Here is a 57,671-nt window from a genome sequence, read left to right as displayed (position 1 = left end):
CGATATCGCGTTCCCGGTGCTCGTGCGGCGTGCGGGCGATGAGCGCGTCACGCTCGGCCACACTCCCGCCGACCCAGTACGGAATGCCGCAGGCCGAATACGAGGCGAACCGGCCCCGCTCGAACACCACGATCTCCATATCCGGCGCGCCGCGCAGCCGACGTGCCTGCGACGCCGCCGACATGCCCGCGGCGTCCCCGCCGACGATCACCAGTCGCTCGCTCATGAAGATCACGCTACGTCGCGAATACCGTTCACCGCCGACCCAGGTACGGATCGCGCGCCATTTCCGCGGCACACCACCGGCTTCCGGGTTGCGCTGCGGTGGACCCGGCATTACCGCACACTGATCTCCTGGCAAACGTCGTGTGAGGGCGGCGTTTACACTTTGGAGCATTCATGACCGATATCGAGTCCCGGTCCGAGGACGAACGCAGGCTCGCCGAACTCGGCTACAAACAAGAACTCGCCCGATCCTGGTCCGGATTCTCGAATTTCGCGATCAGTTTCACCATCGTCTCCATCCTGACCGGCGGCCTGGCCAGTTACGGCATCGGCCTTGCCAACGGCGGTCCCATCACCATGGCGTGGGGCTGGCCGCTGGTGTCGATCATGGTGCTGTTCGTCGGTCTGGCGATGGCCGAATTGGCGTCGGCCTATCCCACCTCGGGTGGACTGTATTGGTGGGCATCGGAACTGGGCGGACCGATCTGGGGCTGGTTCACCGGTTGGTTCAACCTCGTCGGCCAGATCGCGGTGACCGCCGCCATCGACTACGGCGCCGCGATATTCACCACCGTGGTGCTCAACGTGCTCGGCGTCCATATCGGCACCGACCGCACCGCGATATTCCTCGTCTTCGCCGCGATACTGGTGCTGCACGCCGTGCTTAACATCATCGGACCGCATCTGTCGGCGGTCATCAACAATATCTCGGCCTGGTGGCACGTCGGCGGTGTGGTGATCTTCGTGGCGGTGCTCGGAATCGGGGCGCGGCACCATCAGAGCGTCGGATTCGTGTTCACCGAAACCGTGGACAACAGCGCGATCGGATTCGGCGGGGTGGCGTTCAGCTTCCTGCTCGGTCTGCTGCACGCGCAATACACCTTCACCGGATACGACGCCTCGGCGCATATGTCGGAGGAAACGCACGACGCCTCCCGCATGGCCGCCAAGGGCATCATCAACACCATCGTCGTCTCCGCCGTCGCGGGCTATCTGCTGATCCTCGCGGTCACCTTCGCGATTCCGAATCTGGACGACGCCCTCGACCCGGAGAAGAACAGCGGATACCCGGTGATCTACATCCTGGAGAATTCGCTGAACGGATTCTGGTCGGGGCTGTTGCTCGTCATCGCGGCCGTCGCCCAATTGTTCTGCGGCTACGCCTCGGTGACCTCGGCCTCGCGGATGCTGTTCGCCTTCGCCCGCGACGGCGCGGTGCCGGGTTCGGCGCTGTGGTCGGCACTCTCGGCGCGCAAGGTGCCGGTGAACGCGGTGCTGTTCATCTCCGTATTCGCCTTCGTGCTGCTGATCCCGTCCATGCTGGTGCCCGCGCGGAACGCGCCCACCGCCTATGCCGCGGCCACCTCGGTCGCCACCATCGGTTTGTATATCGCCTATGGCATCCCGATTCTGCTGCGGCAGTGGCACGGGTCGCGGTTCGAGACCGGACCGTGGCGACTCGGCCGCTGGTATCGGCCGATCGGGGTGGTGGCGCTGCTGTGGATCGCGGCCATCAGCCTGCTGTTCATCCTGCCCACCGACGACCGCGGCTATCCGTGGAATCCCGAATTCACTTGGACCACGGTCAATTACGCGCCGATAACCCTGGTCGGCGTAGTGGGCGCGATCGCCGTCTGGTGGTTCGTCTCGGCCCGCCGCTGGTTCACCGGCCCCAAACGCACGGTGGAGGAACCCGCGGTGTGAGCGACCTCCACCCGCGCCGAATTCGACGGACAGCGGCGCGAAATGTTCGGTGCGCGGATGGGCCTACGATCCGGACATGGCCGAGATCAGAAGTGAACGACGCGACGCGGTGGCGATCGTCACCGTGCACGACCCGGATCGGCGCAACGCGCTCACGCTGGAGCTGTCCGAACAGCTCGCGGCGGCCGTGCACGCGGCCGAACAGGACGGCGCGGTGCACGCGGTGGTGATCACCGGTACCCCGCCCGCGTTCTGCGCGGGCGCGGACCTGTCCGCCCTCGGCGCCGCCCGGGAGCGGGGGTTGCGCACCATCTACGACGGCTTCCTCGCCGTGGCGCGCTGCACGCTGCCGACGGTGGCCGCCGTAGGCGGCGCGGCCGTCGGGGCCGGACTCAATCTGGCGCTGGCCGCCGATATCAGGATCGCCGGTCCGCGCGCCCGATTCGACGCCCGATTCCTTCGTCTCGGCATCCACCCCGGCGGCGGGATGACCTGGATGCTCCAGCGCGCGATCGGCCCGCAGCGGGCGGCGGCCATGACCCTGTTCGGCGAGATCCTCGACGCCCGGGCCGCCCTCGCCGCCGGTCTGGCACACCGTGCCGTCGACGGCGATCACGACGCCCTGCTCGACGCCGCGACCGATTTCGCCGCGGCCGCGGGCGAGGCCCCGCGAGATCTGCTGATCACCACCAAGGCGACCATGCGCCGCACGGCGGTCCTGGACGCGCACTCCGAGGCGGTCGACACCGAGCTCGTGCCGCAGCTGGCCAGTCTCGACTCCCCCGAATTCGCGGCCCGATTGGCGGCGAAGAAGGCGCAGATCAGCGGATCCGAGTGAGCATCGGCGCGGCCGTCCGGTACCGCGCCACCGTCACGCCTTCGGGCACGGAAGGCAGTCGCGGTCGCCGGTTCACGGCGGTTCCCCGGTGCGACCGTCATCGACTCCGACAACCCCTTCGCCCCGGCGACCCGCGGATTCCGGTAGCCGCAATGAACCGGTACCTGGATTCCGCATAGGTGAATATCAGCAGTTCAACAGCGTGAAGTGACGACGGCGAACCGCCGGGCAACTCGCACCGAACGACCCGGGTGAACGGCGTCGACGGGCGGCCGCACACGCGATCACGCCGGCGGCGCTCGGATCGGCAAGCGCCGCGCGAACTCGACCACCGCGGACAACTCGCGAACCGCGTCCCACGCCGATATCGCCCGGACCGAGCGGATTCATCGGCGGCTTGCGCTGCGCTGTCTCGTGCACGGTGGTTAGGCTGTGCGCGGCAGCACGCGGAGGCTCTTGCGAGATTTCCTCGAGCGCAGTTCGATTCGACGGTCGTCGCACCGGTTCCGTTCCGCGCTCACCGAGCTGTTCGTACGTGTGTTGTTGGACGGACGCGGTCCGTCGGAACGGGAGAGTCTGTGGAAACATCGAGGGACTGGGGTAGCGAGTTCGTCGAGTCGGTGAAATGGCTACTGATCGCGTTCTCGATCACGGTGGTCCTGTTCGCGGTGGTCACCGCGCTACTGCTGTGGTCGACCCGGTGGGGACGCCAGTTCTGGCGGGTGAGCGGGGCATATTTCACCGGTCCCGGCAAATGGCGCACGATCGCATTCGTCGCGGTGCTGTTGTTCATGACGGTGTTCGCGGTGCGCATGAGCGTGCTGTTCACCTATCAGGGCAACGACATGTATACCGCGATGGCGGCCATCGCCGCGGCCATCGCCGGGCGTGACAGCGCCGGACTCGAAGAGGCGAAGACCGCATTCTGGAACTCGGTCATCCTGTTCGGTGTCCTCGCCGCCATCCACGTCGCGCGTGTCCTGGTCGACTACTACCTTGGCCAGGCGTTCGACATTCGCTGGCGGCTGTGGCTGACCGAACACGTCACCACCGACTGGCTGCGCGACCGCGCGTTCTACCGGTCCCGATTCATCGATGACACCATCGACAACCCCGACCAGCGTGTCCAGGAGGACATCACCAGTTTCGTGCAGCAGTCACGGGTGCTGTCCATGGGCGCGGTGAGCGCGGTCGTCACGGTCGTGTCCTTCACCCGCATCCTCTGGGATCTGTCCGGGCCGATTCCGCTGTTCGGCGTCGAGATCCCGCGCGCGATGATGTTCCTGGTACTGATATACGTGCTGGTCACCACGGCGATCGCCTTCTGGCTCGGCCGACCCCTGATCCGCCTGAACTTCCTCTACGAACGCGCCAACGCCAACTTCCGCTACGCGCTGGTCCGCCTGCGCGACAGCGCCGAGAACGTGGCCTTCTATCGCGGCGAGAACGTCGAACGGCGCGGGCTCCTCGGCCGCTTCGCCTCGATCATCAGCGTGTACTGGCAGGTCGTGTACCGGTACCTGAAGTTCAACGGCTGGAACCTGACGGTGAACCAGACCGCCGAGGTCTTCCCGCTCATCCTCCAGGCGCCCCGCTTCATCGCGGGCGAGGTCACCCTCGGCGGCGTGCAACAGACCGCGAGCGCGTTCCGCGCCATCCACGATTCGCTGTCGTTCTTCCGCGAGGCATACGACGACTTCGCCGCCTACCGCGCCTCGCTCATCCGTCTGGACGGCCTGCTGAAAGCCAGCGACGAGTCGCGCGGACTGCCCGAGATCACGGTGACGGATCTGGCGAACGCGGTCGAGTTGACCGCAGTGGACGTGCGCAAGCCCGATGGCACGGTACTGATCGATCAGCTCGGTCTGCGGCTGGCCCCCGGCGACGCGCTGGTGGTCAAGGGCGCCTCCGGCAGCGGCAAGACCACCCTGCTGCGGTCGCTGGCGCAGATGTGGCCATACGCCGACGGCGCGCTCGGCTGCCCCGGGGACAACGGCACCCTGTTCCTGTCGCAGATCCCGTATCTGCCGCTTGGCCAGTTGCGCACGGTCATCTCCTATCCCGCCACACCGGACGCCTTCTCCGACGAGCAGCTGCGCGCCGCGCTCGATGCCGTGCACCTCGGGCACCTCGTCGACCGCTTGGACGAGGAATCCGACTGGGCCAAGATCCTGTCGCCCGGTGAGCAGCAGCGCGTCGCCTTCGCCCGCATACTGCTGACCAAGCCGCAGGTGGTGTTCCTCGACGAGGCGACCTCCGCGGTGGACGAGGGCCTGGAATTCGCGCTCTACAACCTGGTGCGCACCGAGGCACCCTCCACGATCCTCGTCAGCGTCGCCCATCGCAGCACCGTCGACCGCCATCACACCCAGCGCCTGGAACTCGACGGTTCGGGACCGTGGCGCCTGGAACCGGTCTCCGCCGACAAGTAGTATCCGCTCGTCACACCGCGCCCCGTGGGACTTCCCGGGGCGCGGTGTCCTTTTCCTCGCCCGGTTCCCCGGCGCAGTCCGTACACAGCGGGAAAGCTGGAAGGATGCCGATCCAGGTTGCGGTCTGCGGGCCGCGCGACTGCACCGCCGAAGACGCCGCGCACGCCCGCGAGATCGGTCGCCTGCTCGCGGAGGCGGGCGCGACCGTGCTCTGCGGCGGCGGCCGAGGTGTCATGGCGGCGGTCGCCGAAGGCGCCTCCGGCGCGGGAGGTCTGGTCATCGGCATCCGCCCCGACACCGACCGCGACACCATCTGCCCCGGCCTGTCCGCCGTCGTCTACACCAACCTCGGCGAAGCCAGAAACGCCGTCCTCGTCCGGTCGGCGGACGCGGTCATCGTGGTAGGCGGATCCTGGGGCACCCTCTCCGAACTGGCCCTCGCCCACCACCGAGGCGACATCCCCGTCGTATCCCTCGGCGGCTGGCGAATCCTCGACACCGACGGCACACCACTCGACATCGGAATGCTCGCCGAAAGCCCGTGGGACGCCGTGGTCTTCGCCCTCGGCAACCTCGATCGTCCTTCCCACCAGTAGTTTTCCGACGACCCAGCTGCCGATGTTGACATCCGATCTCGGATAAGTGAAGCTTTACGCAGCGCCATAATTGCGCCGATTCCCCGAAAACGAGTCGGGCAACCACTCTTCGCGACCCCGCGGCATCCCCCGGATGCCCGGGGTCGCTGTCGTTTCGACACCGAGAATTTAGTGTACTGATTCGGTCGCGTCACGCACGGCATCCTCCACCGCACAGCGAGCCGATCCGCCGACAACCCCGACCCGCGATCACCCGCCGCGAGAATGTCCGGATTCGCCGCCCTCCTCGGCCGGTTCATTCGAATGCGTTGACCGGAGCGCGATTCCAGCAGGACCGGCTCGCCGCGCCATCGGATCCTCCACCAGCGGCTCGACTCGTGAAACCTCTCTTCCGCCATCCATCCGGCAGGCCGCGCCGCCGGGAGAAACGAGATACGCAATGACTATTCTTCGCGACGAATGGCAAGCTCCACCGTGGGTCGCCACTCACGCGGCATGGTCGGCGAGTGTGTCGCCCGCACCCGCCTCGGAGTCCGAATCGAGCAGCGAAGGACGCACTTTCGACTTCGACGGGATGACTCCGACGAGCGCGGCATCGGCGCTCGATCGCATTCGGCGGGTGCGCGCGATGGAGGCTTCGGTCCGCGTGGACACTACCGCGGACCACGGCGTCCATACCCGAACGATCGCGGATCCCGTTGTCATTCCGATAATCGCGGGTGTCGAGCCCGCACCACAGGGTCGGCTGTCCGGACCCGAGGGTTTTTGGCCGGCTGCCCCCGCATCGCCGCCGAATTCGACCACACCAAGCCCGAACCAGACCGCACCGAAGAAAGACCCGGTGGGACCGTCGAAAATCCGGCCGCAACCCCAGGGGACGACTCCCGGCCCGAATTCCGTTGTTCCGCAATCGACCCCGAAGACAGCTCCGGGAACTCCGACGCAGCCGCGACAGCCACCGCCCGCACCGGCGACAACGGACCCGGGTCCCACCGACGCGGATATGCCCGTCGTGGGGTCGGTGGCGGACTTCGTCGCCATGGGCCCCGCCCTGGAGCCGGGCCAGAGCCGGACGCTCCCCAGCGGTGTGGTCGTCACAGCCAATCCCGACCAGACGACGTCGGTGACACGTATGAGCCCGTCGACCGGCAAGATTATCACCGAGGTACTCGGGCGCGGCGGCGTCGTCGTCTCGTCGTCGGTGTCCACGGTCGTGCCCGGGACGAACGGGATGAGCAGAGACACCACCATCACCGACGCGCGCGGCATCTCCCAGGTGCGGTCGGTCAGCGACGGCCAAGGCGGATACACGACCTGGACAGCGAATCCCGATGGCACGAACTCGGTCCAGTACCCCGACGGCCTGATCGTCAAGGAGAAAGGCGGCGTGCCGATCGAGGCCGTGCAGCTGACTCCTGACGGGCGCGGCGGCGAGGTCATCGGCATCACCGACGACGGCACGAGATATCAGGCCAGTTTCCGTCCGAGCGTGTTCGGCACGCCGGTCACCGACGTCACTCGACCCGACGGTTCTCAGGTCACCGTCGTGACGATCCCCGGACAGACCAACGGCGCGCCGTTGAGCCTCGTCACCCAGCCCGACGGCTACCGCGCCGTCGTCTCCCCGGATGGCGCCACCGTGCCGATCGATCGCTACAACAACGCCATAGGCGGCCCGAACTACGGCAATCAGTTCGATCCGTTCACCGCCACCTGGCGCACCGACCCCTACCATCGCCGCGGTCCGATCACCATGAACCCCGACGGCACCGGCAGGCAGGAATGGTTCACCTTCGACCGCGACGGAGTCGAGCGTTCGACCATCGCGCAATTCGACGCGAACAACAACCTCACGAAGCTGGACAGAAGCACCAACGCCGGGTCGGCGCTCGCGTACTTCGAGACCTACGACGGCATCACCGTGCCCACCTGGTCGGGATATCTCGACAACGGCGTCGTACAGGACGACGCGATCCTGGTCTGGGATATCGCATTGTCGGTCACCGGCATCCCGGAACTCGGCATATCCCTCGGCCGCGCCATCGGCACCCGACTCGTCGCCCGTGAACTCGCCGCCCAAGGTGTCTCGCGCGCCGGAATCGCGCTCACACTCGAACAACTCGGCACCGGCGCCACCACCTTCACCGGCCTCGCGGGCACGGGCCAAACCCTCGCACGATCCCCCCGCGTTCTTCCCGCCACCGAGGTATACGCCCCGACCGGTGCGTGGGACGCGGCCATCGCCCTCTCGGACAACGCCGTCGCGGCTGTCCGATCCGGAAGCGGCAGCGCAGGTTCGGCGGCGACCGCCATCAAACAAGCGGCCATATCCGGAGCGAACCTGTCCGGCGCCTACCTGACCGAAACGTCGATATCGCTGCGCACCTCGGCGTTCAGAGTATGGGACCGAATAGGCGCGGGCAGTTCACCGTATCTTTCCGCCGACGCCTATCTCGACCAGCAGTACGTACGCGCGGCCCTCGAGCGCGCGAACAGTGTCAATAATTCGACGAAGGTCGGCATCAGAAACCTTCCCGCCGGGGACACTGTACGACGCCTACTTCCGGTCAATCGCAAACTCCTGACGGTTCTGCAGATGAACAAGACGCTGGAAGGTTCGCTCCTGTACAACGTCGAACCGTTGGTCGCGCTGATGAAACAGCCGAAGGCAATCGACGTGCTCGACGATGTGATACGTGGTTTGCGCGACGGGAGCATGAGCGCCGCGCGAGCGGAACGCGTGATCGCCGAGTCCACCGAGTTGACCGAGTACCAGAGGACGGTATCGGCCCGGGTGGAGCGAACGGCGCAACGATACAGCGGGGGAGAAAGTCCACGCCAGCCGGGCTTCGATATCGGAAGGAAAGACGATACGAAGTACACCAGCGAATTTCTTACAGAAATGTACAACAAATGGGACGAAGCGCAGGATTCCCTCAATCTCCTAGCGAAGAAACTTTCCGAGTCCGTCGGCGGCAAGCCCGATTGGCGCAAGGTCCCCAAGAGTCGCGCACGCTCCGAAGCGAAGATCCGCCACGAATACAAAGGCGACGCCGCAAGACTCGTCGATCTGGCCGGAGCGAAAATAACCTTCGAAACAGTTGATCATGTCTATCGTGCACTCGATGATATCGAACGTTCGGGTATACAGATTACGAGGATCAAGGACCGATTCGTCGATCCGGCGCTCAGCGGTTATCGGGACATACTTCTGAATCTACAAGCAGAAAACGGCATGATAGTCGAATTGCGACTCCACTTGGCAAGCATCGACAAGGCGTCCGCGGAATTCGAACATGCGGTATACCAGGTCAGACGCAACATGGAAGACTTCATGGCGCTTCCCGGTAACAGTGAATCGGTAACGGAGGCCGCCGCTATCGCAAATGGACTCGCGGCAAGATCACGTGATATCTTTCGAGAGGAACTCGCGAAGGGAATACCCAAACCATGACGCACCCCATATACTACTCATACTTCAGTCAGCCACTGAAGGTCGAGCGATTCCCGGACGGCAGACTCGCGGGATCAGTTCTGGACGAGCTCACCGGCGAGTTCGTCCAGGCGAGCCAATACAACGTCCGCAACGCCGTCGCCAATATGAGCCACCCGGAAATATGGGAGGCGGATCTCGATGAATTCATCTTCCACACCGAAAGTCTTCGCCGTCAGTTCGCCTCGGGCGAGGGCCCCGTTTTCCCGCTGTATCAGGTCGTCAAGGGGATATACGATGTGGCGAGGGCGGAGGACCGCGCGGTCAACGACGAAGAACTCCAACTGATCACCGCCATATACCAACGAACCTTCGCGCTGTGGGAGACCGGGCAGGCCCGATCGTGAGATGAGGGGGCATCCGGCCTTTACGCGGCAACGTGGGTGAAAGGTTCAACGGCTCCGACGCGGAACAGGTTCCACGAGGGCCAGGAATTCGTCGGGCAGGTCTCGGACGATCTCGGCCCGATCGCACCGCGCTCGGGACGAACCCGTGCACCGGGCCCGACGATTCGGCTATTCATCACCGGTGAGCGCTACCTCGGTCGCTCGCGGAACCCGCCGAAAGATCCACGGCGAAATTTCCTCGGTGTCGATGTCGAAACCGCCGCTTGCCGTTCGACGTAGGGGTGAGTCAGGGTGGAGACGGTCCGCGAACGGTGGATCGGGCCCCGGCTCGACGACGAAGGAGCAACCGTATGCGAGTCATGATTCTGGGGAAGGCCACCGAGGACACCGAGCGCGGCGTCCCGCCCACCGCCGAAGAGTTCGCCGAGATGGAATCCTTCAACGAGGAGCTCGCCGAGGCGGGGGTGGTGCTGGCCGGCGACGGATTGAAGCCGAGTTCGGCTGGCAAGCGGGTGGCTTTCGATGAGAAGGGTAGCGCGTCGGTGCTCGACGGGCCGTTCGCCGAGACCAAGGAACTTGTCGCCGGATATCAGATCTGGGAGGTGTCCTCGCTGGAGGAGGCGCTCCAGTGGGTCCGCCGCGCCCCGATCCGCAATAGTGTCGTCGAGATACGGCCGCTCTACACCGCCGAGGATTTCGGCGAAGCGTCGACGCCCGAGTCGCGCGAGGCCGAGGCCCGGCCGCGCGAGGCGACCGGCGGGTAGGACCGAGGGCGTCGGGTGACCAGTGCGACCCAGCGGACCGTCGAGGCGGTCTGGCGGATCGAGTCGGCGCGATTGACCGCCTGTCTGGCGCGAACCGTGAACGACCTGGATCTGGCCGAGGACCTGGCCCAGGACGCGCTGATAGCGGCACTGGAACAGTGGCCGGAGTCGGGTGTCCCGGACAAGCCGGGCGCCTGGCTCCTGGCCGTCGCCCGCAGGCGCGCGGTCGACGGCTTCCGTCGCCGGGTGAACCTGGAGCGCAAACTCGCACTGCTCGCCCGCGAGACGCCCGAGGGCGACGATCCGATGGAAACGATCGAATTCGACAGGCAGGTCGGCGACGACGTCCTCCGGCTGATGTTCACCGCCTGCCACCCGATGCTGGGCCGCGACGCACGGGTGGCGCTCACGCTCAAGACGGTGGCGGGACTGTCCACCGACGAGATAGCCCACGCCTTCCTGATCCCGCCGAGGACGCTCGGCCAACGGATCTCACGGGCGAAGAAGACGTTGTCGAACGCGGGAGTCCCGTTCGTGGTTCCGGTCGGTGACGAGCTGGCCGCGCGGCTGGCCTCGGTGCTCGAGGTCGTCTACCTCGTCTTCAACGAGGGATACGCCGCCAGCGGCGGCGATTCCTGGATGCGTGACGAGCTGTGCGCGGAGGCCATGCGGCTCGGTCGGATGCTCGCCGCGCTCGCACCCGACGAGCCGGAGCCACACGCACTCGTCGCGCTGATGGAGTTCCAGGCGTCCCGCTTCCGTGCCCGAACCGACGCCGACGGCAGGCCGGTGCCGCTCGACCGTCAGGACCGGACCCGCTGGGACCGGTTGCTCATCACGCACGCCGAGGGTGCGTTGCGGCGGGCCGACCACCTCGGCGGGCGCGGGACCTACGTGCTACAGGCACGGATCGCCGCCTGCCATGCGCGCGCGTCGAGCGCGGCCGTTACCGACTGGCACCGCATCGCCGAGCTCTACCACGAACTCAGCGAACTCACCGGCTCGCCGGTGGTCGAGTTGAACCGGGCCGTCGCGGTGTCGATGGCCCACGGCCCCACAGCCGCGTTGTCCATCGTCGACGAGTTGTCCGGCATCCCCGCCCTACGCGGCTACCACCTGCTGGCGGCGGTCCGGGGCGACCTGCTGCTCAAACTCGAACGTCGCGACGAGGCACGCTCGGAGTTCGAACGGGCCGCGGCGATGACCGGCAACGCGACCGAGCGGACATTGCTGCTCGACCGGGCCTCGTCCTGCTGAAATCGGCCGCGGGGCCGGAAAGCGGTGAGCGGCAACATGTCACGGGCGTCACGTTCAGCGGGCTCGGGCGCGAGACAGGTTCCACGAGGACCAGGAATCGTCGGGCAGGTCTCGAATGATCTCGGCGCGTATCGCACCGCGATCCGGTTCGGGGAGTCGGTCCAGGGCGGGCAGTACGTCGGGGGACAGACCTTTCAGATACCAGGTGTCGAGTGGCTTGCCGTCGAGCATGCGGTCGATATTCCGTTCGGCGACAAGGCGTTCCGGGTCAAGGATGGCCAGGGCCAGCAGTGCGGCGAAGGCGGCGCCGATGGCGGCGCGGGGCAGCCAGGCGGCGTCCAGACGGACCAGGGCGGCGATCACCAGCAGGAAGATCAGTCCCAACCACAGCTCGCAGGCGCCGACCAGCAGGCGCAGCACCGTGAAACCGTAGGCGTCCTGATAGGTCCACATCCGCAGCACCGACGACGCCACGATCACCAGCGACAGCACGCTGACCGAACCCGCCAGCCCGCGCAACCACCGCCGATCGGCGGACTCGTCACGGTCGGCCCAGCGCAATACGGCCAGGATGACCGCGACGGTGAGCAGCGAGACGATCGCCAACTGCCAGAAGCCGCGGCGCGCGTATTCGGCGTAGGTGAGACCCGCGGTGCGCATGACGTAATCGTCTCCGCCGAACAGGGCGACGAACTGCATGGCGACGAAAATCGCGAAGAGCGCGGTGAGCGCGCCCACGGGCAGTCCCCATTCGGCCCGCCGCAGCGAGCGCCGTGGCTGCCGGTTCGGATCGGCGGCGGGCAAAGGTCCCGCCAGCAGGTGCAGCGCGCCGAGGGCGCCGAAGGCGACCAGGCCGAACACCAGCGCCCACCGCAGGACCGCAGCGGTGTCGGCCGAGGGCAGCAGATCCGTGATCGCGGCGTCGAAGGTCGCGTCGGCCGAGGCCAGCAAGGGAACGAACACCGCGAGCAGCACTGCCGTCGCCGCCACCGACCAGCCGACGCGCAGCGCGGGCCGACCGCCGCGGGGCCGTCGCGTGCCCGCCAACGCCCAGGGCACCGCGGGGAACGCCGCCATCGGCACCGCCACCACATCCCACCACGCGCCGCGCACCGACCGCCGACCCACGACCGCCAGCGAACCCGCCACCAATGCCGCGGCCACGCACAACGCGAACAACCAGCCCGCGGCCCGCACCGCCCCCACCGCGACCAACCCGAAGGCGATGGCAGCCCAGAAGATCCGTTCCCGGCACGCGCCGAACCCCTCGCTCGGCGCACCCCCGGTCACGGCCGCGCCCCGACGGGCACGATGATCCACCGCGAACACCGCACCCGCGGCGACGACGCAGGCGAGCAACCAGCCGATTCCGGGCCGATCCACCGGAATCATCACCGCCGCGCCGAATCCCGCGACCGCCGCCGCGGGAACCACACCCGGCGGACGCGGAATCCTGCGCCACCGCAGCACCGGACGAGCCGGAATCGGCGCGGACACGGCCGGTTTCCCGACCCCGTCCCCCGGTCCGAGCCGTCCACCAGGCGCCGAGTCCGCCCCCTCGGCCGAACCGATCTGCTCGACGGCCTCGGCAACCACCCGCGCACCCGAGGCGATCGCCTCCGCCGACACCGAACCATCCGCTCCCGCCGAGACGGAATCCGGCCCGGCTGAATCCCCCTCGGTCGGCGGGAGGTCAGGCGAGGGCGCCGATATCTCCGTAGGTGGCCCGGGCGGCGTTGCGGGCGAGGCGGATTCGGGGGAATTGTCCGACATGGTGACTCCTCGAAGGCGTGTTCGGTCCACCCGGCACCTCCAGCGGTCCGGGAATGTGGGAGGGTGTGGCCGACCGCGGCGGTCGGCGCGCAGATCAGGGGGCCGGTAGGGAGACCCGGATTCGGGAGCCGGGGTCGGCCACGGCGATGGTGCCGCCGTGCAGGTCGACGATCCAGCGGGAGATGGCCAGGCCGAGACCGGTTCCGCCGCCGTCGGCCCGGCCGCCGCGGGTGAAACGATCGAAGACCCGGGCGCGTTCGGAGCGGGGAATACCGGGGCCATCGTCTTCGACGTCGATGATCGTGTGGCCGGGCGCGGAGTGCGCGGTGATGCGCACCTCCCCGCCCGCGGGGCCGTGCCGGGCGGCATTGTCGAGCAGGTTCAGCAGCACCTGGTGCAGGCGCGCCCGGTCGGCGTGGACGGACAGGTCGCCGGTCGGCACGCGGGTCAGGAAGCGCACACCGCGCCCGAGCGCGGCCGTCATTACCTCGGCCTCGGCGACAACCTGGGCCAATAGCGGTGCGACGGCGATCGTTTCGCGGTCGAGGGGTAAAGCGCCGGCTTCGATGCTGGACAGGTCAAGTAGTTCCGAGATCAGCAGGCCGAGCCGATCGGTCTGGGCGAGTGCGGTGCGCAGGGTGTCGGGATCGGGATCGGAGACGCCGTCGACCAGGTTCTCCAATACCGCGTGCAAAGCCGTTATGGGCGTGCGCAATTCGTGCGACACGTTGGCGATGAGGTCGCGGCGCTGTCGGTCGGCGGCGGCCAGGTCGGCGGCCATCTGGTTGAACGCCTCGGCGAGTTGCCCGACCTCGTCGCGGGAGCTGGCCCGCACGCGGCGGCTGTAGTCGCCGTGGGCCATGCGTTTGGCCGCCGCGGTCATCTCGCGCAGCGGCCTGGTGATGCCGTGCGCCAGGAATTGCGAGGTCACCAAGGCGATCGCCACGGCGGTGACGGTGGTCTTCGGTGGCAGCCACCCGATCCTGAATCCGAAGAATCCGAAGGCGACGCCGCCGGACACCACCATGAGGATGGCCAGTTTCAGCTTGATCGAGCGCACCGGATCCAGCGGGCGCGGCATGACACGGACGATCGTCTGACTCCACGCGCGAAAATCCTTCGGCAGCCGCGGATTCCGCGATCGAGCCGCCCCCGTCGCGGTCACGGCGTCTCCAGCGCGTAGCCGACGCCGTGCACGGTGCGGATGAGGTCGGCCCCGAGTTTGCGGCGCAGCGCCTTGATGTGGCTGTCCACCGCCCGGGTGCCCGCGGCGTCGGCCCAGTCCCACACCTCCTCGAGCAGCCGCTCACGCGCCAGTACGACCCGCGGCCTGCGCGCGAGACGCACGAGCAGTTCGAATTCCAGCGGAGTGAGCTGGGCTTCACTCTCGGCCCGCCACACTCGGCGCTGGTCAGGATCGATGCGAAGGTCACCGACGACGATGGCGGCCGTCTCGCGGTCGGCCGCGCGCTCGACGCGCCGCAGCAGGGCCCGCACGCGCGCGGCCAGCACGCGCATGGAGAACGGTTTGGTCAGGTAGTCGTCCGCGCCGACGCCGAGTCCGATCAGCTGATCGGTCTCGTCGGTGCGCGCGGTGAGCATGAGCACCGGAATCGCCCGGTCGGCCTGGATGCGGCGACACACCTCGAGTCCGTCGAAGCCGGGCAGCATGACATCGAGTACCACCAGATCGGGCGATTCGGCCCGGACCGCGGCCACGGCGGCGGGGCCGTCGTGGGCGAGGCCGACGGTGAACCCCTCCGCGCGCAGCCGCGCCGCGATCGAATCCGCGATGGTGACCTCGTCGTCCACCACGAGAATCCGCCGCGCCCGCCCGAACGCCGGTGCGCTGTGTTCCATGTACGGAACCCTAGCCACCGCATGTGGAGGGCAACGGTGGCATATGTGGAGATTCGGTGAGCGTCGCCGAGGCCGGTCGCGTCAGGCGACCGGGCGGGTCCTGTCCAACCAGGTGTCGAAGGTGGTCGCGGAGAGTGCGGCGCCGGAGTCCGGCAGCAGCTCGCGGCCGGACAGTATCGCCCCGAAGTAGCGTGCGTTCGGGTCGGCGATCACGATGCGGGCGTCGCCGCGCGCTTTCAGTCCGTGCGCCACGAACGCGTCGAGACCGAATACCTCGGGTCCGGCGATTTCGAGGACTCCGTTGCGCGGCTCGCCCACCGCGACCTGGGCCAGCGCCTTCGCGACATCGTCGGCGGCCATCGGCCGCACCAGCGCCGACGGCAGATGGACGTGGTCGCCGACGGTCGCCGATTGCGCGATGCCCTCGAAGAATTCGAAGAACTGGGTCGCGTGCACGATGGTGTACGGCATGGGCGAACTCTCGATGAGCCGTTCCTGCAACACCTTCGCGCGCATATAGCCGCTGTCGGGCAATCGCTCGGTGCCGACCACCGACAGCGCGACATAGTGCCGCACTCCCGCCGCCGCCGCGGCGGCAAGGATATTGGTGGTCGCGGTGGTGAAGAATTCCAGGACGGCGGTCTCCTCGAACGACGGCGAATTCGACACGTCGACCACGACGTCCGCGCCCGCGAGCGCTTCCGCCAGTCCGGCGCCGGTGAGGACGTCCACCCCCGACCGCGGCGAGGCAGGGACTGCCTCGTGACCGTGGGCGCCCAATTCGGTGACGAGTTTCGATCCGATGAGTCCGGTACCGCCGATGACAACGATTCTCACGATGCGTTCCTCTCCTGGCCGGTGCGCCGGACCACTCCGCGCGGGCCGTACGCCCGCGTCCTGGTGTCCGCTCCCGGCATTTCCAGTGGACAGCAAACCTCGGACACATACACGGTGGACGAAACCGCTCCCCCGCGCAATCATCGGCATGCCGATTTTCGACGACTCATGCTTTGATGGCAATATCCCGATAGCCAGATCCTTATCGTCGCCGGTTTCGGACGATTCGCCGCACACCCCTGGCTACCGTTGCGCTCGAGCCGAGCGTAACCGTCGCGCAAATCGCTCGGCATTCCTAGCCTCTGCGGACATGACAACGGATCTCGGCACTCCCCTCAACGACATCGGCGACGCCACGGCCGCCGCCGTCGGCAAGGACCCGGGCGCCGCGCTCGTCGTGTTCCGCGCCGAGGGCTCCCCCGAAGGCACGGTCGGCAGCGCGATCACGCTCGGCGCGCACACCGTGCACGTGGACGAACCGCCCGCTCTCGGCGGCACGGGCACCGCGCCCAATCCGGTCGAGTTCTATCTGTCCGCGCTCATCTCCTGCCAGGTGGTGCCAAGGCGTTCTTCGGTGAGACGATCTCCAATCCCCAGAACCACATCCTCGATATCGCGGGCATCGCCGAAGTGGCGCACACCGCGGGCGTGCCGCTGATCGTGGACAACACCGTCGCCACCCCTTACCTCATCCAGCCGCTGGCCCACGGCGCCGATATCGTCGTGCACTCGGCGACCAAGTACCTGGGCGGGCACGGCACGGCCATCGCGGGCGTGATCGTCGACGGCGGCGGATTCGATTGGCGCGGTGGACGTTTCCCGGGATTCACCGAGCCCGACCCGAGCTACCACGGCGCGGTTTACGCCGATCTGGGCGCGCCCGCCTACGCGCTCGAGGCGCGCGTGCAGTTGCTGCGCGACCTCGGTTCGGCGGTCTCACCGTTCAACGCCTTCCTCATCAGCCAGGGTCTGGAGACGCTGAGCCTGCGCATCGAACGGCACGTGAGCAATGCGCAGGCGGTGGCGGAATTCCTCACCGAGCAGCCGAACGTGACCTGGGTGTCGTACGCGGGCCTGCCCTCCTCCCCGTGGTACGAGCGTGCGCGGCGGCTCGCGCCGCGCGGCGCGGGCGCGGTGATCGGTTTCGAACTCGCGGGCGGTGTGGACGCGGGCAAGCGGTTCGTGGAGGCGCTGACCCTGCACAGCCATGTCGCCAATATCGGCGACGTGCGCTCGCTGGTCATCCACCCGGCCTCGACCACCCACTCCCAGCTCACCCCGGAGGAGCAGCTGGGCGCGGGCGTCACCCCCGGACTGGTGCGTCTGGCAGTCGGCATCGAGGGCATCGCCGACATCCTCGATGATCTGCGCGCCGGATTGGCCACGGCGGGAGTGTGATCCGATCGCGGTGGCGGCGGCTCGGGCGCGACGCCGCCACCGTGCATAGGATGGACTCGCGTCACGCGGACACGTGACGCCGGCCGACGAGTGTGGGACGGTCCTCGCCGGTCGGGTGCGTGTGGTCCCGCGGGAGCGAATGTGGATACCGACCTCGCGCCCCGGCGGCCCTTCACCCGCTACGTCGCCATCGGCGACAGCCAGACCGAGGGCGTCGGGGATCCCGACGGCATGGGCGGATATCGCGGTTGGGCCGACCGGTTCGCCGAACTGCTCGGCGCGGCCTGTCCCGACGTGCTGTACGCGAATCTGGCGGTGCGCGGTCGCCGGATCGAGGCCATTCGCGCCGAACAACTGGACGCGGCACTGGCTCTCGGCCCGGACCTGGTCACAGTGCTGGCGGGGATGAACGACCTGATCCGTCCGGGTGCGAGCCGTGCCGGGTTGCTGCGTGAACTCGACACGGTGTTCGGTGCGCTCGTCGGATCGGGCGCGACGGTGGTGAGCTTCACCTTTCCCGATCTCGGCGCGGTGATACCGCCGGCGCGTCCGCTCTCCGCGCGCATCTACGCGCTCAACGACGATGTGCGCGAATTGGCCGAGGAACACGGCGTCGTCCTCGTTGACATCGAAACCGCGGAGGTGACCGGCAATCCCGCGGTGTGGGCCGAGGACCGCCTGCATCTCAATCCGCTCGGTCACGATCTGCTGGCCCGCGCGGTCGCCGACGCGCTCGCGCTGCCCGGGTCCGACGGCAGCTGGCGCGAGCCGCTGCCGTTCCCGGAGCGCGGGTACGCGCGCTCGATGGGTGCGGGATTGCGGTGGGCCACCCGATATCTGCTGCCGTGGGCCGCTCGCCGCGCCGCGGGGCGCTCCGCCGGCGACGGCGTGACGGCCAAGCGCCCCGACCTGCTGCCCGTCCTGCCGTGAGCCATCGCCGGAATGCGTCGGATTCCGGCGGCGACGGTGCCCCGACCCCGCGGTGACCGCGGTCAGGCCAACAGGTGCGGCAAACCCGCGCGATAGCGGTCCGCGTCCAATGCGCGCAGCGGGGCGAATTCCGCGGGCTCGACCAGCGGGAATATGGTCGCGCGCCCCCCGGGGTCACCGGCGGCGTCCATGATGGCGTTGGCCGCGCTGCGGCCGGATTCGTTCGCGCCCTCCATCGTCGCGAGATCGATGTTGTTGCGGACGTGGTCCCCGCCGAAGAACAGGTTCGGGATGGCGCAGTGCGCGGTCGGTCGGTGGTCGTAGGAGCCGATCGTGTTCACCAGCAGCGGCGTCTCGTTGTGGGTGACCCCGCCCGACCAGGTGATGCCGGGGTCAAGGTGCCAGGAGTGGATATCGCTGTCGCGCAGCCAATTCGTGGAGGTGTTGAGCCAGCGTTTCAGCTGTGCCCAGCTCTCTTGCGCCACTTCCTCGGCGGTGCACTGTTTGGCGGGTTTGCCGAACAGCAGACCCGGTGAATCCCAGTCGGAGATATCGGCGCTGAGACATTCCATGACCGTCCCGTCGCCGTAGCGGCTCGGGAAGTCGACCGGCCACATGGGCGCCTGCCGCAGTGCGGTGATGGCCCACGGCGAGCCGAGCGCCGCGATGTGGCCTTCGGGCAGATCGGTCGGGCGGGTGAGATAGAACTGGATGCCGACCATCCAGTCGCTGATCAGTTCGCGCATACCCGCGAGATGCGGGTCGGCATCGAGGATGTCGTCGCCGAGGACGTCGACCGTCTTCTCCACCGGCATGGCGCACAGATACCAGTCGGCTTGCACCGTTCGCGCCGCGCCGCCGTCGTGCACGGTGGCCCCGCTGATCCGGCCGCCGTTCAGATGCAGCCGAGTGAGCCTGGGGCCGACGACGAATTCCACTCCGCGCGAACGCAGATACGTCACCCACGGGTCGATCCACACCTCGTTGGTCGGGCCGTTGAGGATCTGGTCGGCGCCGCCGCGGTATTGCGGATACAGTCCGGTGCCCGCGAGCATGAGCGCCTGGCCGATGGTGCCGATGGTGCGCGCGGAACTCAGATGCGGTTTGGCGGCGACGGTGATGCGGGTCAGTGCCGAGACCAGGTACTCGCGGTAGGCGGGCGACTTGCCCTCGGCCTGGAGCATGTCCTCCCACGAGACGTATTCGAACTGGCCGAATCTGCGTTCGGTGGAGCTGGTGAACCACATGGTCATCTGCTTGCCGAAGAAGGCCAGTTCCGCGGGCGGGAGTTCAGGAATGAATCCGAAAGCGGACACAATGGACGACTGGATCAGTTGCGGGGTCAACTGGGTGATGCCGTCCAGCCCGACCGGGGCGAAGATCGGCGGGCGGTCGCGGAAGCCGACGACCGCGGATTCGACCCGGACCAGATTGTCGCGCACGCCGTTCGGATTGCCCGCGAACGGGATTCGCGACATCGTATCGGGCACGTGCTGGTAGCAACCGGGGAAGAAGCGGAACCCGTGCTCGCCGGGAAGGTCGAGCCGTCCCCCGCTGCCGGTGCCGGGCACCCCGAGACTGCGTGCCTTGCCGCCAAGGTAGGACGGTTCGTACACGGTCACCCGGTAGCCGCGCTCGCACAGTTCGTGCGCGGCCGACAGGCCCGACATCCCGCCGCCGAAGATGGCGACATCGCGACCCGACGGCTGCGCGCGACCGGTGGCGGCCGTCCCGGCGGTCGCCAGTGCGGCTCCGGCCAGGACGGCGCCGCGTAGAACGGTTCTGCGGTCGACGGTCGCGGGCAATGCGGTGGCACGACGGTTGTTCATCGTTGATCTCCCGAATAGTGCGAAAGGAACAGTGCTGCGGTAGGAGCGGCTACGGGACGGGTGGTGAGCGAGAAGAGCTCAGGAGGCGGTGCGGCGAGGCTCGCCGAGCGCGTGCGTCTCCGCGAGCGCGGACAGGCCGACGGTCCGGTCGCCGAGCACGGACTGCACGGCGACGCCGATGGGCCGCAGCGACGCCTCGGCGAGATCGCGGACCTCGTCGGCGATCTGCGTCAGCGCTTCCCGGCGACGACCGTCGGCGCGCAGGAAGGCACGGGCCGCCAGACCGGCCAGACCGGTCGGGCCGAGCACCGAGGTCGGGCGGCGGGTGCGCGACATCACCTCGAGGGTGGCGGCCGCGAGCCGGGTGTCGCGGGTGGCGGTGCGGTAGAGCTCGATCTCCAACGGCCCCATCGCCGTTCCGCGCGCGAGTCGATTGGTCCAGCGGTACATGCCGAGGCATTCGCGTTCGCGTCGGTCCTCCCACTCGCGCAGCGCGGCGTCGAGTGCACGCGGCTCGTCGAGCACATCGGCGACCGCCTCGCCGAGCAGCCTGCCGTAGCGCAGCGCGTCCCGAATCCCTTGCGCGGTCACCGGATCCTTGAAATGGCCCGCGTCACCGGGCAGCGCCCAGCCCGGTCCGGACGACCTTCGGAAATACGACATCAGATCGGTGGCGGACCGGACCCGACCCACCATCTCGCAGCCGTGCAGACGGTGCGCGAGCGGCGCGATGGCGTCGACCGCCTCGCGGTAGACCTCGTGCGCGGGCCGCCGCCGCCCGAAGTCGACCGGCGGCTGCACCAGACACAGGACCAGGCCGTCGTCACACGGGAACGCGGTGCCGAGCAGCGCGCCGACGCGCCACTGCGCCGCGACCCGCCGCCGGGTCGGGTGCGGATCGGTCCAGTAGGCGAAATAGCAACTGCGACCGCTCGTCTCGTCGCGGTAGGGATGGTCGGCGCGCACCGCGCGGGCGACCGTGCTGCGGCGGCCGTCGCCGCCTACGACAAGCGCCGCGCGCACTTCCCGTTCGCCGCGCTCACGATCGGTGTAGCGCACGCCAACGACCCGATCGCCGTCCCGGATCACCTCGGTTACCCGGCATCGCTCCCTGACCTCGACCCCCGCCGCGCGGGCGGTGGCGACCAACGCGGCGTCGAGTCCGACGCGCCGCACACACAGGGCGTAGTCGACGCCGTCGACCTCGGGAAAACGCGCGCGGATCTCGTAGCCCGAGCCCGCGGCCAGCGCGGTGGTCAGCGGCGGCGCGCCGAGGCCGAGCACTCGGTCCAGCGCGCCCATCCGGCGCAGTTCGGCGACGCCCGCCGGCCAGAGCAGATGCGTGGAGAGGGTGTCGGAGGGGAAGGCCGCGGCATCGACGGCGATGACGTGACGGCCCGCGCGGGCGAGCGCGACGGCCGTCGCGGAACCTGCGCATCGTGCGCCGACAACGACCACATCGGCCGTTTCGACCGCGGAGACGGAACCCATCGAACACTCCGGTCACTATGTCTCGGACGCTATGTCCTACTTCTTGATGGGTGGAGGCTACACCCGCCGCGACCGGTGTATCGGCGGAATCGGGACGATCGTCGAATTGTGGATGTGCACAATGGGACCCATGCACTCGACAGAAATTCACCGATGCCGTCGCTGACGCGAGTCACGGTGAGCCGCCGCAATCACTCCGACGAGCGCCGCAACGAGTTCGAGGAACAGGTCCTCCAGGCATTGGAAGGGCTGATGGCCGACGGAACGCCCTATACCGAACTCGCCGTCCAGCGCATCGCCTCCGCCGCCAACGTCGCGCGCTCGACCTTCTACCGTCATTTCCCGGACAAGTCACAACTGCTCATCCGCATGGCCGACCTGGCGACCGAGGATCTGTTCGACGCGGCCGAGAACTGGTGGCGCGCTGACCATACCGACGCCGAACGCAGCGTCGTCGAGGCGATGGAACGGATGATCTCCGGATTCCGCCGCCACCGGCTGCTGCTCATGGCCCTTACCGAGGTCTCGGCCTACGACCGCGACGTCGGGCACTACTGGCGTTCGCGTGTGCGGGCATTCATGCAGGTCGTCTGCGAACGGCTGAGCACGGAACGCGACAGCGGACGGGTAGAAGCCGATCTCGACATCCCCGCCACGGCGATCGTGCTCACCGCGATGGTCGAACGCTCGATGACCACGGTCTTCGGCGCGGACACGCCGATCGAGGACGAGCGGTTGGCGAGCACGCTGGGCCGGGCGATCCTGCTCATCACCTATGGCACGAATCGGGCGCCGAATCGTACTGAGCCCTAGCCTGCCGGGTCCGCGACGACACGCACTCCGCCCCGCGTCGTCGCAGGCCCGGACCCATCAGATCCATCGCCGTGCCGGAGCGTTACGACCGCGACCGTGGCTTCACCCGGAACAGGTGATGATTCCCTGCGGCGACCGGACGACAATCGGCGAGTCCGGCCCGATGTCGACAGGAGTGCGCCGTGTCCGACCCATCCCGGGTTCCGTGCTCGCGGTCGAACTCGGCCTCCTCGAGGACCTGCCCATGACGATCTCGCTGACCGGCGCGCAGTGGCCGGCCCGCCTCGCGCCCTAGGGGTCGGCCGGTGCGCTGGAGCACGGGCATCAGCCGGTTGCCCGGGATCGCGACGGCCCGGACCTACCACCGCGATTGGCTACGTCCTGACATCACCGCCGGACTCGTCCTGACCGCACTGCTGATTCCGGCCGGTATGGGCTACGCCGAGGCGGCCGGACTGCCCGCCTACGCCGGTCTCTACGCCACCATCGTCCCGTTGCTCGCCTACGCGCTGGTCGGACCGTCGCGCATCCTCGTCCTCGGGCCGGACTCCTCACTGGCCCCGCTCATCGCCGCGGCGGTGCTGCCGCTGGCCGCCACCGACGATCCGGCGCGAGCGCTGGCGCTGGCGGGGGTGCTCGGGGTGCTCGTCGGACTGATCCTGCTTATCGGCGGATTCCTGCGGCTCGGCTTCGTCACCGAACTGCTGTCCAAGCCGATCCGGCTCGGCTATCTGAACGCCATCGCGCTCATCGTCGTGGTGGGCCAGCTGCCCAAACTGCTCGGCTTCTCCGTGACCGCGACCGGAGTGCTCGGCGAGATCGCCGAATCCGTGCGGGCGATCCTCGACGGCCGCCTCGACTCGGTGGCCACGGGAGTCGGGATCGGCGCGCTGGCGGTCATCGTCGCGTTCAAGATCTGGCTGCCCGCCGTGCCCGGCGTGCTGGTCGCGGTGCCCGCCGCCATCGCGCTGTCGGCAGCCGTCGAACTCGACACCGAGATCGGCATGGTCGGCGCACTGCCGCCGGGATTGCCACTGCCCTCGTTCGGCGGGGTCGGTCTGCACGATATCGGATATCTGGTCGGCCCCGCCGCGGGCATCGCGCTCGTCGCCTTCGCCGATACCGGTGTCCTCTCCCGCACCTTCGCAGCCCGCCACGGAGAAGATGTCGACGGCAGCACCGAGATGAAGGCGATCGGCGTTGCCAATGTCGCGGGCGGACTGTTCGGCGGTTTCCCGGTGTCGGGCAGCGGTTCCCGCACGCCGGTTGCCGAACAGAGCGGCGCGCGAACCCAATTCGCGTGCGTGGTCGGTGCGCTGGCGGTGCTGGCGTTCGTCCTGTTCGCGCCCGGGGTGACCGCGTATCTGCCCGACGCGGCGCTGGCGGCGGTGGTCATCGTCGCGGCCACCGCACTCATCGACGTGCGCGGCATGATCCGCATGTGGCATATGAGCGGGACGGAATTCGCACTCGCGGTCGCGGCCTTCCTCGGCGTCGTCTTCGCCGGTGTGCTCGAGGGAATCCTGGTGGCGATCGGCCTGTCGTTCCTGGCCGTGGTGGTGCGGGCGTGGCAGCCATACCGGACGGAATTGGTGCGCACCGCCGATCGTCCCGGCTTCCACGACATCGAACGACATCCCGAAGGACAGCGCATCCCCGGTCTGGTGCTGGTCCGCTTCGACGCGCCGCTGTTCTTCGCCAACGGCCGGATCTTCGACGATTACGTGCGCGCGGTGGTGGCCCGCGCCCCGACACCGGTCGACTGGGTGGTCGTGGCGGCCGAGCCGATCACCGGACTCGACACCACCGCCGTCGACGAACTCGTCGACCTCGACCGCTATCTGGAAGGCAAGGGCATCCGCCTGGCCTTCGCCGAGATGAAGGGACCGATCAAGGATCGCCTGACCCGATTCGGCGTCGCCGACCGCTTCGACGCGACCCACTTCTACCCCACCGTCGAGGCCGCGGTCACCGCCTTCGACCGGCGCACTCCCCCGCCCTCGACCGGAACGAGCCCATCATGAACCGAGCCGATCGCCCGACCGAGGCCGCCGCCGTCCGCAGCCGACGGTGGTCGGCGCGGGCGGTATTCGTACTCGCCGCGGTCGCCGTCGCGGTGCCGGTGCTGTTCGCCGGACTGCTCGGCACCGCCGGACTGTTGCTGGTCGGGATCGTCGGCATGGTGGTGACGGTGGCGGCGGTGTACTGGTTCCTGGCCAGGCGCGGGTTGCCGCGCGCGGGGGCGCTGGTGATCGCCGTGGCCGCGCCGGTCTTCGTCTTCGTCCTCTACATCCGCGCGAATCTGCTATGGGTGGTTCTGGTGTCGTGTGCCGTGGCCGCGCTCGCGCTGATCTGTGCGCGGTTCGCGCTGGGCGGAGACGAATCCGACACGGGGATGCCCGAATTCACGGTCGAGCCGCCGCGCAGACCATTCCTGATCATGAATCCGCATTCCGGCGGCGGCAAGGTGGCGAAGTTCGATCTGCACCGCAAGGCCGCCGATCTCGGCGCGGAAGTGCTGCTGTTGGAAGGATCGGACGCCATCGACGTCGAGGCGGCGGCCCGTGCGGCGGTCGCACGCGGGGCGGACCTGCTCGGGGTGGCGGGCGGCGACGGAACCCAGGCACTGGTGGCCGGTGTCGCCGCCGACAACGATCTGCCCTTCCTGGTGATCAGCGCTGGCACCCGCAACCATTTCGCCATGGATCTCGGACTCGACCGCGACGATCCGGCCACCTGCCTCGACGCCCTGATCGACGGCGTGGAACTGCGGATCGACCTCGGGAACGTCAACGGCCGTCCCTTCGTCAACAATGCCTCCTTCGGCCTATACGCCGAGCTCGTGCGCAGTCCCGCCTATCGCGACGACAAGACCGCGACGGTACTCGATATGCTGCCCGATCTGCTTGCCGGACAATCGGCTTCGCATCTGCGCGCCTGGATCGATGAGACGGTGGTCGACGGTCCGCAGGCGGTCCTGGTGAGCAACAACCCCTATGGCAGCGGCGATCTGGCCGGCTCGAGCCGCCGCGAACGGCTCGACCGCGGGGTGCTCGGGGTGGTGGCGGTCTCGGTCGCCAACGCACGCGAGGCCGTCGACCTGTTGCGACTGAGCCGGTTGCGGCGACTCGTCCAGCGCAGCGCCGCCGACGTGGTCGTCGACGCGGCCGTCGATCGCATTCCGGTCGGCGTGGACGGTGAATCACTGATGCTGGAGACCCCGGTGCGGTGCACGATTCGACCGGGCGCGCTGCGGGTCCGGGTGCCGCGCAACCGTCCCGGTGTTCCCCCGGCGACTCCCCCTGTCGACTGGATTCGCCTGCGGGAGCGGGCCCGTCGCCCCCGCCACGCGGCAGGCGTCTGATCCGCGCCGGTCAGTCCGGCGGGCGCCCGGACGCATCGAGCAGCAATTCCGCGACCGACCTCAGCCGCCGCGCCATCTCCGGGTAGGTCGAATAGTTCATACCCGCCTGGATCATGGCGCCGCTGACCGCGATATTGAGCGCGTCGAGGACGGCGTCGGTGCACGATTCGCCCGCCGCGACGCGCAATCGGTCGGCGATCGCGCCGCCGATGCGGGCCCGCAGCCGGGCCACGTCGGGGTCGCGGCTCAGCACCGCCGCCGAGGCGGCCACGCTCAGTTCGGGATCGGCGGCCAGCAGCGCGCCGAGTTCGTCGAATACCGTGGCGAGCCGTTCCCGCGGAGTCGCCCCGACCAGCGGGGCCTTCGACCATTGCCGGATGCGGCGCCAGAACGCCTCGGCGACGAGATGATGCTTGGCGGAGAAATAGCCGTAGGCGGTGGCGTGGGTCAATCCGGCGCGACGGCACACCTCGCGCATGGACAGCTGATCGTATCCGCGCTCGCGCAGCACCTCGAGTCCGGCGTCGAGCAACCGATCCGCCGTCTCGGCCGACCGTCCGGCGATCGCCCGACGGCTCGACATCGCTTCCATCGCTGCCTCAGACATGAGGTTTACACTAGGCTTTACACCTGTAAGATTCAATCGGCCGCCACGGATATCCGCTCCGGCCCGTCACACCGATCGCGTAGGAAGCAGAGTCGTCGATGAAGACAAAGGGCGCCCTGATCTGGGAATTCAACCAGCCTTGGACGGTCGAGGAGATCGAGATCGGCCAACCGCGCCGCCACGAGGTCACCGTGCGGATGGAGGCGGCGGGCATGTGCCACTCGGACCACCACCTCGTCACCGGCGGCATTCCGATGGCGGGGTTCCCGGTGCTGGGCGGGCACGAGGGCGCGGGTGTCATCATCGAGGTCGGACCGGATGTGGAGGATCTCGCGGTCGGCGACCACGTCGTGCTGTCGTTCATCCCGTCCTGCGGCAAATGTCCCTCGTGTCAGGCGGGTCTGCGCAATCTGTGCGATCTGGGCGCGCTGCTGCTGGCGGGCACCTCGGTCACCGACGGAACGCACCGCGTCACCGCGCGCGGCCGCGACGTCTACCCCATGACCCTGCTCGGCACCTTCGCCCCGTACGCGGTGGTGCATCAGGCATCGGTGGTCAAGATCGACCCGTCGGTGCCATTCGAGGTCGCCTGCCTGGTCGGCTGCGGTGTCACCACCGGATACGGTTCGGCCACCCGCGCCGCGGACATCCGCCCGGGCGAGGATGTCGCGATCATCGGCATAGGCGGACTCGGCACCGCCGCGCTCCAGGGCGCGGTGCACTGCGGAGCGCGCTACATCTTCGCCGTCGACCCCGTGGACTGGAAGCGCGAGCAGGCGTTGAAATTCGGCGCCACGCACGCCTACGCCACCATCGAGGAGGCGACCGCGGCGTGCGCGGAGATCACCGCGGGCGGTATGGCCAAGAAGGTCATCGTCACCGTCGGCGAGGCCCGCGGCAAGGACGTCGACACCTGGCTCGGCATCACCGCCAAGGCGGGCACCTGTGTGGTCACCGCGATGGGCAACCTCGTGGAAAACGAGACCACCCTCAATATCGCGATGCTGTCGCTGTTGCAGAAACGGTTGCAGGGCACCCTGTTCGGCGGCGGCAACCCGCACTACGACATTCCGCAACTGCTGGCGATGTACAAGGCGGGCAAACTCAACCTCGATGACATGGTCACCCGGCAGTACCGACTGGACCAGATCAACGACGGCTACCAGGACATGCTCGAGGGCAAGAACATTCGCGGCGTCATCCGCTTCACCGACGACGACCGCTGACCCACGATTCGAGGACCGACCGTGACCACCATGCACCCCTGCGAGCCCGTCGAATTGGATTTCCTCGACACCGCGCCCGGACGCTTCAGCAACAGCGTCGATCTCGCGATCACCCCCGAGCAGGCGTTCGACGTTCTGGCCGAGGCCGAACCCTGGCCGCGCTGGGCCACCGTGATCACCAACGTGACCTGGACCAGTCCGCGACCGCACGGCATCGGCACCACCCGCACGGTCGACATGCGCGGTGGCATCGTCGGCGAGGAACGCTTCCTGGCCTGGGAGCCCGGTAAGCACATGGCATTTCGTTTCGAGGCGTGTTCGACCGCCGCGCTCGAGGCATTCCTGGAGGACTACCGGATCGAGCCGACACCGGACGGCTGCCGTCTCACCTGGACGCTGGCCAATCGTCTGCGCGGACCCGCGAAACTGTTCTCCTTCGCGTCCGCCCCGATCATGAACTTCATGTTCAAGCGGTTCCTGGCGAACCTTCGCCGTTACACCGACACCCGATTCGCCACCGCCGCACACTGATCCGCGTCCCACGCGAAACACCATGCCCCGTGGGCCCGCAGTCGCGGTCGATGCCGATCTCACCTCCGACGTGCGCATCGCGGGCCCCGAGGGCGGCCCGACCGCCGAACTGCCGCATGGTTTCCCGCAGAGGATTCGACAACGGGCCGCGAACCCGCGATCATTACTGCACGCACGATATTCGTGACCGCGCCGCACGGCGGACCCGCGGTCGATCGTGCTTCTCGAGTGGACAACGTCGCGTCCGCACATCGTCACACACACAGGTTGTGCCGATGGCCTATTCGCGTGCCCGAACACGTTGTCGGTTGCACAGGACCGTCTCGGAGCCGAACACGGCGGCCATATGCTGGCTGCACCGACCGGTTGCCCTGAGCAGGTTCACACCAACCGATAGGAACCGAATATGCCGAAGTTCTACCGAACCCTCGCCATGGCAGGAATCGCCACGGCCGCTGTGAGTTTCGCGGCACACACCGCGATCGCGGAGCCATCGGCCGAGCCCACCCCCGGTCCCGCCACCAGTTCCGTCGCCCCGACCACCGAGCCGGCGCCCGCCACCACCACGCCGTCCACGTCCCCCTCGGCGACCAGCACCCCGGCAACGCCGACCACCGTCGCGCCGAGCGCCACGCCGACCGAGACCACGCCCACCGAGACCACGGTGCCCGAGCCGACCTCTGTCGCACCGGGCGAGCCCACGCCCGCCCCGGCTCCGAGCGAGACGGCCCCGGGTGATCCGGCGACCCGGGTCGCGTGCATGTTCGAGGACGCCTCGGTGGAGGTCTTCGCCAGCGAGGCCGACGCCCAGAAGGCCGCGGAGGGCAAGAAGGTGGCCATCCTGGCCTGCGCGCCGCATCCCATCGAAGAGCACAACTGACGCGGCACCGGGGCGACAAACGTTGTCGCCCCGGACGATTCATTCGGGAGTGAACGCTCGGTTCCCCGGTCCACATCCAGCAGGCCGGGGATTCGGGCGTGCTCGCGTGCGGTCGATCCGACCGCACGGAGGTGGGCGACCGGGCCTGCGACGGCCGGTGCCCACCGGACGACGGGGGACATATCGTCGACCGGTGGGCATTCGGCCGCACCTCGACGGCGGTTCACCGGCATCCTCGAACTGCCGGGAACTCACCGGATATGCGGCGAGGAGGGTGCCGTCGGGAGAGGTGGGGGGTTTCCCGCCGACACCGGCGCTCGTACCGATTCGAGCGCACCACCGATGCTAATCGCGGCCCGCCGAAGGCGTGCCCGGACACGGCGAGTCCTGGTCAGGCCACGATCCGCTCCGCGTCGGCGCTGTGCATCGACACAACCGGCGTCACGCGGCCGGATGCGGACTCCGTTGTGGCGGTGAGGCGTTCGCCATCGACATCGATTCGGAAATCGCCCCCGAGCCAGGTCAGGACATCGAGCGGCGACGCGATCACACCGATGGTCCGGTGGCGCAACGAGTTCGATCAAGCACCGGCGGCGGTGTCAGCTCTCGAGACATCGGAGTCCCCCGCACCGCCCGCGGCGGCGGGGAAACCGTATTTCATCATCGGCACGATCGTGGTCCGAACGAAGGCGCGCGCGGCATCGGCGTCGGCGAAGTCGACACCGGCCTGCGGCGTGAGCAACAGCGAATGCGCCAGCCGGGCAACCAACTCCGCCACCGGACGGGTGTCGTACCGACGGATCGCGCCGCGCTGCTGAGCCGACTCCAATATGCCGGAGATATAGGCGATGCCTTGGGAAACCATCTCTTCGCCGCGCACGGTGTAGAACGACAGCGCCTCATCCGGCGCCACCTCGATGAGCTGGACCACCAGCGGATGGGTGCGGGTCAACCGCAGGATGTAGAGGACCGTCTCCTCGATCTGAGTGTCGACATCCGGCGCGGATCTGGTGATCGCGGTGACCTCGCCGAGGATGCGTTCGATCTCGCGCGAGAGAACCGCGTCGACGACATTGTCCTTGCCCGCGAAACGGCGATAGATCGTCACGCGATTGATCCCCGTGCGCCGAGCGATGTCGTCGAGACTGGCCCGGCGAATCCCGACCTGGAGAATACGGGTGAGTGCCGCGTCGAGAATTTGCTCATCGAGCTCGTCGTATGCCCGCGCCATGCATCCACGTTACGTCTGACACGCTCCGGTCACCAATTTGCTGTGAAACCTGTGTCATCATGCACATCGAACACTGCCGATCTCTGCCAAGCCGACCCAGTTCAGGCGTGTGCGTCAACCGTGAGACGCAAGATGATAGGTTCCCGCCTGGCCTGTTCCCATGTTTGCCGACATCACCGCGTGCCCGGAGATCGTGGCCTGGGCGGTGATAGCGCCATCTCCCACCGGCCGACTCGACGGGCTCATCCCCGCATACGCGGGAAGTGTCAAGGGCACGCCAGTCAACGTGCTGCCGACAGCATCGACCGTTCTGGGGTAGCTCTCGTTATTGCGCAGGTCGAGGGCTACTTCTCGGGTAGCTGGCGGGTCAGTTCCGCGGTGTAGTCGATGAGAAATGCGACAGCTCTCCGCAGATTCTCGTCGGTCATTTCAAGGTCGCCATCGGCAGTTCGGGTGTATTGGACGTCAATCTCCAAGGTGGCGTTCCAGACCCCGGTGCGGATGGCCAGTAGGACCTGCTCGATGGAGTACCAGGGGTTCTTGCGCCAGTCCCAGATCCAAATTTCCCTGCCGTCGACCACGGTCTTCTCGTACCCTCTGAGATTTCCGGTCGGATCGGGATCGTCGGGAGCGTGGCGCACCAGATACTTTCCCGTGGCCAAGCCGTCACCGGTGTTAACCAGTGTGCATTCGCCTCGGTAGACCACGGTCACCTCCGGACTGAGCACCGGGGCGGAGCGCAGGTCTACCGCCCCTAGCTCACCGACGAAGAAACCGGTCAGCGACTCACAGACATCGGCGACGGTCACCTGTGATCCCAGACCGACCGCGGGATCGGGCTGCTTCACCGTGGAACAACCGACCAGTATCGCCGACGCCGCGACGTAGGCCGCGATACTGCTGGTCGTGGTCGCATACAGCCTGTGCATCTACAACTTCCAATCCGAGCCGTCGCCGTCGGTGACCGAGGCATCGCCGATAGCGGTGTGGATTCCCTGGTAGCCGGAGCCGTAACTGTCCACCACCCCCGGGGGCCACTGGTTGGCGGGCAGACCTTTTTGAGCGGCCAGAGTGTCGTAGATCTTGTTGCCCTCGACCATGTTCGTCAACGCGTTGTCCGCGACCGACTTCGCGATGCCCAGGATGAACGTTCTCGACGCCTGCACCGCACTGGCGAGGTTCGAGGACGCGGTAAGGTATCCCATCGGGAAGTTGAAGGCCGAGGAGATGTAGGAACCGGTGAGACCAGTGACGGTCGTGATCAGGTCCTGGGCCTTGGTGGCCAGGTCGGTGTAGAGGGTCAACTCGGCTTTGGAGATCGATTCGAGGCTGCCGGCGATCTGTTCGGCCGCCGCGCCGAGCGAGGTGCACGCCGCGCTCTGGCGACCGTGGATGTCGCGGTAGCGGTTCGAGGCGTCGCCCTGCCATTCGGTGTAGAGAATGGTTTCGGAGATCGCTGTGAACGCTCGGTCGATATCGTTCTTCACCCCGCGCCACTGCGCCGCGTAATCGATGAAGGTCACGGGCACATTCAACCCCGGTTCCATCTCGGCCAGCTTGTCCCACGTCTCACCGAGCGCGTCGTTGATCTTGTCCCGGTTCTCCCACACCAGGTCGACATGTCGTTCGGCGAGGAACGGGCCGGCGATACTCCCCGAAGCCGCTCCCGCAGCGCCGTTAGCGCGGATCAGGGCGACGAGTTTGCCGTGCCATTCCTGGACCTTGGCCGGAAGGTTCCCGATCTCGCTCTGGCTGGAGCGGATCGCGGTGATCTGTTTCTCCAATTCCTCGCGGCTGGTCAAATCTCGCCTTCTTGGTTCCTGATGACGTGGGCCCCGGCCTCGTCCTCGGCCTGGTAGGTGTCATGGGCGTACTGCAAGGCCCGCGCGATGTCGGTGAACACCGTCCGACCTTCCCGCAACCTGTCGACGAAGTAGCCCGGCGCGGGTTTGTACTTGTTCAGAGCCAGCGCGAACGTGCCCGCCTCGTTCTCACTGATGGTGAGTCCGAACGCGGTGGCTGCCGCCCGGTCGAAGTGCGCGGCCGCCTGGTCCCACTTCGTTACCGCGTGCTGCATCAGGTCTAGCGAGACCGCTACCTTATCCGACATCCTGATCAGGCCCTTTCCTCGAGAAGACGTTGCCGATGCCGATCCAATCGGAACTCGAGATCGGCCTCGGAGAAGCGCGAATAGTCCCCGCTGACAGTGAAATTCGGGCGTAGATCACGTACCTCGCCCGCACACCGAAGGAGTTCGTCTGCCACCCGGTGCGGGTCGATCGACTGCGTCCACGACGGCTGAACCGTGATCGCGGTGAGGTAGTCCCTGTTCGCGCGCACCGTGACCGCGGGGACACCCCGGAACACCGTGGTGCCGTGGACTTCGTAGTCCTCGCCGGCAACGATCCGGCTCGACACCGTCGTGAACTGCTCCCACGACGTGGTTTCCAACAACACGGCGAGGACCGTGTGAAGGTCCGGCACCGCGGTGTCCGACACCTCCCACGGGGACGGGACGCGATCGGTGGCGAACAACGCGTCCATCCGCCTAGACACCGCACCCTCGTAGGCCCGCATCAACTCCGAACCGACCTCATACGGCTGCACGTACCGCTTCCAGCCCGTGTCGAACTCGACGTGAATCGGAAGAAACCCCCGGTCCAACTCGATGACGACATGCCGCGACCCCACACGCCGGCGCTCGACCTCTGCGGGGGCGCCCTCGCTGTCCCGGCCTCCCAACGGCTCGGCTGTGTGATGTCCGGCATCGACCGAGAACGACGACCGTCGGGCAGCGCCGTCATGGTGAGACGGTCTCAAAGGCTCGTCGTCCCAGAACTCGTCAGGATCGTCGTAGTGATTGAAGTGTCCGCTGGTTGGCACGAACGCCCCTCAACCCGCCGTATGGGCGTCGACCTTGCCCCGCGCGTTAGCCACTATCGAATCCCCCCGCTTCGTCATGCCCTCTGCGATCACTATTTCTGGAGCCGACGGCCCTGTCAACCGCAGACCTGCACGACGCGCACGTCCGGCACCCACCAAGTCGGTGCCAGAGGATCATCAGAGGCGTGAATGCAGCCCCTCGCGGACCGGCTACGCACCCATCCCGGCGTCGCGGCCGAAGCACCGAACGCTACCCAGGTCGCGGATCGCCGGCATATCCGCAAAACCTCGGTAACGCGGTCGAACGCGGCGTAGCTCGCCACCGCGACCAACTCGGCGCTGCGGTGCACAGCACCGATATCTTACGGACCGTGGTTGCTCGCCCACAGCTCCGAAAAGCCGGGCTGAAGCGGGGGATACCACAAGCACTCAGCCTAGTATCCGCGGTTGTAGTAATCGTTCTTCAGACGCTCGCATTCAGGGTCCGAATAGACGCCGGCCGACCAAGTGCCTGCCATCGAAGATGGTGCTGCTACGACGCCGAGAGTAAGAACGCTCAAAGCAGCGGCTGCACCGATCGCCATTCGCGATATAAGAGTCATACGTGGTTTCCTTGCTTCCCGAACGGGCGGAACCCTATTCAAAGGCAGTCCTTGCCCGCTACCCACTCCGACGAGAATTACACGGTGGACGATAATTGCATACGCTGGCGTTGTCTTGAACGTTCTTCACCTCGAATTGCGAAGGCTGCATACGCCCTCTCGGTCCACTACTATTCTCGATCACGCTCTCGGCGGCCAACGTCAACTACCATCTGATGCTGCCCGTGCTGCTCGAACGGGTCCGGCCTCGCGTGGGCGGTGGGCGGCCACCGCCACCCGCTCACCACATTGATCGCTGACGAAGGCTACGCCTACCCACGCGTGCATGACGAACTGCGACAACGACATATCACCGCCGACGCCGCCCGCGCCGCGGCACTCTCGAACAAGGTCACCCACCGGACGCTGAATTGTCGAACCACCTGTTCAAACGCGGTCAGATGCCCAAGGCGGTACTCCCCGGGTGCGGAATGAGCCGAGCCGGTAGCGCACTAGTGCCACACCATCCGCCCGCAGGGATGAGCCCGGCGGTGGCGATATCGAACGACGATTCTCCAAGAGGGGGTGTTCACGACGGCGGACGGCAGAGCACCGGATTCTCCAGGTCGGCGCACGCGAGGTTGCCGTGTGAGCGGATGACGTCCTTGCCGACCTCTTTGGCCAGGTAGCGCAGGAAGCTCGCGACCAGCGAATCCGCTTTCGGTTCCTGATAGGTGTAGGCGTACTCGGTGCCCCAGAATGGGTAGGCGCGATGGACCGCGTCCTCCCGCGTGGCCTTGTGACCGTCGATGTGCACGAGCACCACGTCGTCGTTCTTCGAGGCCGAACCGAATTCGCTGTAACCGATCGCACCATCGATTCTCGCGACTGTATTCAACATGGCTTCGGTGGAGGGCTGTGAACAGTGCGGAATGCCAGCCGTGCCGTTTTCGATCGTTTCACAATTGCGGGAATTGGAATCGGATTCCCAATGGGGGTCTGCCAGAATCCGCTGCTGGAATGCCTGCCGGGTTCCCGAATCCGTGTAGCGGCCGACCAATCGCACTGGCACATCGTTACCGCCAATCTCTTTCCAGGTGGCAATCTTTCCGTCGTAGAGATCCTGGATCTGCTTCAGTGAGAGGTCCGACACTCCCGCCTTCTTGTTGACCACGAACGTGAACAGGGCCAGGGCGATGGGCTGGGCCAGCAACTCCGGATACTTGTCCGGCTTGAGTCCGTCGGTGATCGCCACCATGGCGGGACTTCGCTGCTCACGTTTCCCGGTCTCGTTCAACTTCTGCAGTCCGGAATCGGTGCTGTCGAAATCGAAAGCGAATTGTGCTCCCGGACAAGTCTTGCGGTACGACTCGGCGGCGTCCTTCATGACCGCCGAGAATGCCGTCGAGCCGGTGAGCGTCAGATTGCCGGACGCGCAGTCCAGCGGAGCCGAATCCGGGCTCTGAAGGATGGTCACGGTGGTGGTGACGCCGAGACCCACGATGACCACTACCAAGAACGCGAGCAGGGTCAGCACACGATTGGACCATTCGGTATGTGCCTCGGTCTTGGTCACGGTGCCACCCTCGATGGCGGTATGCACCTCCGCGGGCGCGGACACATACCGGTGGAAGCGGGAGCCGCCGGAATCCCAGCTTCGCAGGACGGCCAGAATCTTGTAGTGGCCGTGACGTTTCAGCGGCACCCTCGGCAGGTCGATGATTCCCACGCCCGCCGCCTCGTCATCGAACATCCGAATGCGTGGGTCTCCGTTGCGCGGCTGTTCGAGGTTGAGACTGAGCGTGCCACGCAGTTCGGTGACCGCGACACCGAGCACTCTGCGCCCCGGAAGGCGCACTCGCACTCCGGTCGGATTATCGGCGTTGACCAGGTAATCGGACTCCACGATATCGGTGACACCGTGATTGTGGATGCGCAACAGCACGATCGACAGGTCGGCCACGTCGGTCCCGGCGGGCAATGTGAGATTCTCGAACACCTGCGCGTGCCCGGACTGCACCTCGCCGGTCAGCGGGGTGTCCATCTGGACGCGATACCCCAACCGTTTGCGTCCGGAAATTCCGAACTCCCACACCGCAGCACACACCGGGACGATGACACCGAGAAGGGCGAGTACCAAACCGATAATGCCGATGATGGCCTCGAGTTCCATAGCCGCATACCCTCCCCTGCGATTCGATTCGATTCGAGTCGAATCAGATTGTGCAGGAACGCCACTCGTGAAATGCCACCCGACAACAAGTGTTGGCCGGCTGTTCATCGACCTCACGATCACACTCGCGCACGACCATGGAAGGGATTCACCGACAAGCGGCCGTCCAGTTTCGGTAGCGACGAATATTCCTGCAGCACAAACATTTTTGCTACCCGGTCGGTTCGTTCACAACCGACCCGTCGGATTGTCCCGCCGCTCCGGCGGCGAATATCCGCGGAGCGACATCAGCCGCCACGGCGGCGTTCCGGCGGCCCGCGTGAGTGTCAGTCGGATACGCCCGTGTGGGCCGGGGCGGGTAGGTGGTTGCGGGCGTGGGCGATGGCGTCGGGGGTGTGGTCGAACAGGGCATTGTCCGCGCCGTCGGGAAGGGCGCCGAGTGCGGCGAGTGTTCGGTGATGGTCGGGGCGTAGTCCTGACATGAGCACGGTGATGTGGCGGTTTTGGAGTTTGGTTATAGCGTCCTTGAGCACCAGTGCGCCGGTGGTGTCGAGTGCGGTGATGTGGGACATACGCAGGATGACGACGTGGACGTCGGCGACTTCGGCGAGTTCGAGGAGGAAGCGGTGGGCGGCGGCGAAGAACAGGGGACCGTCGATGCGGTAGGCGACGATGTGGTCGTGGAGCAGGTGGTGTTCTTCGGTGACGTGGTCGCTGTCGTCGAGTGGGACCTGGTGCAGGCGCGCTTCTTTCGCGACGGCGCGTAGTGCCAGCAGTGCCGCGAAGCCGATGCCGACCGCGACCGCGGTGACGAGGTCGAGGGCTACGGTGACCGCGAAGGTGGTGATCATGATGAGGGTGTCGCCGCGGGAGGCGCGGGCGATGGCGGTGAGCGAGGCGGTTTCGACCATGCGCACGGTGGTGGCGAGCAGCACTCCCGCCAACGCGGCCAAGGGGATGTGGGCGACCAGGGGTGCGGCCAGGTAGATGATGGCGGTGAGGATGACTGCGTGGGTGAGTGCGGCGAGTCTGGTGCGGGCGCCGGAGCGGACGTTGACCGCGGTGCGCGCGATGGCGCCGGTGGCGGGTACGCCACCGAACAGGGGTGCGGCGATATTGGCCAGACCCTGGCCGAACAGTTCGCGGTCGGGATCGTGGCGAGTGCCAACCGCCATCGCGTCGGCGGCGGTGGCCGACAGCAATGATTCCAGGGCGGCGAGCGCCGCGACCGCGAGCGCGGGCGCGACCAACGACCCGAGCTGGTCGAAGTGCACGAATCCGATAGTGGGAGAAGGTAATCCGGACGGGATCGTCCCGATCGACATGAGATCCGCGCCGCATGCTCGCGCGACGACCGTGGCGGCGGCGACGGCGATGAGCGCGACGGGAAGTTTCGGCAGCCATCGGCCGCCCGCGAGCACGATCGCGGCCACCGCCAGCGCGGTCAACACGGCGGCCGGATGGGGGTGGGACACGAATTGGCCGACCGCGTCGAACGCCGATTGCCACACCTTCTCGCCCTCTGCATGGGCGATTCCGAGCGCGGCCGGGAATTGTTGGAGCGCGATGACGACGGCGATGCCCGCCGTGAAGCCCTCGATGACCGGCGCCGGTATGTAGCGTACGGCCCGGCCGACCCCGGCGAGGGCGAGAACCGTCAGGACGAGTCCGGCCATCAATCCCACGGTGAGCACCCCGCCCGCACCGTGGCGGGCGACGATGGGAACCAGTACGACGGTCATCGCGCCGGTCGGCCCCGACACCTGGAAGCGGGAGCCGCCGAAGACGGCCGCGATCACGCCGGCGACGATCGCGGTGGCCAGCCCGGCCGCGGCTCCCAGTCCGGAGGAGATTCCGAAGCCCAGCGCCAGCGGGAGCGCCACCAACGCGACGACCAGTCCCGACATCAGATCGGCGCCGGGGGCGCGGACCGCCTGCCGCCAGTCCGACCAGCGTGGCAGGAGCGCGAGAGCGCTCACTTGACCTGGTCCAGACGTAGTTTCAGTGCGGCCAGCTGTTCGCGTAGTTGGTCGGGCAGCCGGTCGTCGCCGATGTGGGCATACCATTGCTCGACCGCGGTGGTCTCGGCGCGCCATTCGTCGATGTCGACGTCGAGCGCCCGCTCCACCAGTGCCCGAGCCGGCGCGTCGAGCCCGGACAGGTCGAGCGCGTCGGCGGTGGGGACGTAGCCGATCGGTGTCTCGACCGCGTCGGCGTCGCCGTCGAGTCGTCGTAGCGCCCAGTCGAGAACGCGGATGTTCTCGCCGAATCCGGGCCACAGGTATGTTCCGTCGCTGCCGCGACGGAACCAGTTGACCTGGAATATCTTCGGCAGTGCGGCGGGGTCGGCGGCGGCGCCGAGCTCGAGCCAGTGCCTCAGGTAGTCGCCCAGGTGATAGCCGAGGAACGGGCGCATCGCCATCGGATCGCGCCGCACCACGCCTATTTCGCCGGTGGCCGCGGCGGTGGTCTCCGAGGACAGCACCGAGGCGGTGAATACCCCGTGTTCCCAGTCGAAGGTCTGCGTGACCAGCGGGACCGTCGTCTTGCGGCGCCCGCCGAAGAAGATGGCCGACAGCGGCACGCCGGAGGGGTCGTTCCATTGCGGCGCGACCGACGGGCACTGCTCGATGGGGGTGCAGTAGCGCGAATTGGGGTGCGCCGCGGGGGTCGCCGAGTCGGGGGTCCAGTCCTCGCCGTGCCAGTCGATGAGATGATCGGGCGCGGTGGCGGTCAAGCCCTCCCACCAGACGTCGCCGTCGGGTGTGCGGGCGGTGTTGGTGAAGATCGAGTTCCCCGCCTCGATGGTGGCGATCGCGTTCGGATTCGTCGTCGCGCCGGTTCCGGGTGCGACTCCGAAGAATCCGGTCTCCGGGTTCACCGCGTAGAGTCGGCCGTCGGCGCCGAAACGCAGCCAGGCGATGTCGTCGCCGACGGTCTCGGCGGTCCAGCCGGGCAGACCGGGTTCGAGCATCGCCAGATTGGTCTTGCCGCACGAGGACGGGAACGCCGCCGCGATGTAGTGCGTGGCGCCTCGGGGGGAGGTGAGTTTCAGGATCAGCATGTGCTCGGCCAGCCACCCCTGTTCACGGCCGAGCACCGAGGCGATCCGCAACGCGAAACACTTCTTGCCCAATAGGGCGTTACCGCCGTAGCCGGAGCCGTAGCTCCAGATCTCGCGCTGTCGCGGGAAATGGGCGATGTATTTGGTCCGGTCACAGGGCCACGGCACGTCCGCCTGCCCCGGTGACAGCGGCGCGCCGACCGAGTGCAGGCATTTCACGAAATCGGTGCCCTCGGTGAGGGTCTGCCACACCGGCGTCCCGCAGCGGGTCATGATCTGCATCGACACCGCCACGTATTCCGAATCGGTGATCTGCACTCCGAATTTCGGGTCATCGGCGTCGAGCGGGCCCATGCAGAACGCGATCACGTACATCGTCCGACCCGCCATCGCGGCCCGGTAGTGCTCGGTCATCACCGTGCGCATGTCGACGGGGTCGACCCAGTTGTTGGTGGGACCCGCATCGGCGGGGTCGTCGGTGCAGATGAACGTGCGGTCCTCCACCCGCGCCACATCGTCGGGATCCGAGCGGCACCAGAACGAGTTCGGCTTGGCCTCCAGCGGCACGAACGTGCCCTTGCCGACCAACAATTCGGTCAACCGGTCCCACTCGGACCGGGTGCCGTCACAGAAGACGATCCGATCCGGCGCGGTCAACTCGGCCACCTCGGCCACCCACGTCAGAACACCCTTGTGCTCGGTCGGCGGCAGCACGTCGGTGGTCATCGGTTGGTCGATCACGGCGATTCCCTTCTTCATAAAACATAAGATAGTTAGTTTATAAAATATGCAATCAATGGCCGCGGACACGCTCCACGAGCGCGCCGACCGCTAGGCGGGCTGCTCCAGAGCCTCGGCCTGTCCGGCGACCACTCCGGTGAGGATCGCGCGGGCGGTCGCCATGAGATCGGCCACGTCCGGGGAGGTGAGCGCGTAGATCACCGACAGACCCTCTCGGCGGGCGGTGACCAACCCGGCTCTGCGCAGCACCGACAACTGCTGCGACAAGCTCGCCGCCTCCACGTCGATCTCGACCAGCATCTCCGAGACCGCGTACTCGCGGCGGCTGAGCAACTCCAAGGCCCGCACACGCACGGGATGGCCGAGCGTTTTGAAGAAATCGGCCTTCATCTGATACAGCGGCCTGCTCGATCCCGGCATGTCCGACCCACATCCTTCCGCTGACGCGCGAGCATCCGCCCGCTATTTGCATAGTTTAGCAAAACGTCAAGTACCGCCGTGGCCCGGGGGCCCCGGGAGCGACGGCGCATCGCGTGGCGCCGATCGACAGTGCCCGGCCCACCGCGTGGACGCCGGAGACAGCCTCTATTCTACTGTTTGCGAAACATTGCAATAATTGAATTGCGCATCAAGATCCTCGACCGGGCGCGTTGTTCGGGCCGACGGGCACCGCGCCCGGCCGCCGAGTGACGGTCCGGCCGAGTGGGACCAGTGGGAGGCCGTAATGGCGCGGGCAGCACAGGTGTGGTCGTCGACGTCGTTTCCCGACGTGGTCGTCTTCGCCGGTGATCGAGTGCCGATCCTCGAACGGGAACGGTTCGCCGGTGCCGTCGGCAGACTTCTGGAACGCCGTAACATCACGGGCGGCGCCAGGTTGCGGGTCGCCGTTCCGAACACGGGCGCCCGCTCCTCGGTGATCCAGGTGAATCTGACCATCGGCGGTCGACCGGCGCGCGTCCAGACCGAGACCGGTGGCCCCGGTGACGCGCTGCCCGTGGTCGTCCGACTGCAACTACAGATCGAAGCGATGCGCGCGCCGTGGCGGCCGCGACCGTGGCCGGACCCGACCCGGGCGCCCATCGACCGTCCGGGGCCCGGACAACTGGTCCGACGCAAAAGCGTCACGCCCGCGCGGATCAGCGCGCGGGCCGCCGCGGAGGTGATGGACGCCATGGACTACGACGCGCACCTGTTCATCGACGCCGACACCGGCGAGGACACCGTGGTCTACCGCGGCGGACCCTGGGGGCTTCGCCTCACCCGGCAGCGCAACCCCGGTCCGCCGACTGTTCACGCCCCGTCCGACGATAGCTCCCGGGCACTCGTGCCCGATCCCCGGCCCGCGCCGTCGTTGACCGAAACCCGCGCCGCCGAGCAGGTACGCGAACACGGACTGCCGTTCCTGTTCTATACCGACCCCGCCTCCGGACGCGGCCGCCTGCTGTATCGGCGCTACGACGCCGACCTCACGCTCATCGAACCGGTCGCTACCGTCAGCCGCATCGGCGCGGCACAATCGCGTTGACGCCGTTCGAATCGCCCGCGGGGCCGAACACTCATCGACCCGAATCACCTTGGCCACGAAGCTTTTTCCCTCGCGCCATGCGGCGATGTGGCCCATCCGCCGCCGTCGACAACCGTCCGCAACGACTTGCGAGTGATCGCGCTACTCGTCGGCAACTTCGACATGCGCGATAAATCGACCGGAGACAGAAGGCATCCAACCAGAAGGAATTACGCGGCGTGCGATATTCGACAGAATTGGTGAATGTGTCTACCGGGCGTCCTCGGATGCGCGGGACACTGTGTCCCACGCCGTTGTTGACACGCTGAGAACGGATTCGTATGTTCGATTCATGACCGCCGGATTCGACGGACCCGAGGACGCAATTCTCGATGCCGCTCTGGAGCGGTTTCTTCGCGTCGGTATTCGGCAGAGCTCGATGGACGACATCGCCCGCGACAGTGGAATCGACCGGCCGAGTCTGCACGACCGGTTCTCCGCGAAGGAGGGTCTGATCGAGGCGCTGCTGGTGCGCGAGACCAGGCGCATGCTCGCCGAGGCCACCGCCATCGCCACCACCACGCACGATGTCGACGAGCAGATCGAGAAGACCATGCTGCACGTGCTGGATCAGACGCGGATGCACCGTCTGGTGACCCAATTGCTGCACGTGGTGCCCGAGGAATCGCTGACCTACTTCACCGTGCGGGGTCAACAGCGCGTGACCCTCGGCATCGACTACATCGCCGGAATGTTGTGTCACGCCCAGGAACTCGGGCTCATCGATCGATACGATCCACGACCGGTCGCCGAACTGATCGCCCGGCTGGCGCATTCATTGCTCTTGACGCCGAGCGGCGGTGTCGATTTCACCGATTCCGAACGCATGCGATTGTTCATACGCACAGCGATCGTCCCGTTGGTGAAGCACGGACTCGGACCGCACAAGCCGCGGAATACCCCCGGCGGGAACTGCACTCCCCCCACCCGCCCCCGTTGACCGCCGTGCGGCGAACCATCGGCGTTTCGAGTTTCCGCTCCCGAATGCCGCCGCGCCGAAATCGCGACGGCCCCACGGCCGGCGAAGACGACCGTGGGGCCGATGCGAAAGCATTCGGCGACAACACAACTCAGGTTCCGCTCGGCACCGAATGATTCTGCCGCGGCGCGGGATCCGCGGCGCGGGTCTCGCTCAGCGGATCCCGTACCGCACGCGTGGCCGACGGCGCCGGGGCCGGGGCCGCGGCGGCGGGCGCGTCCTCGCCGTGCATCTCGCGGATCTCGCTCTTGAAGATCCGCATGGACCTGCCGAGCCCGCGGGCCGCGTCCGGCATCCGCTTGGCACCGAACAGGATGACGACCACCCCGAGAATGATCAGCCAGTGTGTGACGCTCAACGTTCCCACGGTGCACCTCCTTGTCTGAATCGTTGATGAACGGATGGCCCGGAGTGTTACCTCCGGGCCATCCGGTTCCCGATCCGGGCTGGATGGGTGATGGCGCCCGGATCAGGGCCGCTCGGGCAGTACGGCGGTCCTGGGTGTGGAAGACGCACCGTGGGTCGGACCGCCGCCGAGCGGGGATCGAATGCCCGACCTACTGGTTGATGTCGAGCACGTTCTTCAGACCCGCGCGGTAGCGGATCTTGTCGAGTTCGCGGGCGCCGTTGAACTCCCGCAGCGTCCCGTGCTTCCAGAGCTTGGCTTTGGTCGCGTCCGAGCCGGAGGCTTCCAGGATGGCGTTGGCGGCGTTGCGGCCGCCCTCACACGCGCCTTCCATGGTCGCCAGGTCGACTTCGCTCTGGAGGTAGTCGCCCGCCAGCATGAAGTTGGGGATCTGGGTCTTGGAGACACCGCGGTTATCCCAGGAATTCGCGGTGTTGATCAACAGCGGCTCTTCGTTGGTGTTCATCCCGGCGGCCGGATCCCAGTGGATGGCCGGATCCAGGAACCACGAGTGCAGATCCTCGTTGCCGAGACGGGCGAGCTGGGGCTCACCACGCTGGGTGCGGGTGACCTGATCCCAGACCTCCTCGGCGATCTCCTGCGGCGAGCACTTCTTGGCGGGCTTCTTGATCTTCTGACCGGGCGCGTCCCAGTCGGAGATGCACAGCGAGAGGATGTCCTTGACCTGGCCGTCGCCGTAGCCGTCCTTGACCTTCGTCTTCCAGAACTGGTTCTGCTGGATGCCGGTCAGACGCCACGGGGAGTCGATGAAGCCGAGGTGGCCCGCACCGATCCTGTCCTCCGACTTGAGGAAGAACTGGATTCCGTTCATCCAGTCGACTTCCAGCTTGCGGATGTTGTCGAAGCGCGGATCGAGCGCGATCATCTCGGGCGTGACGAACTTCGCGGCGACCTCGGGCGAGAACGCCATCACGAACCAGTCGGCTTCGATCTTCTTGTCGGCGCCGCTCGCGTCCTTGGCGTCGGCCGACGCGACCTTGCCGTCGGCGACATTGATCTTGGTGATGGAGGTGCCCAGCTCCATCTTGACGCCCTTGCTGGTGAGGTAGGCGACCCACGGGTTGATCCACCGCTCGTTGGTCGGGCCGTTGAGCACGTTGTCCGGGAACGGCGCGTCCGGGTTACCGCGGTTGATGATGGACAGCAGGAACGCTTCGGCCTGGTTGCAGATGGTACGCGTGCTGGCCTTGTGCTCCTTGGCTGCGACCAGGGTCCTGGTCACCGTGGAGATGATCACGGCGTAGGACGCCGGGCCCTGGTCCATGAGCGCGAAGTCTTTGAAAGACAACTTCTCCCACTGACCGAGACGGCGCTCGTCGCAGCTGGTGAAGAACACGAGCAGACGGCGGACCAACAGCAACAGGTCCGGGATCGGCAGACGCGGGATCCAGGTCAGACCGCCGAGCAGGGTCTTGATGACCTTCTGCGGGTTCAGGGCGAGGCCGATCGCATCGAAGTCGAGCGCGAAGGGCAGGGTGATGTCGGGCGCGTCCTGTGCCGCGGTCAGGGTCAGCGCGGAGGTCAGATTGTCCACGACACCGTTCGGGTTCCCAGGGAAAGGAATCCGCTTCATGGTGTCCGGGACGGCGTAGTAGTAACCGGGGAAGAACCGGAATCCGTGCTCACCGGGCAGCGGCTTGCGGCCGCCGGTGCCGGCCGTGGGTGTATCGATACTGCGGGCCTTACCTCCCCACGCCTTCCTCTCGTAGATCGTGACGTCGTAACCGCGCTCGATCAACTCGTGGGCGGCGGTCATGCCCGCGATACCGCCACCGAGAATCGCGACCTTGTTCTTGGTCACGGCCGCGTCGGCACGGGTCAGGCCAACGAGCCCGCTATTTGTCGCGGTCGCGGCAGCAAGGGCGATCGAGCCCGCTGCCGCGCCTTTCATCACGCTACGGCGAGAGACTTCGGATTCGGCCATAGGATCACGTCCTCATCGACTTCAATGCCTCCGGTCAGGATGCGCAACAATGTATCCGGATTCGTCGCTCACGGTCAACGGTGAATCGAGAACTGGTGCTTTGTTACAAGCAACCCGTGAATGCGCGGGATCTCCTCACAGGAACGACGATTCGAGCACTCGCCGAGCCCGCGAATGTGTCACCGCACCCGGCACTTGCCGAGCGCGGGCGGCTCTCGCGCGAGCGCGCGCACGGCGGGGTGCGCGGACCCCGAAAGCGCCGGTCGGACCCATGGAACGCAGAAGGACCCGGTGGCGAGGCCACCGGGTCGTGCGATCTTCGGTGCGCCGTGGATCATTCGACGCCGAGACGAGAGCATCGCGGGGAAACGAAAGTCGCGATAAGGTCGTGTCGATTTCCGACAGCCCGCCCGATAGGGTCGAGTCGACGAAATACATGACGCTGCCGCGAATATTTCGGAATTCCTCCGATCGAATCCTCGGAGTCGAACACCACGAAAACTACCGTGTTACGGTCCGCAGGACCTCGCTCGGCGGCCCCGACCGGAGCCCTGGTTAATGGTTCGGCAACCGCCGAGCGAGAAGTGACGCCGACCGCGGAAATTGGCGTCACCTTTCTTACTCTACTGATATCGCGTTGTTACAGAAATGATTTCGAACGATGCTGTGCACCGCATCATCGACCGAACCGTTCGGTACGGCATCATCACAAGACCCCGCATCCGCGTCACCCGGTCCTTCCATTCGAATGCGATGTACCGCGCATGCCGGCGCAACAGCTCCATCCGATTCTCGACGCCGGTGGTCGGGCAGTCGGCCGCCCGCTGCGACGGCGAACGGCGTCCGGTCAGATGGGCGGAAGTTCGGACCGTTGCGGGGTGCTCCCGGTCCGGTACGCCTCCTCCCACGCCATGACATTCATGACGTAGGCCATCGAGTTGTTGTAGCGCAGTATCGCTCGCGTGCGTTGATCGCCGTCGGCCATATCGAGTCCGCCGTCGCACAGATATCGCCCGGCGCCGAGCGCGGCATCGAAAAGATTGTTGGCGTCGGCGATTCCGTTGCCGTTTCCGTCGGCGGCGTAGTGCCGCCAGGTTCCGGGAATGAATTGCATGGGACCGACCGCGCGATCGTGGTCGGCGAGGCCGTCCACGGCGCCGTCGTCGGTATCGGCGATCACCGCGTTGCCCGCGGTGCTGCCGTCCAGGGAGGGCCCGTAGATCGGCTTTGTCGTGGTACCGGATTCGTCCACCGCGCCCCCGAAGGCGTGATCGGATTCGATACGGCCGATACCGCCGAGCAGCGTCCAGGTCAGATGGCAGCCCGGCTGTTCGTCGGCGAGGATGTCGGCCGCGTTGCGGTAGGCCGCGACCGCCGCCGCGGGCACCGAAACCACGCCCGGGCCCGTCGCCGCGACCGGATGACGCCAGGTCGGCGCGTCGGCCGCGGCCACCGGCGCGGCGACGGGCACAGGCGCGGGCTCGGCGGGCGGCGGTTCGGGATCGTGTTGGACGGCATCGCGCAGGGATTCCAGCGGCGCGACGGGAAACTCGACCGGGATGGTCGCGAATTCCACGGGCGACGGTTCGGCCGGCGCGGCCGCGTCGACCGCGGTGAGCATCTCGGCGTCGAGATCACCGCCGAAGGCGGGTAGGCAGGTGGGCACGAGTCCGGTCAGGACGATCACGGACCCGCGATATCCGGTGCGAGCCGAATGTTTACGGTGACGTCCCACGAATCCGACTCCTCCCACGGTCGCGAACGGGCATGACGCGTCGACACTATCGCCGGGAATATGGTGCGCCGGAATTCTCTGTGACAATGCATCACCGGATTCGCGGAGTGGTCGGCGAGCCCACCGGGACCGAATACGGGCGTTGCCGTGCCCGCGCGTTCCGGCCGGCCGGAAACGCCGAGGTTCACGCCGCCGCAAGCGCGGCGGCGCTCACCGGATCTCCTGGGGTATGCCGTCGCCCGGTCCCGGCCGCGGCACCGCGCCGCCGAGCAGATGTTTGAGTACGGTGCCGATATCGCTGCGCGGCAGCGTATCTCGGAAGTGCACCTCCTGCGGCACCGACAGTGTGCCGAGTCGATCGCGCAGGTATCCGCGTACGGTGTCCGAATCAAGCGCCGAACCCTCCGACGGCACCACGAAGGCGGCCAGCCGCTGTCCGCGATCGGTGTCGGTGACCCCGATCACCGCCGCCTCGCGCACCTGCGGCAGTGCCTCGAGCGCCTCCTCCACCGGGCGGATCATCACCCGTTTGCCGGAGGTGACGACCGAGTCCGCGGCGCGGCCCGCCACGAACAGCCGACCCGCGACGTCGAGATAACCGACATCGCCGGTGTCGAGCATGCCGACCACCGACTGCGGCTCCTCGGCGTCGAGATAACCGCCGAACATCATGCGGCTGCGCACGAAGATCCGCCCCACCGCCCCGATCGGCACCGGCCGCAGGTCAGGACCGAGTATCGCCACCTCGGTGCCGGTCGGCGGCCGCCCGACGGTACCGGGCGCCACGCGCAGATCCCGCGGATCGGCGATCGAGATCCACGCGGATTCGACGCTGCCGTAGACGTTGTAGAGAATGTCGCCGAAGACGTCGCCGAACCGCTGAACCGATTCGGCGGGCAGCGGGCCGCCGCAGCTGAGCACCTCCCGCAGGCAGGACAGGTCGTAGCGGGTGAGCACCGGCAGCGGGAGTTCGAGCAATCGCGCCACCATGGACGGCACCACCACCAGGACACCGACCCGGTGGGTGGCGATCAACCACAGGCAGTCCTCCGGCTCGAAGTCGTCGGTGAGCACCACGCGCGCACGGAGGGCGACCGCGGTTTGGAATGCGGCCAGCCCCCACCCGTGCGAGAGCGGGGCCGCGAGCAGCATCACCTCGTCGACGCGCAGCGGCACGCGCGAGAGCAGATCCTCGAAGCCCCGGGCGGTCCGCCTCTGCGGAACCCACACCGCGCGCGGCGATCCCGCGGTGCCCGCGGTCGAGACGATCACCCGGCCGGCATGCGCGGCGCGCCGTCGGCGGCGGCGCCTGCCGGACTGCACGAGCGCCTCGACCGTCGGCCACGCGGGGAACAGCGACCGGCCGTCGGTGCTGCACAATGTGATCCGCGGGTCCACCGCGCGGGCCATCATCTCGAGTTCGCCATCGACGAACAGGACCGTGACCCCGGTCAGGGCGACGACGCCCGCGATATGCTCGGGCGACATCCCCGAGTTCAGGAGCACCAGATCGGCTCCGAGTGCGGCGACCGCCCCGATGACCTGCACCGCCTCGATGTGGTTGCGCGCCAATAGCGCCACCGCGCCGCTTCGTTCGATTCCCAGATCCGCCAGCGCGCCGGCGAGCAACTGGATGCGCTGGTGCAGTTCGGCATAGGCGACACTGCCGAAATCATCGATCGCCGCGACGTAGCGCGGCGCGTGTCCGGCGGGTCCGGCGTAGCTCGCGGTCACGTCGAATCTGCCGCGGCACAGCCCGAACCACTGGCGCAACACGATGTCCGGGCGTGACCGGGCGACGTAACGCGCGAGCATCGGGCGTAGTCGGGGACCGCGGGCGTGCCGGTCACCGGTCGAGATCGAAGTCGGCTCCCACCAGAGCAAGGACGCGACCTGCTCCATACCCTCGCGCACCCAGCCCCGCACCGCGCCGGTGCCTGCCCGCTGGATGGACGGGTGCACGCGGCCCGCGCCGAGTACGGTGATCACGACCTTGGTGCGGGCGCCGTCGGCGCGGATGCGCACCGAGACCAGACTTCCCGAATCCGTACATTGCAGGTCGAAGGCTTCGTATTTGCGCGCGATGGTCAGATGCGTTCGCAGCGATCCGATTCCGATCGACGGCGTGCCCACCAGGAAGTCCAGCATCGGATGGCCGTCCACGAGCCCCACCTGCATGCACGCGCCGACGCCGCGGAACAGCCTGGGATACATCTGCGGATCGACCAGCACGTCCCATATCAGGTGCCGGGGAATCAGATACTCCTCGACGACCTCGATGATTTCCGAAATCATAGGACCACTCCCTCGCACCCGGTGCGCCATTACATATCGGGGGGCGGACCACCCGTACCGAGTGCGGCACGAGATTGGATGATGCACAGCGCATTCGAGCGGGAGGTCGGATATCGTCCCACGTGCGGGACGTGGCGGCTAGGCCGACCCGGCGGCGGTGCGGGTCTGCGCGCCACGACGTCCGCGCGCGGCCCGGGACCCCGAACGAGAGGTTCCCTTGGGGCGATTCGGCGTCGTGGCCGGAGGCGGGCCGATACCGTATTCGACCATGGGGACGATCGACACGCGCAGAAACTGCCGCACGGCCTCCTCGTCGGCGAAGTCGACACCGGCCTGCGGTGTCAGCATGACCGAATGAGCCAGGCGGGCAATGATTTCCGCGACGGGCACGGGATCGTAGGCGGCGATGAGACCCAGTTCCTGCGCCCGACGCAGCAATCCGACGATGAAATCGATGCCGGTGGCGACGACCTCGCTGCCGCGCACCGTGAAGAAGGTCAGCACTTCCTCCGGCGCGACCGCGAGCAGTTGGGCGACCAGGACGTGCAGCCGGGTGCGGCGCAGGACGTAGAGCGCCGTCTCCTCGATCTGGGCCTCGGCGCTCGCGGTCCGGGTGACGATCTCGGTGACCTCGGTCAGCATGCGTTCGGTCTCGCGTTCGAGCACCGCTTCGATGAGGTTCTGTTTCCCCGCGAAGCGGCGGTAGATGGTGACACGATTGACGCCGGAACGGCGCGCGATGTCGTCCAGACTGCTGCGGCGAATACCGACCTGGAGGATTCGGTCCAGGGCCGCATCCATGATCTTCTCATCGAGTTCGTCACGAGCCCTGGCCATGCATCGAAGATACCGAGATTGTTTCATTGCGTCAAAGAGGGATCGACCTGCCGGAAGACTCTCCCGACTAGCTCACAACAGTGAACCGGCTATTGATGCTCTGTTACATCAACGCTATGGTAATCCGCATTCGGAGGTAATCCGCATTCGGAGCCAATCGCCCTTCGGACGCAGTCGGCACGCACAGGACAGGGGCCTACCTTGCGAAGTGAAGCGTTCTCGCCCGACGCCATGACGTCGGCCACTCGCGCCCCCGCCTCGGGGATACGGCACATGGCTGCTCGCGCGGGCGGCCAGTCGCCTCTGGCAGCCAATGTCGCGGCGCACGTCCACCAATTACGCACGGCGCTCGGCGAACCCGAGGGTGCGGCGCGCACGCTGAGCTCGATGCTCATCGACGGCATGAATCCGGCGGCGGTCGCGCGCTCGGCCGGTATCGCCATCGCGGAATACTATTCGGTCCTCGCGGTGGCCATCACGGCGAACAGCCCGCGCACGGTGCCCGAGTCGACCGCGGCGGCACTGGCCGACGAACGCCGGATCCGCGTCGAGATCGCGCTCGGCACGCTCTGCGACAACAGCGCGCTGCCGCTGCTCAGCGGTACCGGCGGCACGGTACTCATTCCCGAGGGCGAATCCGGCGACCGGATACCGCGGGACCTCGTCGCACAGCTGGCGCGGGCCGCGGGCGCGCCGGTCACCGTCACCGCGGTCTCGGCCACCTTCCTGGGCATACCGCACGCCACCGATCTCGCGCACGAACTGCTCGACGTCGTGCAGCGGCTGCGCTACGAGCCCGCACTGTACCGACTCGGCGATCTGGCGCTGGAGTACCAGGCCACCCGCCGCGATCACATCACCGATTACCTGCATTCGCTGCTCGACCCGATCCGACCGCATCCCGACCTGATCGAGACGCTGCGCAGCTATCTCGACAGCGATCTCAACCGGCAGCGCACCGCGCGAACGCTCAACATCCACAGCAATACCGTCGATTACCGGCTGCGCCGGGTCAAGGAACTCACCGGCTTGGACCCGTATCGGCCCAATGGCCTGTGGTACCTCCAGTCGGCCCTGGTGGCGCAGACCTACCGGAGCTCCGACACCGAATAGAACGTCCCCGCGCACGGGCCCGTCGTCGCGAACGCCGGGTCCGTCCTCGCACGCGCGGAGACCGTACTCCCGCACCGACGCGGGACAGCCACAACAGGAGTGGAAGTGGGCAACAACAACGGCACACAGCCGTCGATCGCCATTATCGGCAGCGGATTCAGTGGACTGGGTCTGGCGATCCGACTCGTTCGAGCCGGATACGACAACCTGCGGATCTACGAGAAGCGCGACGACGTGGGCGGCGTCTGGCGCGACAACACCTATCCGGGCGCCGCGTGCGATGCCCCGTCGCATCTGTACTCGTACTCGTTCCACCCCAAGCCGGATTGGTCGCGTCGCTTCGCCGAACAGCCGGAGATCCTGGCCTATCTGCGCGAATGCGCCGAACACTACGGTCTGCTGTCGCAGATCAGGTTCGACACCGAAATCGTCACGGCCGAATACGATGCGGATCAGCGGCATTGGGTACTGACCGATCGCGGCGGCGCGGTGTTCACCGCCGACGTGCTCGTGACCGCCTGCGGTCAACTCTCGGTGCCGTCGTATCCGCCGATTCCGGGACTGCACGAGTTCTCCGGCGTCATGTTCCATTCCGCGCGATGGGATCACGACCACGATCTGACCGGGCGCGCGGTCGCGGTGATCGGCAACGGCGCCAGCGCGATCCAGTTCGTGCCGCATGTGGCCGAGCGCGCGCGGTCGCTGACCATATTCCAGCGCCAGGCGCACTGGATCAGCCCAAAGCCCGATCACGAGTACCCGCGGCTGCGACGGCGGCTCAATCTCCGAATCCCTCTGCTGCACAAGCTCCCTCGCGCCGGGGTGTTCGTGTGGTTCGAGATGGTTCTCAATCCCATGCTGGTATCGCGCTACGGTCGCAAGCTGCTGTCGTTCCCGATCCGGCTGTGGTGCCGGTGGAATCTGCGCAAGGTCGCCGAACCGCGACTGCGGGCGCGACTCACGCCGGATTACGAAATCGGGTGCAACCGCATCCTGACCTCGAACGACTACTACCAGACCCTCAACCGGGACGATACCCACGTGGTCACCGACGCCGTGACCCGTATCGAGGACGGTGCGCTGATCACCGAGGACGGCCGCTCGCATCCGGTGGACACGATCATCCTGGCGACCGGATTCCGCTCGCACGATTTCGTCGCGCCCATGCGGGTGATCGGACTCGACGGAACCGATCTGGTGACCGCCTGGGATCGTCGCCCGCGCGCCTACCTGGGACTCTCGGTGCCCGGCTTCCCGAATCTCTTCCTCATGTACGGGCCGAATACCAATGTCGGCTCCGGGTCCATCGTGCACATGCTCGAGAGCCAGATGAATTACATCATCGACGCGCTCGACCAGATGCGCCACCGCGGTGGGTATCTCGACCTGCGGCCCGAGGTGCTCGACCGGTTCGACGCGAAGGTGCAGGATCAGCTGGCGACCACGGTGTGGAGCACCGGCGGCTGCAACAGCTGGTACATCGCCCGAACCGCGCGCGGCCCGGCCAACACCAACAACTGGCCCGAATCCATGCGCAGCTACCGCCGCCGCACCCGCAGGCTCGATCCCACCCTCTACCGCACCGCGCCCGCCCCCGGCCCACGGGTCGAGAACCCGGTGGCCGCACCGGCGACGGTCGCGGGCGACGGCGAACACTGAGACCGGCCACGGGGGCGCGGAGCGCCCCCGTCAGGAGGTCTGCGGCGCACCGTGTTCGGGCGCGACGAGGAATCGCTTGATGATCTTGCCCGTCTCGCCGCGGGGCAGGGCCGCCAGGAACGAAACGTCACGTGGCACCGCGACCCGGCCGAGTCGATGGCGAATGTAGTCGCGCACCATCTGCGAATCCAGGCCGGTACCTTCCCTTTTCACCACGAAGGCGGCCAGTCGCTGCCCGAAGTCGGGATCCGGGACGCCGACCACCGCGGCCTCGCGCACCTGCGGCAGATATTCCAGCGCCTCCTCCACGGGACGCGGGAAGAACTTCTCGCCGCCGGAGATCACCATCTCGTCATCGCGGCCATCGATGAACAACCGCCCCGCTACATCCAGATAGCCGATATCGCCGGTGTCGAGCATTCCGTCGGACTCGACGGGCGGGCGCGCGTTGACGTATCCGTCGAACAGCATGTGATTGCCGACGAAGATCCGGCCGGTCGTCCCGACCGGAACCGGCCGGAGATCCGCGCCGAGTACCGCGACCCGGGTGCCCGCGGGCGGTCTGCCGACGGTGCCCGGTGAGGTCCGCAGATCCTCCGGGGTCGCGACGGTCGCCCACGACACCTCGGTGGAACCGTAGACGTTGTAGAGGATTTCGCCGAAGACCTCGGTGAAGCGCAACACGGCGGTGCTCGACAGCGGAGCGCCGCCGCAGGCGACCACTTCCAGGCTCGACAGGTCGTAGCGGGCGCGCACCACGTCGGGCAGATCGAGGATGCGCTGCACCATGGTCGGCACCACGACCAGCGTCCGCACCCGGTGTCGGGCGATCAGGCGCAGACACCCCTCGGCGTCGAAGCGCTCCTGGAGCACCACCGTCGCCCGCAGCGCGGTGCTCAGTTGCAACATCCCCAGACCCCAGGTGTGGAACAGCGGGGAGGCGATGAGGATGGTCTCCTCCATGCGCAGCGGGATGCGCGAGAGCACCGCCGCGACGGGATCGAGGCCCTTCGGATCAGGACGGCGCGCGCCCTTGGGCCGCCCGCTGGTACCCGAGGTGAGCACCACGAGCTTGCCGGTGCGTCGCCGTCGCGGCACCGCCTTCGGTGCGCTCGCGACCAGGTCATCGATCGTCTCGCGGTCCGGCACGGACGCGTCCACGGTGCCGTAACGCCGCATGCCGTGTGCCAGATACCGCACCAGCGGATCGAATTCGGCGTCGACGAACAGCGCCGAGAGCCGCTCGCGCTGGGCGAGGTCCTCGAGTTGGCGCGCGGACAGTCCGGCATTGAGCAGTACGAGATCCAATCCCGCCTTGCCCGCACCCGCCATGATCTCGATCAGCCCGCCGTGATTGCGAGCGAGTACGCCGGCCGCGGCCTGCGCGTCGAGTCCGTTCGCGTTCAGCGCACAGGCCAGCGCGTCGGTGCGGCGGTGCATCTCGGCGAAGGTGCGGGAGCCGTGCGCGTCGATCACCGCGATCCGGTCGGGGGTGCAGGCCGCGGAGGTCGCGTAGCCGCCGGCGAGGCTGAGTCCCCATTTCGCCAGTGCCGCCAGCTGTTTGAGGCCGTGGTCGGGGCGAATCGGATTCACGATGCCGGTCGAGATCATCTGCCTGGCCACCTGGACCTGACGGCGCACCGGCGTGCCGACACTGACACTGAGCATCGAGGTCGGCGCGGCGCGGCAGCGTTGCGCGACCTTGTCGAGTCCGGTTCGCACCCAGTCGATCACATCGGCGTTCTGCGCCGCCGCGACGACGGGATGCACCCGCGCCGGGGCATAGACCGTCACTGTGACGCGGGTGCCGTCCTCGTGCGGGCGCAGCCGGATCGCGGCAAGACTGCCCAGATCCGGGCAGTACAGTTCGAGATTCGTCTCCGGGCGCCCGGTGATCAGGTGTACACACACCGCGGCGATGCCCGCTTCGGGGGTGCCGATGCGGAACATGAGCACCGCGCGGCCGTCGACGTTCTCCAGGAATTCGCATCCGCCGATATAGGCGAACAGACGCACGTAGGTGTGCGGGTCCACCAGGGCATCCCACACGGCGCGGCGTCCGACCGGTACGTCGTGGGTGGTTTCGAATATTTCGGTAACCATGAGCCACACTCCCATCGGGCGGCTCCGCTGCCACCCGACCGGCTCGAACGCTACCGCCGCGCCACGCCGATCATTCGAGGATTCGCCCGGTCGCTGGAGAGCACACAGGGCGGGGGCCGCCAACGGTAGTGCACGGTCACCGCGTGCGGTCCGCACCGCCGCCGACGAGTGGCATGACGGCGAATCCGGGACACCTCAGCATGATTGACCGCGCCGTCGGCCACCGACCGTCGCGCGGTGACTCCGTGATCGCGATGACGCATTCGCGTCATGATTCGCCGCGCCATCACCTCCCCGGACACCTCGAGATGCGCAACAATGTATCCAAATCTGATGCGCCGGATGTACGATGCACCGTATACTGATGCATTGTTACAGCCATTCCGTCTGGCCTCGGCTGATCCGTGAGTCGAATGGAGCACCACCGATGTCCGCCATCGCCAAGATCAACGATTCGATGACCCTCGCACGCCCGACCACCGCGGGCCCGCACCCCGACGCGGCACAGATCGGCGCACGCCCCGGCGACGCGATGCGGTGCGAGGACCCGGCTCTCGCCCGCATCTGCGCGCAGCTGCTGACCGAGACCATCAACCGGGCCGTCCTGCCCGAGGCGGCCATCAACGCCCAACTCGAGCAGGTCCGCCGGATCACGAAAGCCTGGTCGCGCCAGGGAGTTTCGATCGACGCCATGCACCGGGCGGTACGCACCGCCAGTGATCAGGCATTCGACCGGGTCGTGGCCTCCACCGCGACCCGCGACCCGCACCGCATGGCCACCGTGGTCAAACGCTTCCTCCAGGTGCGCGAAAGACTCACGGCCGCCGTGTCGGTCGCCTATATCCAGGACGTCGGCGGCCGGGTTGGCCACCTGCGCACGCCGCTGCACCGACTCGCCTCGGCGCTGGCGGGCGACGGCCAGGACATGCCGCACGGAGCGCCGGTCGCGGATGCCTACGCCGTACTGGCCGTGTCCATTCCGCGGACCGGCGACGCACTCGACCCCGGCGCGGAAGATGCGGCGCGGGCCACGCTCGAACGCGTGCAGCGCGGCCTCAACGACCATCGCGGGCTGTCCACGCTGTCGGTGCTCGGCGTGCACGGCGGCACCGTGCTGGTCCCCGCCACCGACGCCACCCGTGACACGCTCAGCGGACTCATCGCCGACCTGTCGCGGGCCGCGCGGGTGCCCCTGACCGCCGCCGTGCTCTACGGTTCGCGCACCCAGATCCGCCAGATCGCCGACGGCGCGCACGAGCTGCTCGACGTGGCGCAGCGTCTGCACCTGCAACCCGGACTCTACGAATTCGGTGATCTGGCACTGGAATACCAGCTGACCCGCCCCGGCCCGGCGATGAACCGGCTGGCCGCGGCCATCGATCCGCTCGAGGAGCATCCGGGTCTGCTCCAGACCCTGCTGCTCTACATACGGAACAATCTCCGGCGCCAGGACACCGCGCGGATGTTGAACCTGCACCGCAACACCGTCGACTACCGGTTGCGCCGCATTCAGGAACTCACCGGCTACGACCCCGCCAAACAGTCGGGTCTGTTCTACCTCCAGTGCGCGCTCATCGCCCACGCCTACCGGCGCTCCCAGCGCAAGGATCAGGCGGTACCCAACGATCGGACGGCGAACGCCGGGTAGTCGTGAACTCAGCGGCAGTCAGGAGCGAGGATGTGCTCAGCGACGACACATCGGGTCGACCAGTTCCGCGCGCTGGTCGGCTGCCGATTCCGCGCGACCGGTCGACTGGAGGTCACCGAGGAACGAATACGGTCCTACGCCACCGCGATACACAATCGCCATCCTGTGCACTGGAGCGCGACGGCCGCGGCGCGATTCGGCTATCCGGGGCTGGTCGCACCACCCACCTTCGTCTCCACGGCACTGGTCGGCGCGCACCGCGAGATCCTGTCGACACTGCTTCCCGGGTGTTCGGCCGAGGCCGTCCTGCACACCGATCAGACATTGCGAATCGGCAGACACGCCGCCTCTTCGCCGGAGCCGAGGCCACCGTCCGTCTCCCCGATGCCCGCGTCCGTGCCGCCATGTGAGGATGAAACCCATGACGCGGCGTACCGTGACCACATGCGCCGTGTGTTCGGGATTCTCGTGTTGTCGGCCTCCGCGTCGCTGGCCGCGGCGGGGCCGGGGTGGTCCGAGGTGCCCGGTTCGCACGTGGTCGGCGGGCCGGATCCGCGGGTCGGGGCGGTGATGTTCGGTGACAGTCCGCTGCACACCTGTTCCGGTGCTGTTCTGCACAGTCGCGAGGGGGATCTGGTGATCACGGCCGCGCACTGTGTGATCGGCACCGGGTCGCTCATCGGATTCTCGCCGGGATACGAACGGGGCGAGGATCCGAAGGGACGGTGGCGGGTGACCGAGGTCTATCTCGATCCGCGGTGGATCGAAAGCCACGATGTGGATCGTGATTACGCGATCCTGCGGGTGCGGCCCGTGGCGGGCGCGCCGAATACCTCCATCGAGAGCGCGGTCGGGGGCGGACTGCGGTTGGCCGCGAATCCACGGCCCGGCGATATCGTCACGGTGACCGGCTACGGCGTCGGACTGCTCGACGCACCGACCTCGTGTACCCGGCCCGCGGGGACGGAGAACGGCTACGCGTCTTTCACCTGCGAGGGCTTCGTCTACGGGACGAGCGGCGGTCCGTGGGTCGCGGCGAACGGCGCCGACCTCGTCGGCATCATCGCCGGACCGCATCTCGGCGGCTGCGCGGACGGTGTCTCCTACACCCCGCCGTTCGACGAATCCCTCGGCGCGATCGTGCGGCGCGCGGAAGAACACGGCCCCGCCGACGCCGCGCCCGTCACGAATCCCTTCGACGACGACTGCTAGGTTGCGCTGGTCCTACGCCCCGATCACGGGGCCGATCATCTCCCAGGACTCGTGCAGGTCGCCCTGCCAGTACTTCCAGGAGTGGGTTCCGGTCGGGCGGATGACCACCCGCGCCGGAATGTTCAACTGCGCCAAGCGTTCTCCGAAGGTGTGCACACAGTACAGGGTGGCGGCCTCGACGCCGCCGCCGACCGTGAGCCGGTCGACCCACTTGTTCGGATCGCCGTCTATGCCGGGACTGTCGGGCGCGTCGAACCGGCCGGGTATTCCGGTGCCGGTGGAGATGTAGATGGTGGTGCCGCGGAGT

General features: G+C 67.3%; 48 protein-coding genes and 2 pseudogenes (1 of these 50 running past the window's edge). 24 read left to right on the top strand and 26 right to left on the bottom strand.

What is annotated here, in order from left to right:
* Positions 1 to 226 carry the beginning of an FAD-dependent oxidoreductase gene (locus tag APZ21_RS04230; protein WP_054812027.1) on the bottom strand. 1,148 nt of this gene lie to the left of the window's left edge, so only the first 226 of its 1,374 coding nucleotides appear in the window; it begins with the start codon at positions 224 to 226; its stop codon lies beyond the left edge, outside the window.
* 173 nt (positions 227 to 399) lie between these two features.
* On the opposite strand from APZ21_RS04230, the gene APZ21_RS04225 reads away from it, so the two are divergent.
* The 4 genes from APZ21_RS04225 to APZ21_RS04210 all read left to right on the top strand — a co-directional run bounded on the left by APZ21_RS04225 (position 400) and on the right by APZ21_RS04210 (position 5,795).
* A complete protein-coding gene (locus APZ21_RS04225) occupies positions 400 to 1,929 on the top strand; it encodes an amino acid permease (protein ID WP_054811880.1) in 1,530 nt (509 codons plus the stop codon).
* Positions 1,930 to 2,005: 76 nt separating this feature from the next.
* Positions 2,006 to 2,767 (top strand): enoyl-CoA hydratase, encoded by a 762-nt coding sequence (locus tag APZ21_RS04220; protein WP_054812026.1) that lies wholly within the window; start codon positions 2,006 to 2,008, stop codon positions 2,765 to 2,767.
* A 578-nt stretch (positions 2,768 to 3,345) separates the two neighbouring features.
* Positions 3,346 to 5,199 carry an ABC transporter ATP-binding protein/permease gene (locus tag APZ21_RS04215; protein WP_054811879.1) on the top strand — a complete coding sequence of 618 codons (1,854 nt, stop codon included), beginning with the start codon at positions 3,346 to 3,348 and terminating at the stop codon, positions 5,197 to 5,199.
* A gap of 104 nt (positions 5,200 to 5,303) precedes the next feature.
* Entirely contained in the window at positions 5,304 to 5,795 is a 492-nt protein-coding gene (locus APZ21_RS04210; RefSeq protein WP_063125071.1) for an SLOG cluster 4 domain-containing protein, read from the top strand.
* A 486-nt stretch (positions 5,796 to 6,281) separates the two neighbouring features.
* Here APZ21_RS04210 and APZ21_RS33670 read toward each other — a convergent pair whose 3' ends face one another.
* Complete coding sequence (locus APZ21_RS33670; RefSeq protein WP_156370651.1) at positions 6,282 to 6,449, bottom strand: hypothetical protein; 168 nt, start codon at positions 6,447 to 6,449, stop codon at positions 6,282 to 6,284.
* A 733-nt stretch (positions 6,450 to 7,182) separates the two neighbouring features.
* Between APZ21_RS33670 and APZ21_RS04205 the strand changes: the two genes are divergently transcribed.
* The 4 genes from APZ21_RS04205 (at position 7,183) to APZ21_RS04185 (ending at position 11,656) form a co-directional block, all read left to right on the top strand.
* Positions 7,183 to 9,249 (top strand): nucleotidyltransferase family protein, encoded by a 2,067-nt coding sequence (locus APZ21_RS04205; protein WP_156370649.1) that lies wholly within the window; start codon positions 7,183 to 7,185, stop codon positions 9,247 to 9,249.
* The gene (locus APZ21_RS04200; protein WP_054811877.1) at positions 9,246 to 9,635 is read left to right on the top strand and encodes a hypothetical protein; all 390 of its coding nucleotides are present in this window, start codon (positions 9,246 to 9,248) and stop codon (positions 9,633 to 9,635) included. Before APZ21_RS04205 ends, APZ21_RS04200 begins: the two co-directional genes overlap by 4 nt.
* Positions 9,636 to 9,985: 350 nt before the next feature.
* Positions 9,986 to 10,399 (top strand): YciI family protein, encoded by a 414-nt coding sequence (locus APZ21_RS04190; protein WP_054811875.1) that lies wholly within the window; start codon positions 9,986 to 9,988, stop codon positions 10,397 to 10,399.
* Positions 10,400 to 10,414: 15 nt separating this feature from the next.
* Positions 10,415 to 11,656 carry an RNA polymerase sigma factor gene (locus APZ21_RS04185; RefSeq protein ID WP_054811874.1) on the top strand — a complete coding sequence of 414 codons (1,242 nt, stop codon included), beginning with the start codon at positions 10,415 to 10,417 and terminating at the stop codon, positions 11,654 to 11,656.
* A 54-nt stretch (positions 11,657 to 11,710) separates the two neighbouring features.
* On the opposite strand, the gene APZ21_RS04180 is transcribed toward APZ21_RS04185, so the two are convergent.
* The 4 genes from APZ21_RS04180 to APZ21_RS04165 all read right to left on the bottom strand — a co-directional run bounded on the left by APZ21_RS04180 (position 11,711) and on the right by APZ21_RS04165 (position 16,126).
* Complete coding sequence (locus APZ21_RS04180) at positions 11,711 to 13,285, bottom strand: DUF4153 domain-containing protein (RefSeq protein WP_239476480.1); 1,575 nt, start codon at positions 13,283 to 13,285, stop codon at positions 11,711 to 11,713.
* 238 nt (positions 13,286 to 13,523) lie between these two features.
* Positions 13,524 to 14,510 (bottom strand): HAMP domain-containing sensor histidine kinase, encoded by a 987-nt coding sequence (locus APZ21_RS04175; RefSeq protein ID WP_054811873.1) that lies wholly within the window; start codon positions 14,508 to 14,510, stop codon positions 13,524 to 13,526.
* 80 nt (positions 14,511 to 14,590) lie between these two features.
* Positions 14,591 to 15,289, bottom strand: a complete 699-nt coding sequence (locus tag APZ21_RS04170; protein ID WP_082392825.1) for a response regulator transcription factor — start codon at positions 15,287 to 15,289, stop codon at positions 14,591 to 14,593.
* A gap of 81 nt (positions 15,290 to 15,370) precedes the next feature.
* On the bottom strand, positions 15,371 to 16,126 hold the full coding sequence (locus tag APZ21_RS04165; protein WP_054811872.1) for an SDR family oxidoreductase: 756 nt from the start codon (positions 16,124 to 16,126) through the stop codon (positions 15,371 to 15,373).
* 310 nt (positions 16,127 to 16,436) lie between these two features.
* On the opposite strand from APZ21_RS04165, the gene APZ21_RS04160 reads away from it, so the two are divergent.
* The 3 genes and pseudogenes from APZ21_RS04160 (at position 16,437) to APZ21_RS04150 (ending at position 18,454) form a co-directional block, all read left to right on the top strand.
* Entirely contained in the window at positions 16,437 to 16,784 is a 348-nt protein-coding gene (locus APZ21_RS04160) for an OsmC family protein (protein WP_174553551.1), read from the top strand.
* Positions 16,688 to 17,524: pseudogene (locus tag APZ21_RS04155) on the top strand (PLP-dependent transferase); the annotation flags it as partial. The gene APZ21_RS04160 and the pseudogene APZ21_RS04155, both read left to right, overlap by 97 nt.
* Before the next feature lie 141 nt (positions 17,525 to 17,665).
* Positions 17,666 to 18,454 (top strand): SGNH/GDSL hydrolase family protein, encoded by a 789-nt coding sequence (locus tag APZ21_RS04150; protein ID WP_054811871.1) that lies wholly within the window; start codon positions 17,666 to 17,668, stop codon positions 18,452 to 18,454.
* 62 nt (positions 18,455 to 18,516) lie between these two features.
* Here APZ21_RS04150 and APZ21_RS04145 read toward each other — a convergent pair whose 3' ends face one another.
* Together APZ21_RS04145 and APZ21_RS04140 are read right to left on the bottom strand one after the other, a co-directional pair.
* Positions 18,517 to 20,283, bottom strand: a complete 1,767-nt coding sequence (locus tag APZ21_RS04145) for a hydroxysqualene dehydroxylase (RefSeq protein WP_054811870.1) — start codon at positions 20,281 to 20,283, stop codon at positions 18,517 to 18,519.
* Between the two features lie 78 nt (positions 20,284 to 20,361).
* On the bottom strand, positions 20,362 to 21,774 hold the full coding sequence (locus APZ21_RS04140; protein WP_082392824.1) for an NAD(P)/FAD-dependent oxidoreductase: 1,413 nt from the start codon (positions 21,772 to 21,774) through the stop codon (positions 20,362 to 20,364).
* 153 nt (positions 21,775 to 21,927) lie between these two features.
* Here APZ21_RS04140 and APZ21_RS04135 point away from each other — a divergent pair, with 153 nt between their 5' ends.
* From APZ21_RS04135 to APZ21_RS04125, 4 genes are all read left to right on the top strand, one after another.
* Complete coding sequence (locus APZ21_RS04135) at positions 21,928 to 22,587, top strand: TetR/AcrR family transcriptional regulator (protein ID WP_054811869.1); 660 nt, start codon at positions 21,928 to 21,930, stop codon at positions 22,585 to 22,587.
* 163 nt (positions 22,588 to 22,750) lie between these two features.
* Positions 22,751 to 22,882 (top strand): hypothetical protein, encoded by a 132-nt coding sequence (locus tag APZ21_RS35960; RefSeq protein WP_275426180.1) that lies wholly within the window; start codon positions 22,751 to 22,753, stop codon positions 22,880 to 22,882.
* Positions 22,883 to 22,892: 10 nt separating this feature from the next.
* Positions 22,893 to 24,611, top strand: coding sequence for a SulP family inorganic anion transporter (locus APZ21_RS04130; RefSeq protein ID WP_054811868.1), 1,719 nt, complete (start codon positions 22,893 to 22,895; stop codon positions 24,609 to 24,611).
* Positions 24,608 to 25,951 (top strand): diacylglycerol/lipid kinase family protein, encoded by a 1,344-nt coding sequence (locus APZ21_RS04125; RefSeq protein WP_054811867.1) that lies wholly within the window; start codon positions 24,608 to 24,610, stop codon positions 25,949 to 25,951. The genes APZ21_RS04130 and APZ21_RS04125 overlap by 4 nt, the downstream gene beginning before the upstream one ends.
* A 10-nt stretch (positions 25,952 to 25,961) precedes the next feature.
* Here APZ21_RS04125 and APZ21_RS04120 read toward each other — a convergent pair whose 3' ends face one another.
* Entirely contained in the window at positions 25,962 to 26,558 is a 597-nt protein-coding gene (locus APZ21_RS04120) for a TetR/AcrR family transcriptional regulator (protein ID WP_082392823.1), read from the bottom strand.
* Positions 26,559 to 26,656: 98 nt separating this feature from the next.
* Between APZ21_RS04120 and APZ21_RS04115 the strand changes: the two genes are divergently transcribed.
* The 3 genes from APZ21_RS04115 (at position 26,657) to APZ21_RS04105 (ending at position 29,195) form a co-directional block, all read left to right on the top strand.
* Positions 26,657 to 27,784, top strand: a complete 1,128-nt coding sequence (locus APZ21_RS04115) for an NDMA-dependent alcohol dehydrogenase (RefSeq protein WP_054811865.1) — start codon at positions 26,657 to 26,659, stop codon at positions 27,782 to 27,784.
* Between the two features lie 30 nt (positions 27,785 to 27,814).
* Entirely contained in the window at positions 27,815 to 28,315 is a 501-nt protein-coding gene (locus tag APZ21_RS04110) for an SRPBCC family protein (protein WP_054812022.1), read from the top strand.
* Between the two features lie 406 nt (positions 28,316 to 28,721).
* The gene (locus APZ21_RS04105; RefSeq protein ID WP_054811864.1) at positions 28,722 to 29,195 is read left to right on the top strand and encodes a hypothetical protein; all 474 of its coding nucleotides are present in this window, start codon (positions 28,722 to 28,724) and stop codon (positions 29,193 to 29,195) included.
* A 391-nt stretch (positions 29,196 to 29,586) separates the two neighbouring features.
* Here APZ21_RS04105 and APZ21_RS04100 read toward each other — a convergent pair whose 3' ends face one another.
* From APZ21_RS04100 to APZ21_RS04055, 10 genes are all read right to left on the bottom strand, one after another.
* Positions 29,587 to 29,745, bottom strand: coding sequence for a hypothetical protein (locus APZ21_RS04100; RefSeq protein WP_156370647.1), 159 nt, complete (start codon positions 29,743 to 29,745; stop codon positions 29,587 to 29,589).
* Positions 29,746 to 29,775: 30 nt separating this feature from the next.
* The gene (locus tag APZ21_RS04095) at positions 29,776 to 30,426 is read right to left on the bottom strand and encodes a TetR/AcrR family transcriptional regulator (RefSeq protein ID WP_054811862.1); all 651 of its coding nucleotides are present in this window, start codon (positions 30,424 to 30,426) and stop codon (positions 29,776 to 29,778) included.
* Between the two features lie 344 nt (positions 30,427 to 30,770).
* Complete coding sequence (locus APZ21_RS04090) at positions 30,771 to 31,355, bottom strand: hypothetical protein (RefSeq protein WP_054811861.1); 585 nt, start codon at positions 31,353 to 31,355, stop codon at positions 30,771 to 30,773.
* Entirely contained in the window at positions 31,356 to 32,228 is an 873-nt protein-coding gene (locus tag APZ21_RS04085) for a hypothetical protein (protein WP_054811860.1), read from the bottom strand. It lies immediately after the preceding gene.
* The gene (locus APZ21_RS04080; RefSeq protein WP_054811859.1) at positions 32,225 to 32,536 is read right to left on the bottom strand and encodes a hypothetical protein; all 312 of its coding nucleotides are present in this window, start codon (positions 32,534 to 32,536) and stop codon (positions 32,225 to 32,227) included. Before APZ21_RS04080 ends, APZ21_RS04085 begins: the two co-directional genes overlap by 4 nt.
* Positions 32,537 to 32,541: 5 nt before the next feature.
* Entirely contained in the window at positions 32,542 to 33,033 is a 492-nt protein-coding gene (locus tag APZ21_RS04075) for a hypothetical protein (RefSeq protein ID WP_156370645.1), read from the bottom strand.
* 1,446 nt (positions 33,034 to 34,479) lie between these two features.
* A complete protein-coding gene (locus APZ21_RS04070) occupies positions 34,480 to 36,063 on the bottom strand; it encodes a PstS family phosphate ABC transporter substrate-binding protein (RefSeq protein WP_054811857.1) in 1,584 nt (527 codons plus the stop codon).
* Between the two features lie 326 nt (positions 36,064 to 36,389).
* The gene (locus tag APZ21_RS04065) at positions 36,390 to 38,129 is read right to left on the bottom strand and encodes a SulP family inorganic anion transporter (RefSeq protein WP_054811856.1); all 1,740 of its coding nucleotides are present in this window, start codon (positions 38,127 to 38,129) and stop codon (positions 36,390 to 36,392) included.
* Positions 38,039 to 39,886 carry a phosphoenolpyruvate carboxykinase (GTP) gene (locus APZ21_RS04060; RefSeq protein WP_239476479.1) on the bottom strand — a complete coding sequence of 616 codons (1,848 nt, stop codon included), beginning with the start codon at positions 39,884 to 39,886 and terminating at the stop codon, positions 38,039 to 38,041. The genes APZ21_RS04065 and APZ21_RS04060 overlap by 91 nt, the downstream gene beginning before the upstream one ends.
* A 72-nt stretch (positions 39,887 to 39,958) precedes the next feature.
* Complete coding sequence (locus tag APZ21_RS04055; RefSeq protein WP_054811855.1) at positions 39,959 to 40,288, bottom strand: ArsR/SmtB family transcription factor; 330 nt, start codon at positions 40,286 to 40,288, stop codon at positions 39,959 to 39,961.
* 304 nt (positions 40,289 to 40,592) lie between these two features.
* On the opposite strand from APZ21_RS04055, the gene APZ21_RS04050 reads away from it, so the two are divergent.
* On the top strand, positions 40,593 to 41,393 hold the full coding sequence (locus tag APZ21_RS04050; protein ID WP_054811854.1) for a sigma 54 modulation/S30EA ribosomal C-terminal domain-containing protein: 801 nt from the start codon (positions 40,593 to 40,595) through the stop codon (positions 41,391 to 41,393).
* 331 nt (positions 41,394 to 41,724) lie between these two features.
* Positions 41,725 to 42,372 carry a TetR/AcrR family transcriptional regulator gene (locus APZ21_RS04045; RefSeq protein WP_054811853.1) on the top strand — a complete coding sequence of 216 codons (648 nt, stop codon included), beginning with the start codon at positions 41,725 to 41,727 and terminating at the stop codon, positions 42,370 to 42,372.
* 130 nt (positions 42,373 to 42,502) lie between these two features.
* On the opposite strand, the gene tatA is transcribed toward APZ21_RS04045, so the two are convergent.
* The 5 genes from tatA to APZ21_RS04020 form a co-directional block, all read right to left on the bottom strand.
* Entirely contained in the window at positions 42,503 to 42,778 is a 276-nt protein-coding gene (tatA, locus tag APZ21_RS04040; protein ID WP_082392822.1) for a Sec-independent protein translocase subunit TatA, read from the bottom strand.
* 190 nt (positions 42,779 to 42,968) lie between these two features.
* A complete protein-coding gene (locus APZ21_RS04035) occupies positions 42,969 to 44,762 on the bottom strand; it encodes a hydroxysqualene dehydroxylase (RefSeq protein WP_054811852.1) in 1,794 nt (597 codons plus the stop codon).
* Positions 44,763 to 45,609: 847 nt separating this feature from the next.
* Positions 45,610 to 46,497, bottom strand: a complete 888-nt coding sequence (locus tag APZ21_RS04030) for a lytic transglycosylase domain-containing protein (protein ID WP_082392850.1) — start codon at positions 46,495 to 46,497, stop codon at positions 45,610 to 45,612.
* 210 nt (positions 46,498 to 46,707) lie between these two features.
* Positions 46,708 to 48,792: an AMP-binding protein gene (locus tag APZ21_RS04025; protein ID WP_054811850.1), complete on the bottom strand. Its 2,085-nt coding sequence runs from the start codon at positions 48,790 to 48,792 to the stop codon at positions 46,708 to 46,710.
* 138 nt (positions 48,793 to 48,930) lie between these two features.
* The gene (locus APZ21_RS04020; RefSeq protein WP_082392820.1) at positions 48,931 to 49,629 is read right to left on the bottom strand and encodes a TetR/AcrR family transcriptional regulator; all 699 of its coding nucleotides are present in this window, start codon (positions 49,627 to 49,629) and stop codon (positions 48,931 to 48,933) included.
* 273 nt (positions 49,630 to 49,902) lie between these two features.
* Here APZ21_RS04020 and APZ21_RS04015 point away from each other — a divergent pair, with 273 nt between their 5' ends.
* Entirely contained in the window at positions 49,903 to 50,742 is an 840-nt protein-coding gene (locus tag APZ21_RS04015; protein ID WP_054811849.1) for a PucR family transcriptional regulator, read from the top strand.
* A 105-nt stretch (positions 50,743 to 50,847) separates the two neighbouring features.
* Complete coding sequence (locus APZ21_RS04010; RefSeq protein ID WP_082392849.1) at positions 50,848 to 52,401, top strand: flavin-containing monooxygenase; 1,554 nt, start codon at positions 50,848 to 50,850, stop codon at positions 52,399 to 52,401.
* Positions 52,402 to 52,431: 30 nt separating this feature from the next.
* Here APZ21_RS04010 and APZ21_RS04005 read toward each other — a convergent pair whose 3' ends face one another.
* Positions 52,432 to 54,519: an AMP-binding protein gene (locus tag APZ21_RS04005; protein WP_239476478.1), complete on the bottom strand. Its 2,088-nt coding sequence runs from the start codon at positions 54,517 to 54,519 to the stop codon at positions 52,432 to 52,434.
* A 412-nt stretch (positions 54,520 to 54,931) separates the two neighbouring features.
* Here APZ21_RS04005 and APZ21_RS03995 point away from each other — a divergent pair, with 412 nt between their 5' ends.
* A complete protein-coding gene (locus APZ21_RS03995; RefSeq protein WP_054811847.1) occupies positions 54,932 to 56,152 on the top strand; it encodes a PucR family transcriptional regulator in 1,221 nt (406 codons plus the stop codon).
* A gap of 30 nt (positions 56,153 to 56,182) precedes the next feature.
* Positions 56,183 to 57,364, top strand: coding sequence for an FAS1-like dehydratase domain-containing protein (locus APZ21_RS03990; RefSeq protein WP_054811846.1), 1,182 nt, complete (start codon positions 56,183 to 56,185; stop codon positions 57,362 to 57,364).
* A 12-nt stretch (positions 57,365 to 57,376) separates the two neighbouring features.
* On the opposite strand, the pseudogene APZ21_RS34675 reads toward APZ21_RS03990, so the two are convergent.
* Positions 57,377 to 57,671, bottom strand: a pseudogene (locus APZ21_RS34675) (esterase family protein); the annotation flags it as partial.

Origin of the sequence: Nocardia arizonensis (assembly GCF_001310275.1) — a bacterium.
Lineage (GTDB): Bacteria > Actinomycetota > Actinomycetes > Mycobacteriales > Mycobacteriaceae > Nocardia > Nocardia arizonensis.
Note: the sequence above shows the minus strand (reverse complement) of the source record. Positions and strands in the feature narration are given on the sequence as shown.

What these genes read in the sequence shown, in the direction of transcription:
- APZ21_RS04225 (WP_054811880.1), top strand. Translation starts at nt 400, where the DNA reads ATGACCGATATCGAGTCCCGGTCCGAGGACGAACGCAGGCTCGCCGAA.
- APZ21_RS04220 (WP_054812026.1), top strand. Translation starts at nt 2,006, where the DNA reads ATGGCCGAGATCAGAAGTGAACGACGCGACGCGGTGGCGATCGTCACC.
- APZ21_RS04210 (WP_063125071.1), top strand. Translation starts at nt 5,304, where the DNA reads ATGCCGATCCAGGTTGCGGTCTGCGGGCCGCGCGACTGCACCGCCGAA.
- APZ21_RS04200 (WP_054811877.1), top strand. Translation starts at nt 9,246, where the DNA reads ATGACGCACCCCATATACTACTCATACTTCAGTCAGCCACTGAAGGTC.
- APZ21_RS04190 (WP_054811875.1), top strand. Translation starts at nt 9,986, where the DNA reads ATGCGAGTCATGATTCTGGGGAAGGCCACCGAGGACACCGAGCGCGGC.
- APZ21_RS04175 (WP_054811873.1), bottom strand. Translation starts at nt 14,510, where the DNA reads ATGCCGCGCCCGCTGGATCCGGTGCGCTCGATCAAGCTGAAACTGGCC.
- APZ21_RS04170 (WP_082392825.1), bottom strand. Translation starts at nt 15,289, where the DNA reads ATGGAACACAGCGCACCGGCGTTCGGGCGGGCGCGGCGGATTCTCGTG.
- APZ21_RS04160 (WP_174553551.1), top strand. Translation starts at nt 16,437, where the DNA reads ATGACAACGGATCTCGGCACTCCCCTCAACGACATCGGCGACGCCACG.
- APZ21_RS04145 (WP_054811870.1), bottom strand. Translation starts at nt 20,283, where the DNA reads ATGAACAACCGTCGTGCCACCGCATTGCCCGCGACCGTCGACCGCAGA.
- APZ21_RS04140 (WP_082392824.1), bottom strand. Translation starts at nt 21,774, where the DNA reads ATGGGTTCCGTCTCCGCGGTCGAAACGGCCGATGTGGTCGTTGTCGGC.
- APZ21_RS04135 (WP_054811869.1), top strand. Translation starts at nt 21,928, where the DNA reads ATGCCGTCGCTGACGCGAGTCACGGTGAGCCGCCGCAATCACTCCGAC.
- APZ21_RS35960 (WP_275426180.1), top strand. Translation starts at nt 22,751, where the DNA reads ATGTCGACAGGAGTGCGCCGTGTCCGACCCATCCCGGGTTCCGTGCTC.
- APZ21_RS04125 (WP_054811867.1), top strand. Translation starts at nt 24,608, where the DNA reads ATGAACCGAGCCGATCGCCCGACCGAGGCCGCCGCCGTCCGCAGCCGA.
- APZ21_RS04120 (WP_082392823.1), bottom strand. Translation starts at nt 26,558, where the DNA reads ATGTCTGAGGCAGCGATGGAAGCGATGTCGAGCCGTCGGGCGATCGCC.
- APZ21_RS04115 (WP_054811865.1), top strand. Translation starts at nt 26,657, where the DNA reads ATGAAGACAAAGGGCGCCCTGATCTGGGAATTCAACCAGCCTTGGACG.
- APZ21_RS04110 (WP_054812022.1), top strand. Translation starts at nt 27,815, where the DNA reads ATGCACCCCTGCGAGCCCGTCGAATTGGATTTCCTCGACACCGCGCCC.
- APZ21_RS04105 (WP_054811864.1), top strand. Translation starts at nt 28,722, where the DNA reads ATGCCGAAGTTCTACCGAACCCTCGCCATGGCAGGAATCGCCACGGCC.
- APZ21_RS04095 (WP_054811862.1), bottom strand. Translation starts at nt 30,426, where the DNA reads ATGGCGCGGGCATACGACGAGCTCGATGAGCAAATTCTCGACGCGGCA.
- APZ21_RS04090 (WP_054811861.1), bottom strand. Translation starts at nt 31,355, where the DNA reads ATGCACAGGCTGTATGCGACCACGACCAGCAGTATCGCGGCCTACGTC.
- APZ21_RS04080 (WP_054811859.1), bottom strand. Translation starts at nt 32,536, where the DNA reads ATGTCGGATAAGGTAGCGGTCTCGCTAGACCTGATGCAGCACGCGGTA.
- APZ21_RS04070 (WP_054811857.1), bottom strand. Translation starts at nt 36,063, where the DNA reads ATGGAACTCGAGGCCATCATCGGCATTATCGGTTTGGTACTCGCCCTT.
- APZ21_RS04065 (WP_054811856.1), bottom strand. Translation starts at nt 38,129, where the DNA reads ATGGTATGCCCACATCGGCGACGACCGGCTGCCCGACCAACTACGCGA.
- APZ21_RS04060 (WP_239476479.1), bottom strand. Translation starts at nt 39,886, where the DNA reads ATGAAGAAGGGAATCGCCGTGATCGACCAACCGATGACCACCGACGTG.
- APZ21_RS04055 (WP_054811855.1), bottom strand. Translation starts at nt 40,288, where the DNA reads ATGCCGGGATCGAGCAGGCCGCTGTATCAGATGAAGGCCGATTTCTTC.
- APZ21_RS04050 (WP_054811854.1), top strand. Translation starts at nt 40,593, where the DNA reads ATGGCGCGGGCAGCACAGGTGTGGTCGTCGACGTCGTTTCCCGACGTG.
- APZ21_RS04045 (WP_054811853.1), top strand. Translation starts at nt 41,725, where the DNA reads ATGACCGCCGGATTCGACGGACCCGAGGACGCAATTCTCGATGCCGCT.
- APZ21_RS04035 (WP_054811852.1), bottom strand. Translation starts at nt 44,762, where the DNA reads ATGGCCGAATCCGAAGTCTCTCGCCGTAGCGTGATGAAAGGCGCGGCA.
- APZ21_RS04025 (WP_054811850.1), bottom strand. Translation starts at nt 48,792, where the DNA reads ATGATTTCGGAAATCATCGAGGTCGTCGAGGAGTATCTGATTCCCCGG.
- APZ21_RS04020 (WP_082392820.1), bottom strand. Translation starts at nt 49,629, where the DNA reads ATGGCCAGGGCTCGTGACGAACTCGATGAGAAGATCATGGATGCGGCC.
- APZ21_RS04015 (WP_054811849.1), top strand. Translation starts at nt 49,903, where the DNA reads ATGGCTGCTCGCGCGGGCGGCCAGTCGCCTCTGGCAGCCAATGTCGCG.
- APZ21_RS04005 (WP_239476478.1), bottom strand. Translation starts at nt 54,519, where the DNA reads ATGGGAGTGTGGCTCATGGTTACCGAAATATTCGAAACCACCCACGAC.
- APZ21_RS03995 (WP_054811847.1), top strand. Translation starts at nt 54,932, where the DNA reads ATGTCCGCCATCGCCAAGATCAACGATTCGATGACCCTCGCACGCCCG.
- APZ21_RS03990 (WP_054811846.1), top strand. Translation starts at nt 56,183, where the DNA reads ATGTGCTCAGCGACGACACATCGGGTCGACCAGTTCCGCGCGCTGGTC.